This window comes from Gordonia hankookensis (assembly GCF_014673215.1).
Classification (GTDB): Bacteria; Actinomycetota; Actinomycetes; order Mycobacteriales; family Mycobacteriaceae; genus Gordonia; species Gordonia hankookensis.
The window spans coordinates 1,028,688-1,085,508 of sequence record NZ_JACWMS010000002.1; the positions used below are offsets into that span (position 1 = coordinate 1,028,688).

The window sequence follows — 56,821 nt, forward strand, 5'->3', positions numbered from 1 at the left end:
GCCCGGCACAGCGACCACGTGGAGGTCCTCACGGGCAACGTCGTCGTCGACTGGCCCGACGGCGAGTTCGACCTGATCGTGCTCAGCGAGATCCTCTACTACCTCACGCCGACTCAGCTCGACGACCTCGTCCGGCGGCTGCCCCGCTCGCTCTCGCCGGATGGCGAGGTCGTCGCCGTACACTGGCGTCACACGGTTTCCGAGTACCCGCAGTCCGGGGACGACGTCCACGACCGTCTGCTCGACTCGGACCTCGTCCATTCCGCTGGTTATCGCGATGCGGATCTTCGCCTCGACCTCTTCGGACGAGAGTCGAGAGGATCGGTCGCCCAGCGCGAGGATCTCGTAGGCTGACCGTGTCAATTCCACCACCCGGCCCAGACCGGGAATGGCGCCGAGGAGCCGGCATGAGAACCGATCACACCGTCCAGATGGCCGAGATCATCCGAGAACTCCGCAGTGAGAGCCTCGACACGGAGACGGTTCTGCGGGGCATCTCGAAAACGGCTGTCGACTCCGTACCAGGGACGGAATATGCGAGCGTGACCCTGGTGACCGGTGGTGTGATCGAGACACCGGTGATCGTCGGCGACATCGCCGGGAAGTCCGACGACCTTCAGCGCGAACTGAACGAAGGCCCTTGCGTACGATCGGCCATCGACGACACCACGATCTTCATCGACGACATGCGGCACGAGCAGCGGTGGCCGCAGTATGCCGCGGCAGCGCGCGAACTCGGCATCGGCTCGATGGCGTGTTTCTGCCTCTACATCGACGGCCGCGACTTCGGTGCCCTCAACCTGATCAGCCCGAAGACACATGCGTTCGATGCCGATGCCATCTCCGTCGGCGAGCTCTTTGCCGCCCACTGCGCGGTCGCGTTCTCCGCGGTCCGGGAGAAGGAGCAGCTCCGGGCGGCGCTCAGTTCGCGCGACATCATCGGCCAGGCCAAGGGGATGATCATGGAGCGCTACCGGATCGACGCCGACGAGGCCTTCCGGCTGTTGTCGCGCCTGTCGCAGGACGCCAACATCAAACTCGTCGAGGTGGCCACCCGGATCGTCGAGTCGGGGCCCGAGTAGTCGGTCGGGCCACCGAGTCAGCGCAGGACGTCGGACCGCGGGAATCCGACCACGGGCTGGCCGCCGCGGACCAGGTAGTCGGCGAGCCCCTTGCCGATCAGTGCGTGCGCACCGGTCTGCTCGCTGAACAACATCAGCCCTCGCTGGAACAGCTGGATGACACCTGCACCATCGGGGGTCAGGTTCGGAACGCCGATCGCCTGGCCGAGCGGGCCGGTGACGCCACCGAGGTCGTCGAACTTCCCGTTCAGCGCAGAGGTCCCGATGGAGAGCAGCTGCGACGAACCCGGAATCAGTTTGTCGGGTAGCGAGCTCAGGCTGCCGAGATCGAACGAACCGCCACCCGGACCGTCGGGGCCTGTCGGCGGTTTGACGATCTTCGGTTTGGCCACCTGCCCCTGCACGGCGAACCAGGAGGACTTGAGTTTGAGCATGGTGCGCGCTTCTTCGCCCGAGACCTCTCGGGTGCCCGACGAGCCGACGGCGCGGACCTTGACCGCGCGACCGTTCTCGGCACCGAGCCCGTTCGCCTCGACGACATCGAGGCTGCGCAGCGCACCCACGCCGAACGCGGCGCCGACACTGCCTGCGTTCACCGTCGCCGTCCAGTTCCGGTTCGGCGACGCGGAGTCGCCGTCGTCGCGCACCGCGGGGAATCGGCCGCCCGCCGTGTATCCGCCGGTGGACGAGGAGAACTCGGTGAAGGCCGGTTGCCCGCCCTGGCGCAGGATCTGACCGGCGGTGGCATCGGCGGCGCGGTTGGTGCGCGGGTCCTCGCTCGCGACAGCGCCGTAGACCTGGGAGTTCTGGGTGTCGTCGATCTTCTTGCCGCCGGCGATGGCGGCCAGCGCATAGGTGCGTGCAGCGACGGCCTGCGCCTTGAGCGCCTCGGCGCCACCGGCGTCGGCCCATCCCGGGGAACTCTCCTTCGGGATCACGCCCTTGACATAGTCGTCGATGTGGAGGCGGTTCACGACCCGCCCGCCGTCGAATCCGAGCGCACCGCGGTAGGCCTGGTTCGATCCGCACATCTTGAGGAATTCGTTGGCCGGCCGGCTCGGTCCCATGTTGATCGGCTCCACCGACGGCGCGGTCACCGTCCGTACCGGACCACCACCGCAGCCGGTGGTGATGGTGGCGGTGTTCCCGGACAAGCTGACCGCCTGCCCGGGAGCCACCATTTGGCCACCGACTCGCATACCGGCGTCCGCGTGCACATTCACCGAGTTCTTACCGGTCAGGATGACCGAGATCTCGGGCCTGTCCACCTTCCCCGCGGTGGTGCCGCCGTAATAGTGGCGCAAAATCTGTTGTGCCGACCAGCCTTTGCGGGCGTAGCCGAACGCACCCCACTGTCCCATCCCACGTCCGTGCCCGAGACCGTGCCCGATGAGGGTGATCTGCGATCCGGCCGTGAGTGCGATGTCGTCCGACGACCTCTTCGCCTCGTTGGCCACCATCACACCTCCGGCGATCAGCACAGGCGCCAGCCCGATCGCAGCAAAGGACAGCGATCGGGTCCGGGCGTACCGAGGGCGTGCTCTGACCAACGTCTTCCGAAGACCTTCCGTGCGGCTTGGACTGCTTCGTACATCGGAGTGCGTGTTACTGGTGTGACTGTTGTGACCCTAGTGAACTATCCGACGAATCATCAACCCCAGGAGATAACAACCGCATCACGAGTTTCGCAGACTCGGCGCGCGGCGTGGACGGTGCACCCGCCCGCCGACACGATGGCGAACCATGCGCCGCCCCCGCCTCAGCAGATCCCGCCCCAGACCCTCGATCGTGCTCGCCTCCGTGGCCGCGGCGATCGTCGCGAGTCCGTTCGCCGTCGTCATCGCCGGGTCGGACCCGCGCCCGACCGACCGCCACCGCGAGATCCCGACGACGACCATCGACGAGCTCGGCCTGGCCGACGTACCGTCGGCGGTTCTCGACATCGCCGAATCAGGGCTCGCCGCAGCGGGAATCCGACTTCCCGAACCCGATCCGCGAGTTCCACTCCCCGAGGCCGACGACCGACCTGTCGGTGCGGCCGTCAAACACATCGTCGGGGACAAACCCCTGAAGATGGTTGCACTCACCTGGGATCGCGCCATCGATGCGTCGATGCTGTTGCGCGCCAAGCACTCCGACGGCAGCTGGGGTGACTGGACAAAGCTCGAGCCTGTCGACAACCCACGCGCGCCGTCTCCCGAACACCCGACCGGCACCGAGCCCGTCTGGGTGGGCGACGCCCGCGAGGTCCAGGTGGCCGTGACCGACGACGGGCTGGCCATCCCGGCCGCCCAAGCTCCGGGCGGGGGACTCGTCGAGTGGGGCATCGGTACCGCGAGTGCCGTGGTCGAGAAGCTGCTGACCAGTGCCATGTCGGCCATGACGGCGACGCTGGTCAGCCCGGAGAGTCTGCTGTCGCTGGGCTCCTCGCTGTTGACCCCACTGCTGGGCGGCCCGTCGGTGGTCGCCCGCGCGCAATGGGGTGCCGACGAATCAATCCGCTGTTCGCAGCCGACCTATTCACCCGCGGCGCGAGCGGCCATCGTCCACCACACCGCGGGCAGCAACGACTACACGCCGGAGCAGTCCGCGGAGATCGTGCGCGGTATCTACGCCTATCACGCACGCACTCTCAACTGGTGCGACATCGGCTACAACGTGCTCGTCGACAAGTACGGACAGATCTTCGAAGGAGCGTTCGGCGGGCTCGACCGCAACGTCGAGGGCACCCACACCGGCGGCTTCAACAAGGCGACGGTCGGCGTCTCGATGATCGGCAACCTCGACCAGGTCGCACCCACCCCCGCGATGATCTCGTCGGTCGCGCGGTTCCTCCGCTGGCGGCTGGGCAAGGCCGGCGTGAACGGCCTGGGCAGCGCCCAGCTCACCGCAGAACCGTTCACCGACAGCAAGTTCCCCGCCGGAGCGGTCACCAGTCTGCCGGCGATCAGCGGGCACCGGGACTACAACAACACCAGTTGCCCAGGCGAACTCGGCTATGGCGCACTGACCGCCATCCGGTCCATGGCCAACTAGTCTCTCCCAACCCAACCCCACCCGCAGCCGCGACGGTTCTTGGCAACCGCGCCCCCTTACGGGCGTCGCGGATGACGGAAACCGTCGCGGCTGCGGGGTGGGGTTGGGGGTGGGAGGGGAGGGTTGGGGTGGGTTGGGTTTGGGAGTGGGGAGAGGGGTCAGAACCAGCGCTCGAGGACTCGGGCGACGCCGTCGTCGTTGTTGGTCATGGTGACCTCGTCGGCAGCGGCGAGCGCCGCCGGATGACCATGCGACATCGCGACGCCGTGATGAGCCCAGGTGAGCATCTCGACGTCGTTGGGCATGTCCCCGAACGCGATGGTCGATGTGTCGCGCAAGCAGGCGAGGCCGACGAGATCCTGGAGTCCCGCGGCCTTGTGGGTGTCCGGCATCGACAACTCGATCAGCCCGTTGTCGGTGGAGAACGTGATCTGGGCGAGCCCGCCGATCGCGTCGCGCAGACGGGCCGCCATCTCATCGCTGCGCAGGTCCGGTTGCCGGACAAGGAGTTTCACTGCCGGCTCGGCGTACACCTCGTCATCGCCGACCTCGATGTGGTCGGGGTTGAGCCACGCGTGCCGGTATCCGGCGGTCGCGACGAACGGAAGCGTCGCAGCATCATGGGCCGACCGGCCGGCGCGCTCGGCCGCGATGCCACAGCCCGGGATCTGCCGATGGGCACGCTCGACCAGCTTCTCCAACGTGTCGGAATCCAGTGTCGCCGCGGAGATCACCCGATCGTGCTCGACGTCGTAGAGGATCGCACCGTTCGCACACACCGCGTAGCGGACCTTCGCGGCGGTTCCCTCGAACTGATCGGTGATCTCGGCGATCCAGCGGGGTGGTCGGCCGGTGGCCAGAACGAACTCGACCCCCGCGTCGACCGCACGGCCCACGACCTCGATGGTGCGATCGGACACGCGGTTGCGGTCGTCGATCAACGTGCCGTCGACGTCGGTGGCGATCAGCGTGGGTGGACCGAATTCCTTGGTGCCCAGGTTATCTCGGGTCACCGCTCACCACGCGCTTTCTCTGCGCGCGCGGCCGCCTTCTCGACGGCCTCGGCATCTTCGATCACATGCGCCTCCTCAGGCGTCGGCGCGGAACCGCCCAGTCTCGACGGCACCCAGAAGGCGTCCGCCGGGTGCGGTCCGTACGTGTCCTGCACCTCGTGCAGGAGGGTGTTCATCGTCTCCTTGAGCCGCGCGGTCGCCTCGTCCGGGCCTTCATCGGGCCGGACCGTCAGCGGCTTGCCGAATCGCACCGACACCGGGAGATGACTGCGGCCCATCTGGCGGGAACCGGTCTTCGTCTTCGTCCACTGCCGATGCGCGCCCCACACGATCGACGGCACGATGGGGACCTGCGCCTCGACGGCCATCCGCACGGCGCCGGTCTTGAACTCCTTCAGCTCGAAACTACGGCTGATGGTCGCCTCGGGATACACGGCGACGATCTCACCCTCCCGCAGCCGCGACACCGCCGCCCGGTACGCCTCCGCCCCGACCGAACGGTCCACCGGCACCGTTTTCGTGTGGTTCACCAGAAATCGCATGATCGCGATGTCCATCACCTCGGACTTGATCATGTACCTGGTGCGGCGGCCGGCCCGGTACATCCCCAGGGCGGCGGGCAGGAAGTCGGTGTAGGCGGTGTGGTTGACGGTCAGGACCGCACCCCCGGTCCGCGGGATGTTCTCGAGTCCTGAGAACCGCAGGTCGAGACCCTGCGCACGGACCAGGCCGTGCGCGATGATCTCGAGCGTCCGGTAGACCGGTTCCATGACGGCAAGCCTATCTGGCGCGAACGATCAGGATTCCCCGTCCGGTGCGTCCCGTTGCGCCCGCTTGGCGGCCTTGGCGGCCTGCTCTTCGGCGTCCATCCGGTTGGCCTCCTCGAGCGTGGGGGCCGAGCCGCCGAGCCGCGCGGGCACCCAGTATTCGCCGTGGGGATGTTCGCCATAGGCATCCTGTAGCTCGAGCAGCTTCTCGCTCATCACCTTGTGGAGGCGGCCGGTGATCTCCTCGGCGCTGCCCACCGGTTCGACGGGCTCGGCCACGCCGATCATGATCTTGGCGCCGCTGCGGCCCAGGTTCTTCGGATGCCCCTTCGTCCACACCCGCTGCGCTCCCCAGATGACCGTCGGGATGATGGGGGCATCGGCCTCCAGCGCCATGCGGGCCGCTCCGGACTTGAAGTCCTTCAGCTCGAAACTGCGGCTGATGGTCGCCTCCGGGTAGACCCCGACGAGTTCACCGCGCTTCAGATAGTCCACCGCGTCCCGATAGCTCTGCGCGCCGCTCCCGCGGTCCACCGGGATGTGCTTGAGCGCACGCATGATCGGTCCGGAGATCTTGTTGTCGAAGACCTCCTTCTTCGCCATGAAACGGACCTTCCGGCGATGTTGCAGGAACGCCGGGATGCCCGCGTAAGTGAAGTCCATGTAGCCGGTGTGGTTGATGGCCACCACACCCGGTCCGTCCTTCGGCACGTTCTCGACGCCGGACACCGTGAACTTCAGCCCCTCGGCCAGCCACAACAGTCGTGCGGTCGTGATCACAGCGTCGTAGACGGGTTCCATGCGTCGAGCTTAGGTCATCGCCGAGGGGCTACCCTGAAGGCCGATTTGTTCTCGGACCATCCCCGCTCGGTCCGAGTACTCAGGAGGCGAGAAGTTGCAGATCACCAGCATCGGACATGCCGGTTTCCACATCCGGACCAGCGCCGGTTCCATCCTGTGCGATCCGTGGGTCAACCCTGCCTATTTCGCGTCGTGGGTGCCGTTCCCGGACAACTCCGAACTGGACTGGAAGTCGCTGGGCGACTGCGACTACCTCTACGTCTCACACCTGCACCGCGACCATTTCGACGAGCGCAATCTCCGCGAGAACGTGAACAAGGACGCCACCGTCCTGCTGCCCGACTATCCGGTGCCCGATCTGCGCCGCGAGCTCGAAGAGCTCGGCTTCCACACCTTCGTGGAGACCGAGGACTCCGTGAAGACGACGGTCACCAACGACAAGGGTTCGCTGGATGTGATGATCATCGCACTGCGAGCGCCTGCCGACGGCCCGATCGGCGACAGTGGGCTGATCGTCTCCGACGGTGAGACCACCTGCTTCAACATGAACGACGCTCGCCCCATCGACCTCGATGTGATCGACGAGGCGTTCGGCCACGTCGACGTCCATCTCCTGCAGTACTCGGGTGCGATCTGGTACCCGATGGTCTACGACATCCCGCGCAAGTCGAAGGCCAACTTCGCGGCGCAGAAGCGACAGCGCGGCATGGACCGGGCGCGGTCCTACATCGAACAGGTCGGGGCGAGCTGGGTGGTCCCGTCGGCCGGGCCACCGATGTTCCTCGATGACGACCTGTTCGGCCTGAACGACTTCGGCTCCGGCGTCGACGGTGCGGACGAGACGTCGATCTTCCCGGACCAGGAGACCTTCCTGGAACAGATGCGGATTCACGGCACCGACGACGGCGAACGCCACCGCGGCCTGATGATGGTGTCCGGGTCGGTCGCCGAGTTCACCGGCCCGGCGCTGAACGAGGTCTCACACCCATATGCACCGCATGAGGTGTTCGGCGAGAACAAGCGGGCGTACCTGGAGCGGATGAAGGAGAAGTTCGCGCCGGTCATCGCCGCCGACAAGGCGACCTGGGCGGTCGACGACGGCGAGCCGCTGCTGCCCCCGCTGCGGGATCTCTTCGAGCCGATCATGGCGCAGTCCGATCTCATCTGCGACGGCATCGGCTACCCGGTCGGCCTCGTGATGGACGACCAGACCGTGGTGCTCGACTTCCCGAATCGCATCGTCCGCGAGCCGAAAGAAGGAGAGGGCAAGTACCGCTACGGCTTTCGGATCGCACCGGAGCTGGTGCGAACCGTGCTCCGCGACGACGAGCCCGACTGGGTCAACACGATCTTCCTCTCCACGCGATTCACGACGTGGCGGATCGGCGGTTACAACGAGTATCTCTACACCTTCTTCAAGTGCCTCAGCGACGAGCGGATCGCCTACGCGGACGGCTGGTTTGCCGAAGCACACGACGATTCGGCGTCGATCACCAAGGACGGTTGGGAACTCCAGCGCCGCTGCCCGCACCTGAAGGCGGATCTCTCCAAGTTCGGCGTGATCGAGGGCGACAAGCTGACCTGCAATCTGCACGGTTGGCAGTGGGACCTGCCGAGCGGCCGGTGCCTCACATCCAAGGGGCACGAGTTGCGCGCCGAGCGGCTCGACGGCTGAGCCTCGCGATCCGAGACGACAGAATCCGGGAAACGCAGTGGCACAACGCTCTTACCGCGGCCGCACGGTCGAGGAACGGCAGTCCGAACGCCGGGACAGGTTCATGTCCGCTGCGCTCGACGTCTTTGGTACCAGCGGCTACGACCGCGGTACCGTGTCGGCCATCTGCGCAGCCGCCAAGTTGTCCCGCAGGCAGTTCTACGAGTTGTTCGACACCCGCGAGGACCTGCTGATCGCGGCCTACGACATGATCCATGGCGAGGCGCGCTACGCCGTCCTCGAGGCGTTCGCGGACGTTGACGCGGAGGCCGGCATCGAGGAGCGCACCCGCGCGGCCGTGGGGGCGTTCTTCGACTCGGTCGCGACGGATCCCCGCCGCATGCGGATCGCGTTCGTCGAGGTCGGCGGCGTGAGCAGTCGGGTCGAGGCGCATCGCGTGCAGGCCCGGGAGCAGTGGACCGAGTTCTTCTCCGCCGCGGCCGCCGAGTTCACCGGATTGTCGGAGTCGGAGTTCGGGTTCACCTACGAGGCCGCCGCGTTCATCGGCGCACTGACCGAGGCCGGGCGTCTCTGGGCGAGCAGCCAACACCGGCCCGATCGGGACACCGTGGTGGAGATGTTGGTCGGCATCATTCTGTCCTTTGCCGCGGGCCGATCCACTCCGGAAGACCGCTGACGCAGCAATTGCCCACGCTGACCTGCCGTGCTACGTTCTGCGCAATGTGGAACACAGCGTTCTCACATTGCCGGCTTCGCTGGTGACCACGGCGTGCCGACCCGCCTGAGCGCGGGAGGTCACGTCGGTCTGGGGGTCACCGGAGCGGTGTTCGGAGATCACTTCGGCGCCGCTCCGGTGACGGACTCGTCACCCGGTCCTGTCGCACCCCCGTCGTGCCTCACCCCTGGGGAACAGCGGGCGACGACGCCACGGTGACCGCACCCGCGACCGCCGCGACGAATGCGATGACGGCCACCGTCCCCCAGCCGGCACGCGTGGTGTCGCCGAGCAGCGCGATGCCCACCGCACCCGGCACCACCGTCTCCCCGACCACGAGTGCGGCGGCGGCACCGTTGACCGAACCGGTCTGCAACGCCACGGTGAACAGGTAGAAGCCGCCCACACCGCACACGACGATCGCGTACGCGGCCGGATCGGTGAGCAGGTCGCCGACGGAGAACGGCTCGATGCCGTGCACTATCCGGACGGCGACGGCCATCAGCCCGAAGACGACACCGCCGAGCAGGCCGGCGACCACCGCGATGCGGGCCCCCATCACCATGACGATCGCCTGGCCGCCCACGATGAGCACGATCCCGAGGATCAGTACCGTCCAGTGCAGCCAGGCCCCGTCGTGGCCGTGACCCTCGTCGACGGAGGCCAGCGCGAGCACGACCAGCGCGACGATCACGACCGCGATGGCGATCTGGTCGCGGGTGCGTAAGCGGACATGAAGGATCACGGTCGCCAGGATCGCCGTCACGACGAGGTTCGCGCTGACGATCGTCTGCGCGAGGAACAACGGGATCTCCCGCGCCGCGACGAGGTTCCCGATGAATCCGATGCCGTCGAAGACCAGACCGGCCAGGAACGAGACCGTGAGCATCGCAGCCACCGTCGACCGCAGGCTGGGAGCGTGCGACTGTCCGGATTCGTCCGTGCCCATCGTCGGGTCCGCCACGCTCTGGGCGCCCCGGGCCTGCAGGACGGATGCGGTTCCGTAGCCGAGCGCAGCGACGATGGCGGCGACGATGCCGATGATCATCGGATCAGTATGTCGCGTTCCGGCGCGCGTGCTGAAACATCACGCCGCCACCGAAGGTCACCGCTGCCGTTCGACGTCGCGCTGGGTACGGCCGTAGCCTCTGGGCATGTTCGTGACATCGGCGGATTCGACCGCCGTGACCGCCCCCGAGGAGGCGAGGACGACGCCGCCCCCGACTGCGGCGGTGAAGGCGACGATCGCGACCGGGCCCCAGCCCGCGCGCGTCACATCGCCCAGCAGCAGGATGCCGACCAGACCGGGAAGTACCGTCTGGCCCACCACCAGGGCGGCGGCCGCACCGTTGACCGAGCCCGTCTGCAACGCGACGGTGAACAGATAGAAGCCACAGATCCCGCTGAACAGCAACCCGTAGAGCGCCGGGTCGGTGAACAGGGCGCCGGGATGGAAGGGGTCGAGGCCGTCGAGGATGCGTGATGCCACCGCCATGACGCCGAAGACCGCACCGGCGATCAGCCCGGTGGCGGCGGCGATGTGCTTGTGCATCACCCGCATGACGACGATGCCCAGACCGAACAGGAGCGGGCCTGCCACCAGGACCGCCCAGTGCATCCAGCGTTCGTCGTCGACCCCCTCACGACCGGCGGACACCGCGAGCAGCACGAGTGACGCGATCACCACCGTCCCGGCGAGCCAGTCCCGCATGGTCAGCGACACGTGCAGGACGACCATCGCCAGCAACGCGGTCGCCACGAGTCGCGCGGAGATGATGGTCTGCGACAAGAACAACGGGATCAGCCGGGCCGACAGGATGGTGGAGATGAACCCGACGATGTCGAAGACGAATCCGATCAGGAACGGCACCGTGAGCATCGTCGCGACGGTGGACCGAAGCGACGGATGGGATTTCGACGATTTGCGGCGTTCTTCCCGGATCGCCGCACGCTGCGCGACCTGATCTGCCCCCAGCGCCTGCAACACTGCTGCCGCGGCGAACGCGAAGGAGCCGATCACCGCGATGACGATGCCCGTGGTCATCCGAGGGTGACTATCCCGTGTGCCGGATCATCGGGGCTCGAGCACGTCGGCGCCCACGAACCGTGCGAGCTCCGGCGGGAGCTTCACCGAGCCATCGGGCTGCTGGTGATTCTCCAGGATCGCGACAATCCAGCGGGTGGTCGCGAGGGTGCCGTTCAGCGTCGCCGCGATCTGCGGTTTGCCGTTCTCGTCCCGGTAGCGGATGGACAGTCGTCGCGCCTGGAAGGTCGTGCAGTTCGACGTCGAGGTCAGCTCGCGGTAGGTGTTCTGTGTCGGCACCCATGCCTCGCAGTCGTACTTGCGGGCGGCCGACGAGCCGAGATCCCCACCGGCGACGTCGATCACCCGGTAGGGGACGTCGATGGCGGCGAGCATGTCCCGCTCCCACCCGAGCAGCTTCTGATGCTCGGCCGGGGCCTCCTCGGGCCTGCAGTAGATGAAGCCCTCGACCTTGTCGAACTGATGGACCCGGATGATCCCTCGGGTGTCCTTGCCGTAGCTGCCGGCTTCCCGACGGAAGCAACTCGACCAGCCCGCATAGCGTTTCGGACCGTCGGCGAGGTCGATGATCTCGTCCGAGTGGTAACCGGCCATCGGCACCTCCGACGTGCCGACCAGATAGAGGTCGTCGTCTGCGAGGTGATAGACCTCGTCGGCGTGGGCCCCGAGAAAACCGGTGCCGCCCATGATCTCCGGCCGCACCAGGACCGGCGGGATCATCAGGGTGAAGCCGTTCGCCACCGCCTTCTGCGCGGCCATGTTGAGCAGTCCGAGCTGGAGCAGGGCGCCCTGACCGGTCAGGAAGTAGAAGCGCGACCCGGACACCTTGGCCCCGCGCTCCATGTCGATGAGCCCCAGCGACTCCCCGAGTTCCAGGTGGTCCTTCGGGTCGTCGATCGTGCGCGGTTCACCGACGTGCTCGAGCACCACGTAGTCGTCCTCGCCACCGGCAGGGGCGCCGTCCTCGACGAGGTTGGAGATCGCGCGGTGCGCGGTCGTCGCCGCCTCGTCGGCCGCATGCTGGCGGCCGACCGCGGCCTTCACCTGCTCGGCGAGGTCCTTGCCCTTGGCCAGCAGCGCGGCCTTCTCGTCACCCTGCGCCTTGCCGACCTGCTTGCCGAGTGCCTTCTGCTCGGACCGCAGCGTGTCGGCCTCGACGATGGCCGACCGTCGCGTTGCGTCGGCGTCGAGCAGGGCGTCGACCAGGCCGGGATCCTCGCCCCTCGTCCGCTGCGAGGCTCGCACGAGGTCGGGGTTCTCACGAAGAATCTTGAGGTCGATCACGTATGAAACCCTACTTGAGGTGTGGTTGCGGCCGTAACGGAGTCGCGCCGCCCACCGATCCTCATCACGACACCTCGCGCCCCGCACTCGCCCGGCGCTCCTCCAGTTCCGCCCGGTCCGGAAAGGACTCCCCTCATGCACGTGACCCGTGCGTTCGTCACGCGTGCCGCGACCGTCGCGGCTTCTCTGGTGACCGTCGCGATCGTCGCCGCGGGGATGGCGGTCGTCGAGTTCAGCAGTCCCGACGTGGAGGCATCTGCGGCGCGCGCCGAGCGCCCGACGTCTGCCGGGAATCCGGCGGCGAAGTATGTGGCCTTGGGGAGTTCGTACGCGGCCGGTCCCGGCGCCACCCGGCTGGTGGACCGACGGTGTCTGCGGACCGCGGACAATTACCCGCACCGGGTGGCCGCCGCCCGCGGTCTGTCGCTCACCGATGTCACCTGTTCCGGGGCGACGACGGCGAACATCCTCCGTACACCCCAATACCCGTACGCCGACGTCCCGCAGATCACCGCGGTCACCCCGGACACCGATCTGGTCACCGTCACCATCGGCGGCAACGACCTGGGCTACATCAGCCGAGTCGCCGCCCAGGGCTGCGCGAACACGGTCGCCAATCTGACGCGCGGCAGCGTGATCAGCGGTTGCCGCGCCCGTGCACGCGTCCGGCCGGAGCCTTCTGCCGATGCCTATACGGCGGTCGAGCACGCAATCGTCGAGATCGTCTCGCAGGTACGGTCCCGCGCACCGCGTGCCAAGGTCGTGCTCGTCGACTATCCGCCTCTGATCGATCCGCATGCACCGCAGTGCAGTCGGATTCCATTGACCGCCGGCCAATCCGCCGAGACCGTCCGCGTCCACGACGGGCTGGTCGCCGCGACCGCACGCGCCGCCCGCGTCTCCGGGTCCACGCTGGTGACCGCGTCGAAGACCGGCGCCGCGCACACGGCGTGCTCGTCGCAACCGTGGCTGTCCGGCTTCGAGCCGCCCGCGCCCTACCATCCGACGGAACTCGGCAAATCGGGTGTTGCACAACTGGTTCTACGGGCGCTGAACCGGGCCGGCTGACGGGCGGGGTCTCGATACGCCACTCGCAAGCTCGTGGCTACTCGACCAACAGGAACGGCCCGCACACTCGCGGCCACCCGACCAACAGGAACGGCCCGCACGCTCGTGGCTACTCGACCAACGGGAACGGCCCGCACACTCGCGGCCACCCGACCAACAGGAACGGCCCGCACACTCGCGGCCACCCGACCAACAGGAACGGCCCGCACACTCGCGGCCACCCGACCAACAGGAACGGCCCACACACTCGCGGCCACCCGACCAACAGGAACGGCCCACACACTCGCGACCACCCGACCAACAGGAACGGCCCACACACTCGTGGCCACCCGACCAGCGGTAGGGCCGGCCCCGGTCACCCGGCCGGGCGCTCCCAGAATCGGACATAGTCGGTGCGGCCGAACATCTGGGCGGCGTCGTGCGCCGACGGCGTGCCCGCATGGGGGTCGGCACCGGCCCGGACCAGTAGCTCCACCACGTCGTCGTGCCCCTTGAACACCGCACCGGCCAGCGGCGTCTGTCCCTTGTCATTGGCGACGTCCGCGTCCGCGCCGTGGTCGAGCAATGCGGTCACCGCGGGCGCCGAGCCGTGGTAGGCGGCGAGCATCAGCAACGAATCCCCCGCCTGGTTCCGCAGATCGACGGGCACACCGGCCTCCAGGTAGGCCCGCAATGTCTCGGCATCGCCTGCCCGGGCCATGTCGAAGAGTCGACCCGCCAGTTCGGCGACGTCGTCGGGGACCTCGGCGCGGGACTCGTTCGGGTGGTCGGGATCGTCGGGGGTCACGGGCGTGAGTCTAGTGGCGCATTTCCGGCGCCATACGATCCTCGCCGCTCGGCAGCGGTGCGGCGGGGGTACTGCACCCTCCCGACAACAGGCATGATGGATCCCGATGAACGACGACGACCCCACCCCCGACGACGCCGACGACTGGGTGCGCCTACCCGGCGACGACGACACCGACCGTGTGGACGTCGTCGACGATTCCCCAGGTGAGGGGCGCTCGACCGGTGCCGACGACCACCAGGACGAAGCGACGAAACCGAGCGGGTGGCTGACCACCATGCTGGCCCACCCCACGCGCGTGGTGTTGTCGGCGGTGGTGATCGGCGCGATCGTGGCCGGCGGGATCGCGCTCGCGCTGGGGGTCTTCAACGACAGCGGCAGCGTCGGCGGGACCGACATCGGTGAGAACGAACGGATCGCCCAGAACGCCTTCACGAAGTCGGTGACCGGGGACTGCCTCGATTGGCCCGCCGGTGACCCCGGTAACCCGAGCAAGGTCGGCTGCGATCAGAAACACCGGTTCGAAGTGGCCGGACCGCTGGACACCGCAGTGCTGCCCGGCTCCGAGTTCGGCGAATCCGCGGTGTGGCCGGGCACCGAACGATTCGCCGCGATCCGCGACGAACAGTGCCCGGTGATCGTCGACCAGTACCTGGACGGACGGCTCGATCCGCAGGGACGGTTCTCGGTCGGCATGATGTACCCGTCGCAGGTGCAGTGGGACAAGGGCGCCCGCGAACTGCGCTGCGGGGTCCAGCAGACCGGTAAGGACGGTGCACCGGAACAGTTCGTCGGCCGGGTCGCCGACCAGGATCAGTCCTTCCAGTGGCCCGCCGGCACCTGCATCGGGATCGACCGTGCCACCAAGAAGCCGACCGGGACCACGGTCAACTGCACCGAGGCACACGCGTTCCAGACGACCGGCACGGTCTCCCTCGCGCCGCGGTTCGGGGATCGGCTCTCGGGCAAACCGTGGCCGGCCGCCCAACAGCAGAACGACTACCTGCAGTCCATCTGCCCGGTCCAGGCGAACAGATTCCTCGGCGGCAAGAACAAGCTCGATGCGACCACCCTGAACGTGCAGTGGTCGGTGCTGTCGGAGCCGAGTTGGCTCGCCGGCAGCCGAACGGTCGTCTGCTACCTGGGACTTCCCGACGGCGGCGGGTTCGCCACCTTGGTCGGCGATGCCCGATCCACCCTACTCATCAACGGCAAACTGCCGGTCCCGCCACCGGCGGCTCCCCCTGGCCGGGCGTTGCCGACACCGGTTCCGCTGCCGCCCGGCGTGGAGCCCAATCCGATCGAGACGCCCGCTCCGGCGGGGTGACCCGATGCCGATCCGGATGTCCGACGACGAGTTCGACGGGCTGGTGTCCGATGCTCTCGACACCATCCCGTCGGAGTTGACCGACAACATGTCGAATGTGGTGATCCTCGTCGAGGCACACAACACCGAGGAACCCAGCATCCTCGGCCTCTACCACGGCGTCGCGCTCACCATGCGAGACCACGAATACGGCGGTTATCTGCCGGACACCATCACCATCTACCGCGAACCGATCCTCGCGATGTGCCGCGACCGGGACGAGGTGGTCCGTGAGGTCGCCGTGACCGTCATCCACGAGATCGCCCACCATTTCGGCATCGACGACGCCTGGCTGCACGCCAACGGCTGGGGCTGAGGGGCCAGGCCGAGCGATCAGCCCATCGGATCGGTCACGAGGGGTTCGTCGACCGTCGGACCGAACGGACCGGTGACCGCTCCCCAACGGTGCAGCCGCCACAGTCCGTCGACGTACTCGAGTTCGATGCTGCCGGTGTTCTGCAGATGCGTACTCGCGGCGAACGTCGGGTCGACACCGGCGAGCCGTGCCGCGATCAACCGGATCGCGGCGCCATGACTGACCACGTAGACATCGCGCTGATCGGGACCGACCAGGTGCCTGCTGGTGAGATCGTCGATCACCGGCAGATAGCGTTCGTAGACCATCGCGAGTGATTCGCCGCCCGGGAGCCGCGCCTCGATGTCCCCCTGGTGCCACCGTTCGACGATCTCCTTGAACACGCCGTGGGCGTCGTCGTCGGAGCGGTCCTCGAGATCACCGACCTGGACCTCGTGTATGCCGGCTGCGACGTCGGGGGCGGTTCCCCACACCGATCCGATCAACTCGGCGGTCTGCTGGGCACGCCGCGCCACCGAACTGACCAGGACCACCCGATCGCCGGGTGTGTGCTCCAGCGCGAATCGCACGCCCTGACGACCGCCGAAATCCGTGAGGCCTGCGCCGGGCAGCGCGGTGTCGAGTCGCCGCATCACGTTCGAGGTCGTCTCGCCGTGCCGAACCAGGTGCAGCCGCGTCACTACCGGACCTCCCCGCGTCGCAGGGCGGCGAACCAGGCCGCGCTGTCGGACGGATCCGGCGGCGGAGCCCCGGTTCCGCGATCGACCGGCCACGAGCCCAGGTAGACCACCCGCTCACACCGCCGGTACAGGGCGCGCAGCGCCTCGCCGACCGCGTCGTCGTCGAGATGGCCGACAGCATCGAGATAGAACCGGTAGGACCCCGGTACATCCCGCCGCGGACGGGACTCGATCCGTGTCAGATCGATTCCCCGCGAGGCGAATTCGTTCATCGCAGACATCAGGCTGCCCGGCACGTTCGGCAGATCGAGGATCACCGAGGTGCGGTCGGCGCCGGTCGCGGGCGGCGGCGGCGCCGGTCGCCCGATGAGGAGGAATCGGGTGTAGGCGTCCTCCGCGTCGGCCACCCCGTCGGCCAGGGTCACCAGCCCCGACAGCCCAGCGGCCAGCGAGGTCGTGACCGCGGCATCGGCTCGTTGCGCCGCGACGTCGGCGGCGGCCGCCGCATTCGATGACGCCGTGACGAATTGGGCGTTCGGATAGAGCTTCTCGACCGATTCACGCACCTGCGCGGCAGCCACCGGATAGGCGGCGAGACTCCGCACCTCGGTGGCGGGGATCGGTGTGCGGGCGGCGATGGTGAACGCGACGTCGAGGACCACCTCGGCGAACACCTGCACGCGGCCGGTGGTGCCCCGATCGGGCGGGACCAGGGCATCCGCGGTGGCCGGTACGGCGCCCTCGACCGAGCTCTCGATCGGTACGCACCCGAAATCGGCGACCGCCCCACGGACCATCTCGATGGTCGACGCCGGACTCTTCGCCGCGATCTTCTGCACGTCACCGGTCGCTCGCGGCAACGGCACGCCCGCGGCGAGCACCTTGTCGAGGGCGATCTCGGTGAAGGTCCCCGATGGCCCGAAATATGCGAACACTGACACGACAAGATCGTAGTCGAGCGGGCACTCTGTCCGTTTCTGCTTCGGCCCGGCCCGAACGAAACGTTGACGAGCAGCGGCTCCATCTCTTAGGTTAGGGTTACCTTCATTGACCGAGAGCGAGGGAGCGCATGACCCACGCAGTCACCGACCACCCGTCGGATGCCGAACTGATCCAGACCGCATGCCGGCGCGTGACCGGGGCGACCCTGGCCGTCGAGGGTGCCGAGACGGCGCCCGTCAACGTGATCCACCTGTTCGAGTCACAGGCCTTCGTGCTCGTCCCGACCGACGGCGAGGCGATGCTGCTCGCCGGCGACTGCCCCGACGGGCTCGCCGCGATGGTCGAGGTCACCGACTGCGCTCCCATCGATCTCCGCGAACGTGTGCGGTCACTCATCTGGCTGAACGGTCACCTGCACGCGGTCCCGTCGAACCTGGAACGCGACCTCGCGCTGGAGATCGCCGCCGAACATCCCGACGACGGGCTCCTCGACATCGGGCACGGGCACTCGATGCTGCGCCTGCAGATCGACAGCGCGGTCATCGCGACGGCCTCGGGGGCCGCATCGGTCCCGGCTGCCGAGCTCGCCTGCGCGCTCCCCGACCCGTTCTGGGAATACGAGGGCGACTGGATCGCCCACCTCGACGCCGACCATGCCGACGTGGTGGGACAGCTGGCCCGCAAGCTGCCACGACAGCTGCGCACCGGACGGGTCCGTCCCCTCGGGCTCGATCGCTTCGGCATCCGGTTCCGCATCGAGGGCCCGGCAGGCGATTCCGATGTCCGATTGCCCTTCGCGCGGCCGGTCTCCGACGTCTACGAACTCTCCCAGGCGCTGCGCAACCTCGCGGGCTGCCCGTTCATCAACAGCCTGCCCGACTGAACGCTCCGGCGCGCACCCGTAAGCTGTGCGCCATGCGCGCCACGCTCCGATCGGTACTGACACCGGGGCGCCCACGGACCGTCGACGTCGTCACCGACCCGACCGAACGGCGCGCCATCGTCGTCGAACTGGTGATCGTCGGTGTGCTCACCTTCCTCTTCTCCGCCATCGCCGCCGCACTCTCACTCGTCGAGGCACAGCTGTCGGGAGGGATCGGGAACTCCACCGTCGCACTGAATCCGTCGCGTTCAGATCTCGGCTGGATCGACTTCGTACGACAGCTGATGAGCGCGATCCGACTGTTCGCGATCGGCGCTCTCGGGATCTATCTCTTGTGGCGCAGCGGGATCGGTCTGAACCGGGTCGGACTCGGCCGATGGACCCCGCGCCGCGACATCCCGGCAGGCCTGGGTCTCGCCGCACTGATCGGACTGCCCGGCCTCGCTCTGGTCGCCATCGCGCGTGCGCTGGGGATGAACGCCCACCTGGTCCCGAGCGAGGTCGACGGCGTGTGGTGGCGCTGGCCGATCCTGATCCTGATCGCGATCGGCAACGCGGCCGCCGAGGAGATCATCGTGGTCGCCTACTTCATCACCCGGCTGCGGCAGCTCGGCACATCGGAGAACACCTCCCTGGCCGCCAGTTCGGTGCTCCGCGGCGGGTATCACCTGTACCAGGGCGTCGGTGCGGGCCTCGGGAACATGGTCATGGGGCTGGTCTTCGGGCGGTTCTTCCAGATCACCTCACGCGTCTGGCCGTTGGTGATCGCACATGCCGTGATGGACATCGTCGCATTCGTCGGATATGCGCTGCTCCACGACCATCTGAGCTGGGTGGGGTGATCCCGACCGTCAGATGGTCAGCGGTTCCAGCGGATACGGCGGCTGACCCACACCGACGACCCGCACGGCGCCCGACGGCGTGACCTCGGCCAGTCGTGCGTCCACCGGTCCGCCATCCCCGACCGACACGGTCACGTGCTTCACCCGATCGTCCTTCCATGTCCGCACATCCTCGCCGAACACCGTTCCGGCCCAGTGGTACAGGCCATCGAGCGGATCCAGATACCCGAAGACGCGAAGGTGTGCCTTGACCTCGTCACCGTCAGCCGAGAGCGTTGCATCGCCGTCGAAGACGTCGTCGTCGATCGACTCGGTGCCGATCCAGACGTAGTCGTCCGGCCGGAAGGCCCGCAGTCGCTTGCGGCGAGCGCGTTCCGAACCGACTGCGGCCCACTCGTTCTCGATCGGACGCCGCACCACCACCGACCTCGCACCGGAGACGACGAAATGCTCGACCAGATCGATGAGATAGCCGATCGACCGCTCATCGGTGAGAAAGAACTGTCCGGGGCGTCCCGCCGACGCGACCCCGAGATAGGCGCCATCCGGAGACGGCTCCTCGCGCACCGCGAGGTCGCCGGGCGCCGGATCGTCGACGACGTCGATCATCAGCGGCGACCGATCGATTCGCGTCGTGAATCGTCGTGCGAGCGGCCCACGCCCGATCACCGCGACCGACGTCGACTCGGCGACCGTCACCGGGAACATCACAGGAATCCGCCCCGGCGCCAGCCGTACCGTGAGAGTCTGCTCATCAGCCCGGCGCTCTCGAGAAATGCTGCGAGGGAGGCGAACCCGCGAACCTGGGCCTCGTGGAACCGCGGGTTGGCCCGGGCGGCGCGAGCCGCCGCCCGCCCATCGAGTCCGGCCCGGCGATACATCGCGGGATTGGTGAAGAGCCGACGGAAGAGCACACCGGCGACGGCGTGCCCGTTGGCCGCGACGAAGGTCTCCCATCGACCACGGATCGGCTTGCGCCGCATGATCCCGTCGCGGGCGAACCCGATGTGCCGGGCCTCCTCGGCGACGTGCACCTGCATGAGACGGGCCACCAGCGGCTGCAGCCGCGGATCGTCGAGCATCTCGCGCTGCAGCGCGTCGAAGATCTCCTCGCCCACCAGTGCGGCCACCCACAGGAGGCTCCCGCGCAACGCGTGCGGCAGCAGCGCCATCACGGCCCGCTCCCACAGGCGCATCTGGAACGGCCGGGCACCCGACCACTCGATGGCCCGTCCGAACATCACCATGTGTCGACATTCGTCGCCCATCTCGGTCAGGGCGTAATGCGTCGTCGGTGACGCGGGGTCGGCGACCATCAGCCTGGCGAGCAACGTGCGATTGAGCAGATTCTCGAACCAGATGCCGACCGAGAGGATGTTGGCCATCTCCTGTCGGGAGAGCTCGATGCGCTGCTGGGGTGAGAGCCCTTCCCAGATCTCGGTGCCGACGAGGCTGAGCACGCTGGGCGGCAGGAAGTATCGCTCGGGTTCGGGCGCCCGATCCCAGTCCAGATCCACCACCGGCGCATACGACCGTTTCACCGAGCCGTTGATCAATCGTCGCGAGACCGCCTCCCGGCCTGCGGTGTCACCACGCACCTCCTGGGTGGTCGCCTGTGTCGTCGCGGTCATCACACACCTCCGTGTCGCCGTGCCTGTGACCTCCGACACTAAGGACGTGGACATTATGTGTCAATACTCACTGTCACAGTTGTTGATGATGTTTTGTGTGATGGATCGCAGGCAGCCGTTCGACGGGCCGGGTCCCGATCGCCGATGCGTACATTGGTTGGGATGAATACGCCAGAGCCGCCGATGATGCGTCGGCGCGGCGCCCCTCCCGGGCCTGCGCCACGCTCCGGTGACCCTGCTCGACGAGCCGCCCCCGGCGGCCCCCCGCCCCGCCGCAACCCGGCGCCGCCGCCACCCCAGGGACCACCACCCCAGGCACCGCGACCCCAGCAGGCCCCGCCACCGCCGGGTGCGCCCGAGCCCACCACCCACCTGCGCGATCGCCGCCCCGACGGCTCGCGCTACCAGCCCCCGCTCGCGTGGTCGGACTCGCCGGGGTCTCCGAGACCCGGCTACGCACCGACACAGCAGCCCGAACCCATCCCGGCACGCCCGTCCGGATCGCCCAGGCGTTCGGTGGAGCCCGGTCGTTCGAGCTCACGGGGGTCGGGAGGTGCGCCACCCCGCCGGCCACGGTCGAGTTCGACGGTCGCACCGCCTGCGCCCAAACCGAAGCGCAAACGCCGCCGGGTACGGGTCGGCCGACTCATCCTGGCAGTGCTGCTGCTCTTCGTCGTCGCGTCGGTGGGCCTGCTGTTCTACTACGACGGCAAACTCCACCGCACCGAGGCGCTCGTGCCCTACGCCGGCCGGCCTGCCGACACCCCGGGCACCAACTGGTTGATCGTCGGCAGCGACTCACGCGCCGACCTGAGTGACGACCAGCGTCAGCAACTCTCCACCGGCGACAGCGACGGGTCCCGCACGGACACCATCATGATGGTGCACAAGCCGCCGAGCGGTTCGGCGATGATCATCAGCATCCCGCGCGACCTCTATGTCCCGATCCCAGGTCAGGGATCGCACAAGATCAACGCCGCATTCAATTTCGGTGGACCCCAACTGCTCACCCAGACGGTCGAGCAGCTCTCGGGCGTCCGGATCGATCACTACGCCGAGATCGGCTTCGGCGGGTTCGACAGCGTGGTCGACGCCGTCGGGGGCGTCACCATCTGTCTCGATCAGCCGCTCAACGATCCCAAGGCCGGTCTGCGGCTACCGAAGGGATGCCAGGAGCTCGACGGCAGGCAGGCCCTCGGACTCGTCCGTACCCGCGCCTTCCCGAATGCCGATCTCGAACGCGTGGTGAACCAGCGCAAGTTCCTGAATGCCTTGATGGCCAAGGCGACGAGTCCGTCGGTGCTCGCCAATCCATTCCGGCTGATCCCGTTCGTCAACGGAGCAGTCGATGCGCTCACCGTGGACAAGGGTGACCACATCTGGAACCTCATGGGACTCGCATGGGCGTTGCGCGGCAACCCGATCACCACCACGACACCGACCGGCGGCGACGAGTACACCGACGACGGGGACTCACTTGCGGTGGGGGACAACACCGAACAGTTCTTCACCTACATCCGCAAGGGCCTACCCGTGCCCGAAGATCTGCTGTCCGGCACAGGTGGCGTGCTCGGCGGGTGAGGCGAGGCGAGCCGAATGTTGGTGAGCCTGAACTCAGTTAGGCTCAACTGGGCCGAACTGGGCTTTTCCGCCCTTCTACGATGGACCCCATGACAGCCACAACTGACGAGACCGTGTTCCACAAGCTGCTGCACGACCAGATCGGCAACGAGTTCGCCGCCGCGCAGCAATACATCGCGGTCGCCATCTACTACGACAGCCACGACATGCCTCAGCTGGCCAAGCACTTCTATGCCCAGTCGGTCGAGGAGCGCAACCACGCGATGATGATCGTGCAGTATTTCCTCGACCGCGACATCGAGGTGGAGATCCCCGCTGTCACGGCCCCGCGCAACGATTTCGTCGATTACCGGGCACCGATCGAACTGGCCTTGGCGCAGGAGAAGACCGTCACCGAGCAGATCGTCGATCTCGCCCGTGCCGCCCGCGACAGCGGTGATTACCTCGGCGAGCAGTTCATGCAGTGGTTCCTCGCCGAGCAGGTCGAGGAGGTCGCCACGATGACCACCCTGCAGACGATCGCCGAACGCGCACAGGGCAACCTGTTCGACCTGGAGAACTTCGTCGAGCGTGAGGTCAACGGCGCGCCCGCATCCGCGACCCCGGCTCCTGCTGCCGCAGGCGGGAATCTGTGACAGCCCGCGTGGCCCGTCTCACATCGCTCAGCGCAGCGTGACCTGACGGCCGCGGATGCCGTCGCGCGACCGCAGTTCGGCGGTGGTGAGATCGCCGGTCTGGGCCATCGCCTCGGTGAGCCATTCGTCGAACTGGTCCAGGCCGGCGTACCACTCCTCGTGGTGGAGTTCGTTGTCCAGATCGAACACCGGCACCAACAACCCGTGGGTGCGGAACGACCCGGCGAAACGCGAACCCTCGCCGAGGGTCAGGCGATCGGCGGCATGCAGCCGGGCCAGGGCGGTCATCAGGTCGTCCTCGTCCTCTGGCCGCACCCACCTCACATGCGCGCGCTCGCCGGCGTCGACCCACCAGGGTGCGCCGACGCCACTCTTCGGGGTGAGACGCGCGGTCGGCATGATCGAGTCGTTCGCCCGCGCCAGCATGTCCGCGATCTCCGGCGGCACATCCGTTCCCGGCGGGAACCACCACGAGAAGTCGTCGTAGACCACCAGATCCAACTGCGCGTCCACATCGAGCAACTCGGTGAGCGATCGCGACGTGCCGTCCGGCGTGTACTCCGCATCCGGCTCCGCGTGAGCGGCCCACTCGATGGCATCCGCCATCGATCCGGGCACATCCACAGGTTCGGGGTCGGTCTGCATCGCGACGAGACCCTCTGGCCCGTTCGTCGCCTCACGGACCAGCGCCGGCACCGCGCCGGGAAGAATCGTCGCGAGCCGAACCGCGTTGCGAATCCCGTTCTGCCGTTGGGATTTCACCGGAGCGGCGGCATCGCCGGGTACCGCCGACGTCAGTTCGGGTTCGGCCGGTCCCGGTTCGACGAGCGCGACGTCGGCGATCGCCGATGCCACGAACGCACGCAACGCAACGAGGTCGCATTCGGCCGCGAGTCCCGCAAAGGGCCTGGGGGGCGGTGCCATCGCGGCGAGCTGCCGCTCCTTGCGCGCGGCCACCCTCTCGGCCCGATTGCTGCCCGGACGCGGTCCGCTGCCCCGTTTGCTCTTCTTCGCCATGGCTCCACCCTCTCACGAGGCGACCCCGCCGGGTCCATGGCCGCGGCCGATCGCAGAGGGCCGACGGCGGGTGTGGGCCGTCCAGGACAGCCCGGGGAGAGCACACGGACAGCGGCTATCACCTGCACCGTCGTTGACCGAACCAGGCGCCCGACCCGTTTAGACTGGTCGGGTATGGGCGTGAAGGATCGGACCTATGGCGGCATCTCGGTGACCGAACGCCGAGATCACCGTCGCGTCCGATTTCTCGACGCAGGCCTGGCGGTGTTCGGCGAGGACGGCTACCAGAACGCCTCCGTCTCGTCGATCTGCGCCCGCGCCGATCTCGCCCGAGGCCACTTCTACGAGCAGTTCTCCGATCGTGAGGAGTTGCTGCTGGCGGTCTATGACCGAATCCAGGACGATGGCCGCGCCGCGGTCACCGAGGCACTGGCGACCCTGGATGACGGCGACATCGAGACGCGGGCGCGATGCGCCGTCGACGCGTATGCCCGGAGTATCGGGTCGGACCACCGCCGAGCTGCGGTCGCGTTCGTCGAGATCGTCGGCGTGAGTTCTCGCGTGGAGAAACACCGCCTCGACCAGCGCGCCGTGTGGGGCGAGTTCATCGCGGCCGAACTGACACGGGCTCTCGGCGAGGATTACGTTCCGCCGGGGGGCTGGTCGACGGCCACCACCGCGATCGTCGGTGCACTGACAGCAATGGTCGAACAATGGGCATCGAGTCCGGACGAACCCGCCCGACGCCTTCATGACGTCAGTGACGTCCTCGTCCGGTTCCTGCTCGCGCTGACCTGAGAGTCGCTCGTCCTCAATTGCTGCGAGCACCATGCTGGGGCGGTAGTTTATGATAGTGAACGGAGTTCACCTGTGTGGTCGCGCGAATCAGAGGAGGACACATGCTGCATCACGACATGGCCGGTACCGCCCGCGGTCCGGAGGAGGTCGGACAGACATGGCTCTTCTGAAGAAGAAGCGGGAGCCCGAGGTCGAGCCGGTCGCCGAGACCCCATCGGCCGAGCCGGAGATCGTCATCGGCAGCGCGGTATCGGCGACGCTCGATGACGGCACCGTCGTGGAGGCGGTCGTGGTCGACGATTTCGGCGAACAGACCGAGGCGTCGCTGACCCATATCGGATCACGCCCGATCCGTGCCAAGCGCTGGGCCATCAAATTGGCCACCGGCGAGTTGGCCTTCACCGACACCATCGAACCGCACCACTAGCCGATACGAGAGCGCACTTCCCACGTGCGACACGGCGAATTGTCAGGGGAGGGCAATCCGTTGCTCAGTAGTTCTGCCGAGATATTCACGTCCGAGGACCATGCGCGGATCACCGCGGCGGCGCGAGTACGCAGCCATGTCGCGTTCGATGAGGTTGCGGCGCTACGTACTCCGGGCCCCGTGTGGTCGTCGTATCTGAATGCGCTCGGGCTGCCCGATCTGGCCGACCGCGCTCGGACCAGGCTGCCCGCCGACATCGCCGACTTCGGTGCGCGCTCACGCGACGTCGGCTCACGGTGAGATCCGCCGTACCTGTCCAGGAGCCGCTCAGTCGACGGTGACCAGCCAGTCACGGACTTTCGCCGGGCGATTCGTCGCGAGCCATCGAACGCCGAGATCCGCGCAGAGTTGGACGTCGACCTGCTCGTCGACCGTCCAGCAGTAGGTGACCCGACCGGCAGCGGCGGCCCTGTCCACCAGATCCGGGTTCAGCCGCAGGGTTTCCACCGACGGCCCGATGCCGGTGGCGCCCACCGCCGTCGCGGCACTGCCGCCGAGCAGGCGGGCGGTGTCGCCGAGCAGGATCGTCGGCAGCATCGGAGCGTGCCGGCGAATCCGCCACACTCCTGCCGACGAGAACGAGATGACCACCGCGCGACTGTGATCCGCCGACGGGGGCGTCCCGACACCGAACTCGTGGAGCAGTGCCAGCAGCTTCTGTTCCACCAGGCTGCCGTAGCGCACCGGATGCTTGGTCTCGATGAACAGCCGCACGGGCCTGCGCCAATCCAGCGTCAGGGAGAGCAGCTCCCGCAGGGTCAGCACCGACGCCTTGTCGCCTGCCGGATGCCAACTGCCGAAGTCCAGATCGCGCAGCTCCGCCAACGACATCTCACTGACCACACCGGTTCCGTCGGAGGTCCGGTCGACAGTGCGGTCGTGGACGCAGACGAGTTCCTGGTCGCTGGTCAGCCGGACGTCGCATTCGAGGCCGTCGGCGCCCTGACTCAGGGCCAGCTCGTAGGCAGCGAGGGTGTGCTCGGGGAGAGCCTCCGACGCGCCACGGTGCGCCACCACGGCCGGCTTGCCGGATCGGGAGATGTGCTCCATACCCGTCATGCGACCGCCACCCAGCGTCGTGACGGTACGGGTTCGTCCTGCGGGGCACCGAAAATCGCCATCAGGCGAGTGCCGAGCCACCACGCGAACACCCCCGACACCGCCGAGCTGATGACCACCGCCGCAAGCCCGTTGGCGGACGTCTGGATCGAGCCCGAAGCCGTCGCGACGATGCGGGTGACCACCGCGATCGCGGCGAGCACGTTGACGAGCGCCCAGGCCACCCACAACTTGGTGAGCCGGCTCCGAGTGCGTTCGGCCTCGAGATCGTCGCGGATCCGTGCGACCTCGTGCAGGAGGACCGCAGCTCCCGCCACGTTGACGAGCGGTACGGCCGCGAGCAGCGCGATCTGCCACCGGGGTCGCGGGTCGCGCAGAGCGTGTCGTCGATAGGCGTCGTCGCGCAGGGTGATGATCCACCGGGTGAAGACCACGGTCGCGTAGACGAACACCCCGAACGCCACCAGCCCGGCGAAGATCACCAGGAAAGCCGATGCCCGGTCCGTCCATCCGGCGACCGGCACGGACCTGTTGACCACCAGCAGGACGTAGCGGAGCAGATGGACGATCGCGGCCAGTCCGAGGGCTCCGGCCAGGAGCCGTAGCGCGTGGAGGAGGGCGGCCGTCAGCGCCTCGAGCGGGTTGCGGTGGTCAGCGCCTGGCTCGACCGGGACGTCACGCAGGCCCCAACGCGGGACGTAGACGTATCGCGGGATCGGCCGCGGCCCCGGCGGGACCGCCAGGCGCCGGGCCGGGATGGCCTCCGGTGGTCGGCGGGCGACCCACCGGACATGCCTGGCCCGGTAGAGCCGACTGCTACGCGGTCCGCTCGAGGGCTGACCCGTGGCCGACGATGCCGTCGGCCGTACCGGGGTCTCGCGGGGGGACGCCGACGGGCCACGCCGCGTCTCCACCGCGCCACCCGGGTCACCGATCAGATCGCTGTCGACCACGCGCAGCGGTCCGCCACAGCGCGGGCAGCGTTCCCGCCCCGGACGATGCGGTGCCTGGATACGGCACCGCGGACACAGGTCGATCATTTCGACCCGGCACTCCCCGCCTCGACCGGCTTCTCGTTCTCGACCCACGCGAGCATGCCACCGCGGACACAGCTGCCCTCGTAGCCGAGTTGCGCGAGATACTGCAGGACGCGCATCGACCGTCCACTCGAATGGCACACCACCAGGAGGTCGGCGTCGAGGTCGATCTCGTCGATGCGGGCCGGCACATCTCCCAGTGGGATGTGCACCGCACCCCGGACGTGACCGGCAGCCCACTCATCGTCCTCGCGGACATCGAGCAGGACGCGGTCCACCTCATCGGTGAAATCGTCCGGCAGCTCCGTGACCGGCACCTGCCGGATGTCGCCCATGCTCACGAAACCATGGTGGCACAGCCGCACCGGGCGCGGCGCGCCCTGTGCACAACCGCCGCGGATGCGCTCGTCGAGTTGACACGGCTGCTGCGATCGAAACAGCACTATGCAGACCTACATATAACTATCCACATGCCGGTTTGCGCGACCGGCCCGGGATGTGCATCGACCACCATAAAGCTGTGGATGAGACTGTGGAAACTGTGGACAACCAGGCCACACGCTGCGGCTCCCTGTGACGGCTACCACATCTGTTGTGACAGGGATCACGGATCTGGTTGCGCAACGGTTGAGACTATTCGACAACGTGCAGACCCACGTCACAGTCAAAGGTTCTTCGCGATGACCCGATTTCCTGTGGATAACTTGGGGAAAGTTGGGGAGAACCGACGTGTCCCCGCTGCGCACGAACCGTTGTGCACCAGTGTGCGGTGGTCGTCGCGGCCGGGTCATCCCAGCCGCAGGCCGATCGCCCGATCGACGGCGACGACGGTTCCCGCGACGGCGCTCTCCATCAACCGGTCAACGCTGACCTGCCCACCCACCAGCCGGGCCAGAAGGGGTTTCGGTGCCTCGATCATGGTGATCTCGGCGTCCGGGTAGCGCTCGGCGATGACCGACCGCATCACGCCGATGCCGTCGACGAGCCCGACCTGCACGGCACGGCTGCCGACCCAGATGTCCCCACTGAACAATTCGTCGTCGGGAGCGCTGAGCCGCTTGCCGCGGCGCTGCCGGACCCACGCGATGAAGGCCTCGTGCAGTTGCGCCTGCAACGCCCTGAGCCACTCGACATCCTCGGGCCGCTCCGGAGAGAAGGTGTCCAGGCGGGCCTTGTTGTCACCGGTCGTGTACAGCCTGCGCTCGACACCGAAGCGCGTGAGCACATCGGAGAGTCCGAACCCCGACGACACCACCCCGATCGACCCGATCATCGAGGTGTGCGCAGCGAAGATCTCGTCGGCAGCGCACGCGATCCAGTAGCCGCCCGATGCCGCGACGTCCTCGCAGAAGGCGATGACCGGGACGCCCTTCTCCGCGGACAGCTGACGGATTCGTTCCGCGATGTACTCCGACTGGGCAGGTGAGCCACCCGGCGAATTGATGACGACCACGACGGCCTTCACGTGTTCGGTACCGAAGGCGCGCTTGAGGACCGACTCGACGTTGTCGGCGGTCAGCCCGGAACGACCGAGACCACCGATGCCGATCGGACCGTCGAGGCGGACCACGGCCACCCGGTCCGCGCGTGACCGCGCCACCCGTTTGGCCACCTTGTCCCACGGTCCACGACTCATGTGCCGAGTGTAGTGCCACGTCCGGCCGCCATCGGGCCCGCCGACGCCCGCCGCGACATTAGACTCGCGGCGTGGAGATCCGATGGCTCACCGCATTCCTGGACTTTCCTGCCGAGCAGTTCGGCGCCGAGGTCACGTTCTGGCGCGCGATCGCCGGCAGCACCGTGTCGCCGCCGCGCGGCGAACACCGCGAGTTCGCCTCGTTGGAACCGTTCAACGGGGATCCCCATCTCCGTGTCCAACGGGTCGACGCCGGACCCGGCGGGATCCATCTCGATCTCCACGTCGACGACCCGCGGTCGGCGACGGCGGAGGCGATCGCCCTGGGTGCCACCGTGGTTCGCGACCACGCCGAGCCTGCCCACATATCGGTGGCCTCGCCCGCAGGTTTTGTGTTCTGCCTGGTCGAATGGCAGGGCGAGTCCGTGCGCTCGCGGCCGATCCGATGGCCGGGCGACACGATCAGCATCATCGACCAGGTCTGCATCGACATCCCGGCCGAACTCCACGAGCGCGAGGTCGCGTTCTGGACACGATTCACCGGCATGCCGACCGAGCCGACCAGCCGTCCCGAATTGCTCCGCCTACGCCGCGATCACGCCCTGGCCGTCGGCATCCTGTTACAGCGCAACGGCCCAGACGACGAGGCCACGGTGGCCACCGGGCATCTCGACCTGGCCGCCACCGCGGTCGAAGACGAGGTGGCACGGCACGAGGACTGGGGCGCTCGCGTGGTCGAAGAGTTCCCGACCTGGACCGTGATGTCGGACCCCATGGGCAGGCGTTACTGCATCACGAGCCGCAATCCGCGCACCGGCGAGTGACTCAGCCGCGCGTGTCGCAGAACTGTTGCAGTCGTTGACGTTCGGCCTCGAGTTCGGCGCGGCCGCCCCGCGGCAGGTCGATCATCATGTCGGCGACCACGCGGCCGTCCTCCACCCGCCATGAACCGGCGAGACGTCCGTCGACCAGCACGAAACCCGGGTACCGGCCGTTCGCGGTGAGCAGGCTGCGATAACGGTCGTCGTCGGCGATCCGACGCCGATCTGCCTGTGCCACAATCACGTTGTCGTACGGGGCGAGGAACCGGACCGGTGCGGGGACGTCCGCGTCCACGATGTCGAGACCGTCGAGGTCGAACAGTTGCTCCCCGTCCGGGCCGGTGCGGATCACGAGTTCCCAATCCGCTTCCATCGCGTCGAGCAGCGGCCGCAACCGGGTACGGCCGCACCAGGTCTGGATGCCCTTCACCGTCGCGGGACCGAAACCCCGGAGATAGAGCCGGATGAGGTCCTTACGGGCCTCGTCGTCGACGACGGCCGGCTCACCGGGCCCGACCCAGTCGTCGAAGAGCTGGTAGGTGGGTGCCGCCGAGCCCCGCCAGAGTCCGCGGGGCGGCACCTGGACGAGCGGCAGACCACACCTCGCGACCGCGACCAACGTCGACGGGTCGTCGTCGGGGTGCCGTTGCGCCAGTTCACGACCCAGCGCGGCGCCGGACATCTCCCGACCCGCCAAGAGTGCGGCCGCCTCGGCGAGCACATCGGAGGCGGTGGTGCCGGAGAGGCGTCGCTCGTGGATCGCGACCTCGGTGTCGAGCAACGGTTGCGCGATCGGCCGTATCCATCGTGCGTCCTCGGCGTCGATCAGGAAGACGGTCGACCGGAGCAACGCCATCCGGACCACCTCCCGATCGGTCAGCAGACCGTCGAGTTCCGCCGGATCGAAATCGTCGATACGCGACCACAAACCGAAGAACGGCGCCGTGGGGTCCTGTGCCTGGAGGCCGACGCAACGGTCGAGCACCTCGATGGCATCCTCGTCGACACGTTCGAGCAGATGCTGACGCTGCAACAGCGTCCGGTTCCACTGCCCCGGACTGATCTCGTCGGTCACCGATCAGGCGGCCGGGTAGTGCAGCCCCGTGGCCGCATGGCACCGATAACCGTGCGGATTCTTCGCGAGGTACTGCTGGTGGTAGTCCTCGGCGTAATAGAACCGGCCGGCGCCGGCCTCGGCGAGTGGCTTGATCTCCGTGGCGATCGGGCTCAGTCCCGCATCGGCCAGCACGGCGCCGAACTTCTCGGCAGTGGCCCGGGCGAGCCCGGCATCGGACTCCGACACCGTGTAGATCGCCGACCGGTACTGCGTCCCCACGTCGTTGCCCTGCCGCATCTCCTGTGTGGGATCGTGGCTCTCCCAGAAGATCCTCAGCACTCCCTCGAGATCGATGACCGACGGATCAAAAACCACCAGAACCGATTCGGTGTGTCCGGTGCGCGCGGTGCAGACCTCCTCGTAGGAGGGATTCGCCGTGTGGCCGCCCGCGTAGCCCACGGCTGTCGTGTAGACACCCGGCACCTGCCAGAAGATCTCCTCGATGCCCCAGAAGCACCCGCCCGCGAGGACCACGGCCGAGAGACCGTCGCCGAACTCACCGATCCCGTTACCGTCCGGGTCGGTCGCACCCTTCATCGGATGGTGCAGGAGGAGATGCTCGGGGGCGACCGGCACCGTGGCCTCGCGGCCCGGCAGCGCCTGATCGGCGGATACGAGCCGACGCTTGTGCGATTGCCCGGAAAGTAGCTGGTCAAGCCATGACATGCCCCGATCGTACGCCCGCACCGGACATCGTCGGGGTTGATGTATGCCCGACGGTCTGCCTATCATGACCGACTATTGGGCATGTGACCGCAGTCACTCCGGGTCACCCGTGCCGGTCCAGCCCCGCGGCAGTGCTGCCGCGACCAGCGACGACGAAGGGTTTCGATGGCAACGCACGCGAGCACGGACCTCCGTCGAGCGATGAACCCTCGCGCCGTGGCGCCGCGAGCGACCTACGACGTCCGGTCCGCGTGTTTCGGTACGGCCGTGAGCATCGCCGGACTGATCGCTCTGCTCGTCCTGCTGATCGTCATCTGACCAGCCGATTCGCCCCCGATCCCGACGACGAGAACTTCAACCGCACTTGAAGTGGATTCCGTCGCAATGTTTGCAATCCCCCATGCTGTGGGTAAGGGTGGAAGTACCCGCGTGACCGACGTCAGACGTCGCAGCTTTTCACGCGCGCAGTGAGAAACGCACAGCACCTCAGAGAGGAAAATCGTGGCTGAATACACCTTGCCGGATCTCCCGTACGACTACGCGGCACTCGAGCCGCACATCTCCGGCAGGATCATGGAGCTCCATCACGACAAGCACCATGCCACCTATGTGAAGGGCGCAAACGACACCCTCGAGAAGCTGGCCGCGGCCCGCGACGACGAGACCATCGCCGGCAAGGTCTACGGACTCTCGGCAACCCTGTCGTTCCACCTCGGTGGCCACACCAACCACTCGATCTTCTGGAAGAACCTGTCCCCCAACGGTGGCGACAAGCCCGAAGGTGATCTCGCCGCAGCCATCGACGATCAGTTCGGCAGCTTCGACAAGTTCAAGGCGCATTTCACCGCGGCCGCCACCACCCTGCAGGGCAGCGGCTGGGCCATCCTCGGCTACGACACCATCGGCAAGAACCTGGTGATCCTGCAGCTGACTGATCAGAGCGGCAACATCCCCGCGGCGATCATCCCGGTCGTCATGCTCGACATGTGGGAGCACGCCTTCTACCTCGACTACCAGAACGTCAAGCCGGATTACGTGAAGGCGTGGTGGAACGTGGTCAACTGGGCCGACGCGGCCGAGCGCTTCGCGACGGCGAGCAAGCAGGGCGCGGGGCTCATCGTTCCCGCCTGATCGCCACAGATCGATCGACCTCGACGGCGGTCACCCACGACGGGTGACCGCCGTCGTCGTCCGCCGATCGAGCACGGCGCGGCGAGTCGGTTCAGAGCAGGATCGTCGCGACTATCACACCGGCACAGGCGATTCCGACGACGACGAGCACCACGGCATCACGGCGTCCCGGACGCGACGGGTACGCGGTCAGACGGCCGGTGCCGCCGCGGGCGGTGATCGCCTCCGCCATCTCCGCACTGCGCCGCAGGGCACTCGACATCGCCGCCGTGATCATGTCCACCACACCCATCTCCGCGGCCGGATGACCACTGCGCGCCGGAGCGGACGGGCGGAGCCGGTGAGCGGCACGCAGCATCCGCAACTCGTCGATCAGCAGCGGCAGGCCGCGCAGGCACAGTGCGATCGCGACGGCCCACTCGTCGACGGGGAGGCGCAGAATCCGCAGGGGGCGCATCAATGTCGCGATCGCAGGTGCCACCTCGGCCATCGGCGTCGTCCAGATCACCAGGATGGAACTCGCGACCAGCACCAGCCCCAACGTCACGGCCCGCAGATAGACCACCAGTGCGGACGGCCCGAACGTCAGGTTGAGCGCGCCGCCCGCGATGATCAGCCCCCAGAACCACCAGGGCGGACGGGGAATCGCGCCGAGCGGGATACCCGCGGTGATCGCCGTCAGGAGCACCACCACGGCAACCAACCCGAGCGCAGGCCACGACGGCAGCACCCAGGTCATCACGCCGAGGGCCATCACGACGATCAGCTTGGTACCCGCCCAGAGACGGTGGATCAGCGAATCGCCCGGCACCTGCCGGAGCGGGACTGTCTGTACGCTCATTCGGCCACCTCCGGTGATGCGGACTGAAAGTTCGGCGCCCCGAGCGTCTTCGACGGTTCGGTCACGTCGGCAAGCGTGCCGTCGGTGAGCTGCACCCGGCGGTTCACCACCGCGTCGAGGTCGGTCAGATCGTGCGAGATGATCACGATGGTCAGCCCGTCGGCCCGCAGCCGCGCGAGCATCGCGACGATCTCGGTACGTGCATAGGGATCCACCCCGGCGAGCGGTTCGTCGAGGATGAGGACCTTCGGTCGCCGCGCGACGAGTCCGGCGAGCACCACGCGGCGCATCTGGCCACCGCTGAGCGAATCGATCCGCCGGGCCGCCATCTCGCGGGGCAGTCCGACCGACTCGAGGACGCGGGCCACCTCTGCGGTCCCGACCTCGATACCGCCCGCGGCCATGATCTCGTCGCCGACGGTCTGCTTCTGCAGCTGCAGGCGGGCATGCTGGAAGGCCAGCGCGACGTCGCCGACCTGACCCGTCACCGGCTTCCCGCGCAGATCGGCGGTGCCGGCCGTCGGACCGATGAGCCCGGCCATCACCCAGGCCAATGTCGTCTTGCCCGAACCGTTTCCACCGACCACCAACACGCCGTCGCCGCGGCACACGGTGAGCGACACGTCGTGTAGCGCCTTCACCTGCCACGGAGAGCCCCGCAGATAGGTGTGGCCGACGCGATCGAGCACCAGCAGCGGCTCGCCGGACGGACCGGGCGCGGCGTCGAGCCCGGTCAGGACCACCGGTTCCTCGACCGAACCGGGCCGTGGAACCCACTGCGGCGGATGATCGATGACCCGTCCGAGATGCAGGTGCACCACGCGGTCGGCGGCCGCGGCCTCGGCGCCGCGATGGGTGATGAGCACGACCGTCATCCCACGTCGCGACGGCAGGCCGGCGAGCAGTGCGAGGAGTTCGTCGCGGCCGGCGGGATCGACCATCGAGGTCACCTCATCGGCGATGAGCAGGGCCGGTTCTCGCGCGAGCGCCGCGGCGACGGCCAGACGCTGCTGCTGACCACCGGACAGATCCGACGTCTCGCGCGCACCCAGCCCGGCCAGTCCGACCTCGGCCAGCAGCGCCTCCACGTCCACGTCCACACCGGGTGGCAGCCCCCACACCACGTCGTCGGCGACGCGCGAACCGAGCATCTGGGTCTCCGGGCGCTGCAGCACCATCGCGGTACCCCCGTGCCGTCCGAGCCCGGCAGTACCCGGGCGGGAGACCGAACCGGACGTCGGTGCCCGGCCGGCCAGGATCTTCGCCAGCGTCGACTTCCCGGAACCGTTGGCGCCGACCACCGCGACGAACTCGCCCTGCGCCAGCGTCAGGTGCACGTCGTCGAGGACCTGTGGCATCTCCGGTCCGTATCGGAAGCCCACGCCCGACAACGAGAGCGGCAGTGGACCGACCGGTGCCTCGCCATTCGCGACATCGCCTGCGTCGAGGGTGTCCTCGCTCGGGACGTCGGCGAGTCGACCGACCACCCCACCGAGCAGCCACCACGCGACCGCGAGGGAGAGCGCAGTGCCCAGGGCACCCGACACCCACATCCAGATCCACCACTGGTCGACCATGCTGTTGCCGAGCGACTCGACGGTGTCGGCGAGCCCGGACAGCGCAGGGAACTTGTCGAGCACCTTCACCAGTCCACCGATGGTGTTGCCGAGCGCCTCGAGAGCCAGTTTCCGCAATGGCACCAGGATCAGCAGCACGAGCACCGAGAGACCGCCGATGATCGGCGATGCGATCAGGCTCGCCACCGTGATCGTCCCGAGGCCGCGGCCGCGGCGTTTCGTGTCGCCGACGATGCCGCCGACCAGGGCCGAGCCCAGGACGGTCGCGGCGGCGCCGGTCCCCGCCATCGCGAAGCTCACCCCGGTGGCCGCCACGGAGGCGGCGATCAGCGCCCGGGGACGGGTACGGGCGGCCACCAAAGCCAACGGAACCGGCGCCAGCAATCCGACCGCGGTCGCCAGGGGCACCACGGATGCGACCACGATCGCCGCGACGGTCAGTCCGCCGAAGATGGCGATCGAGGCCATCTCCATCGGACGCAGCGGGGCGGAATTTCTCACCCACCCAGTGTGCCTGCTCCCGCCGACGCTCCGGTGTCACGGCGGACACATCGGCCGTGGGCAGCGGTCCGAACCCGCCTCCCGGTCCGTCGGTGGGTTACCGCGTGTAAAAGAACCGTCACAACAGTCGTGTTCGAGTTGTCTGCGACGCACGGCTGGTGGATATTTCTTCCACAGGATCTCCGCTCTCGGGTCCGAGTCCGGAGTTCCGACCTGTGGACGAGGGAGACCAGCGATGACGACATCCATCCCGATCGGCCTCACGCCGTTTCACTTCGACGGAGCGCTCAACGGCATCCTGATCTCCGGCCGGTGGCCCGAATCCACACTCGAGTGGACGCAGACACTCGTCGCCTCCGTGCGCATCGCCTGTCGGCCGGGTTTTCTGCCGACGACCACCATCTTCGGGGTCGTCGAGGAACGGCCCGACGATGCGGAGGCCGATGCCGTCGGCATGATGGTCGCGGTCGGCAACGTGATCGACGACAGTTTCGTGGAGGCGGGCCGATTCCTCAGCAATCCGCCCGCCCTGGTCATGCTGCATCCCCCGTCGCAGACCCGGCCGTCGCTGCCCGAGTGCTCGGAGGTCGCGTCGGGATGCGTGTTGCTACCGGGGCTGCCCGAACTCGGACTCGAACACCGCGCCGGCTGGGCCGAGGCCGAGGCCGACGGGACGGTTGTCACACTGCGTAACCAGGTCGGCATAGATCCCAACTCAGACCCCGACACCGCGGTGCTCGCGATGCTGCTGGCGGCCTGACCTGCACCGGACGATTTAGGTTACCCAAACTTTTAGTTTTGTACTTCCTACCTGCGGAAATACGGCTCGGCAATCTGTTGCAATGCCAACTGAGGCCACACTAACGTTGCCGTCATGATTGCTGCCCTGTTGCTGAGCTTCGGCGTGATCTTCGTCGCCGAACTCGGCGACAAGTCGCAGCTGATGGCCATGACCTACGCCCTTCGCTACCGGTGGTGGGTCGTTCTGCTGGCGATCACGGTCGCCACCACTGCGGTGCACGCCGTGTCGGTGTTCTTCGGCCACTTCCTCGGGGTGTCGATCCCGTCGGACGTGATGTCGATCCTCGCCGGTGTCGCGATGCTGGTCTTCGGTCTCTGGACCCTGCGCGGCGACCACCTCGACGACGACGAGTCCACCAAGGCCGACCGGGTCGGGAAGTCGGTGTTCTTCGCTGTCATGTCGTCGTTCTTCCTCGCCGAGCTCGGCGACAAGACGATGCTCGCGACCATCACCCTGTCCACCAACCACGACTGGCTCGGTGTGTGGATCGGTTCGACGATCGGCATGGTCGCGGCCGATGCGCTCGCCATCGCGATCGGGGCCCTGCTCGGCAAGCACCTGCCAGAACGCACCATCGCCCGCGCCGCCGCCGTCCTGTTCTTCGGCTTCGCCGTATGGCTGCTGTGGGAGGGACTCGCCGACGCCGGCACGGTCACCGTGATCGCCACTCTCAGCGCCGTCGTGGTGCTGCTCGGCATCGGAGCGGTCTACCTCGTCCATCTGCGCCGATCCGCGCCCGGCGGCCCGTCCGGCCAGGATGATGTCGCGTCCGCGAACGATATCGAGGAGCCCCGAACCACCGTTCGGTGATTCTCGGGGGCTGTGGCCCCTCCCCACCACGGCCGTTCTAGTGTGATCGGTGACACCCGACCGGCCCTCGGGCGGCCGGTGCATTCCGAAAGGATCACTCATGGACGTAACCGGATCGTCTGTACTGGTCACCGGAGCGGCATCAGGGCTCGGCGCGGCGACGGCCGCACGCTTCGCCGGCGCGGGTGCGCAGGTCTTCGGACTCGATCTCCAACCCGCCATCGACAAGGCCGAGGCAGTGGGTGGAGTGACCCTGCTGGCGGCCGACGTCACCAGCGAGATCGACGTACGGGCTGCGATCGACACCATCGCCGATACGGCTCCTCCGCTACGCGTGGCGGTCAACTGTGCAGGAGTCGGCTGGGCCGCGCGCATCCTCGGCAAGGACGGACCGCACGATCTGAGCCTCTTCCAGAAGATCATCAACATCAATCTGGTCGGCACGTTCAACGTCATGCGTCTGGCCGCCGAACAGATGGCCACCGGGGCGACCGTCGACCACGACGGTCAGCGCGGCGTCATCATCAACACCGCATCCGTGGCAGCGTTCGAGGGGCAGATCGGCCAGATCGCCTACGCCGCGTCCAAGGGTGGCGTGCACGCGATGACCATCTCGGCGGCTCGCGACCTCGCCCGGGCCGGGATTCGCGTGTGCACCATCGCACCCGGCACCATCAAGACCCCGATGCTGGCGGGTGTCACACCCGAGTTCCAGCAGACTTTGGCCGGGGCCATCCCGTTCCCGCAGCGACTCGGTGAACCCGATGAATATGCACAGCTCGCCCAGGTGATCGTCGAGCACAACTACCTCAACGGCGAGACGATCCGGATGGATGGCGCCATCCGGATGGCACCGCGCTGATCGTCACCGCGCTGATCGTCGCGGCCCGGCCCTGATCGTCGCGGGCCGGCCCTGATCGTCGCGGCCCGGCCCGATCGTTACGCCGACTGCGCGGCGACCGCCCTCGACAACCGCAGGAGTGGTTCGGCATCGGCATCGATGTCGGGCCCGCCGGGCACGATCTCGCGCACGGCGCCCCGGGGCTGTCCGACGATCGTGTACTCCTCCACCGCCGCCCAGAGCATGTCCACCCGGGCGTCGTCGTCGACGACATCGAAATCCTCGGTGAGAAATGGGCTCAGCTGGGTGAGCGCATCGCGCGTCTCCACCACGCGACGATGGAACACCATCGACGGCGACGGCGAGCCGGACGTCGGCAGGACCACTTCGGGTACCGGCCCGGTCACCATCTCCCACAGCGGGATCAGGTCATCGGCGGCGCGGCGATGGCGACGACCCACGGTGATCGAACGCCAGCGCGACCGGAGCATCGGAAAGCTGATGCCGATCAGGAAGGCGACGACGCCGACGATCGAGCACACGCGACTGACACCCAACAGCCACGGCAGCGCGACCACATCGCCGGCCGAGCCGATGACGAAGGCGATCTGGAGCACGGTACTGGCGGTCAGGAAGACGAGGCCGACGAGCAAGAGGCCCAACGAGATCCGCAGATACCCCTCCGCCAGCACGATGACCCGGCCGACGCTGCGCACGCAGGCGACGAACCCGTACGTGAGGTAACCGCTGGCGATCAGCATGAACAGGGCGAACGCGACGTTGCGGACCGTCCACTCGGAGATCTGCTCGGTGCGGAGGTCGGTGGGGATGACGAGCATCGTCACCTGCAGACCGACGAGCGCCACCACCAACGGGATGGCCTCGATGCCTGCCCGACGCTCCCGGGTGGTCGACCGACCAGGGTAGAAGAAGACGACGATCAGTGCGGCCACGCCGATGGCGAGCAACGCGTAGAACAGGACACGGTCGGCGCCGGTGAACGTCAGCGTGTCGATCGCATCCGTGACGTCGTCACCGGAGATCACGAAGGCCAGGGTCAAGGTCGCGATGGCCACGGTCATGGCGACGGCCTGCAGGCCACCACCCTCACGTCGGATCTGTTCGAGCCGCCAGCACAGTGCGGCCGCGAACACCACTACGGCCATCGCGTTGACCACGCCGACGACGATCACCCTACAGCCAGCCCTTGTGCCCGCCGAGGACCCGCTGGATGCCGCGCAGATGGGTGTCGTCCGGTGTCGATCCGACGGTCAGACGCGCCTCGCCTGCCCAATTGAGGATCATCGACGCCAGCATCTCGGCTTCCCATTCACGCTCGTCCGAGTAGCACGTGCGGCTCAGTGCCGCGTCCGACTGCTCGTCGGAGGGGGCGGTCAAGGCTGACGCCGCGACTGCGCCCAGCATCTGATGTCCGGCGATCAGATGGCCGAACTCATGTACGACGATCTGATCCTGGTGCAGCTCGGACGTATTCGCCTGGTAGAAAAAGTAGTCCGCGTCATCGGCGGCCAGCCAGATCCCATTCGGCACCCCGGCAGGGAGGGGGTGGGCGATCAGCCGGATGGCACGTCCCCGCTGCGCGCCGTAGCGATCGCAGAGCTGGGTGACGTCGAGCGGGAGGTCGAGATCGAGACCCTTGAGCGTGTCACGGCACAACGCACGTAGCGCACGCTGACTTCGCATGGATCAGTGGACCTCGTGGAACAAGGGTGTTCAGTCCACCGCTCGCGCGCCCACGACGCGCAGACGCGCTTCCTCCGTCGTGGCATCGGAGATCCCCGCAGCGAGGATGTCCGGTGGGTCCTTGGGCAGACCCTGCTGCTCACGCAAGACCTTGATGAGCTCGTTGACGACCGTGACCGAGTCGCTCGACAGGCCGGCCAGACGGAATGCCGCCAGCTGGACGTTGGTGTCGGCCTGCAGACGCATGAGGTCGATCTCGTCGCGCGTGCGCTGGGCGGCCCGATCCTCCAGGAAGTAGTGGACATCCACGCCGAACGCGGCGGCAATGCCCTCGACAGTCCGGAACGACGGCGACTTGGCCTTACCGGAGCGCAATTGGCTCAAGTAGGACTCGCCGAGGCGGAATCCTCTCTCCGACGACCGCGCCGCGATCGCTTTCGCACTGTATGCACGCCCGTTCGGCCCCGGAACCGTACGGAACAGTTCTTCGAGACGGCGTGCGAACAATCCTGGGTCCAGCGCTTCTCGTGGTGCGGAGCCGATCCCCTCGACGTTCATTCGACGGTCGCCCCCTATTGACACATCCGCAGTTCGTGAAGTCATTCTTCTCCCCGGCAAATCCAAAGCTTGAACTTGCAAACATTTAAGACCGGTGTGCATCGTGGATGCAACGCCCGTTACGATTTGAACGTACCTGAACGCATCCACCCACGCGTATCACCTGTGCCGATGCTGTAACGATTGCCTTGTGTGGCATTGTTCACACTCGATCGCGAATTACCTGTGGTGGCGCAAATCAGAGCTTACCGGAAGATGAACTCTGGGCGACCGTACGGCGATCATCGTCGCACGACAGACCGTCGCACGACAGACACCGAACCGGGGGGTCCGATGGATCATCGAGCCGCGCAGCCGGTCGGGGCGCGCCGACGCATCGGTGCGCTCACCGCCGCCATCGCTCTGATCTCCGCTGCAGTACTGGGCATCGGTGCGGGCGTCGCCGCCTCTGCACCCGACTCGTCGTCGGGATCGGGCACCGGTTCCGGGTCACACAGCGGATCTGGATCACACAGCGGTTCCGGCTCACACAGCGGATCGGATTCACACAGCGGTTCCGGGTCACATAGCGGATCGGATTCACACAGTGAGTCGGGATCCGACCGCGACGCCGGGTCCCGCTGGGGCGGCCACGATCACAGCGGTGACGACCAGTCGGGCGCCGATCAGTCCGGTGCCGATCAATCCGGTGACGATCAGTCCGGTGACACCGAGACCGGTGCAGGCGATGCGACGAGCGATCCCGAACCGACACCGGGAACGGACCCGACCGAACCCACGGAACCCGCCGAACCCACGGGTACGACCGAGCCGACCACTTCGACAGGCGACGACGACTCTCCGGCGGCCGTCTTTCCGTCCCGCCCGCCGCTGTTCACCTCGACCCCGCAGACCGGCGGACGTATGCCCGGCAGGTCGGGCGACGGGGATTCGATCACGCCGCATCAGGACAGCCCACGCCAGGGCAGCCCGAGTCAGGGCAGCCCGAGTCGGGGCGGTACAGACCAGGGCGGCACAGAACCGGGCGCCGAGGTCCCCAGCCTCCCGACCAGCGGCGCCGCGAGCCCGACGGCCACCGGACCATCAAGTTCCGGATCAACGGGTTCCGGATCAGTCGCTTCCGCACCGGCCGGTCCGCGAGCGACGCCCGCCCCGAGGACATCGCCTCCGGACACGAACACGAGTAGAGCCGCACTCACCGCCGCCACGCCGACCGCGGCACCACCCGCCGCTGACGACAGCGCGCTCACCACGACGCGGCGGATCGTCCTGGGCCTCGCCCCCGGGGCCCTTCTGCTGCTCGGTGCGATCGCCCTGCTCGGGAGCGGATCGTTCCTCGAAGCGCTGCGCGCCACACGTTCCTGATCGTCGCTGCAGTGACGGACGAACTCAGCGGTCGCGGAACTCGAGCACCGTGTCCGCGTGGGGTACTTGTTCTTTCGCCGGCCCGTCGATCCATTCGCGCAGCACCTTGGTGGCACGGACGTCGTCCTCGTTGTACTCCAGCAGTCGGTGCCGCTGCGCGGGATCGGGAGTGGCGCCACCCAGACCGACGGCATCGCGATACCAGTCCATCGACGCCTCGCCGCTCGCCTCTGCATCGCGCCAGGTGAAACCCGCGACGGGGGCGACCCGTTTGAGCCCCTTGCCGTTGGGACAGATGAAGTTGCGACCGACCGCCTCGTAGATGTCCACCCACTCGTCGGAGGCGATGAACTCCTCGACCTCGGCGCGTGGCGGCACCCCGTCGTCTCCGGCGAAACGCCGCGCGCTTCCCAGCAGCCACCGATTCTCGGCCTGCTGCGAGTAGCAGTATGCCGCAAAGGTTTTCCCGGCCGCATGGGCGGCCGCGCGCTCACCGGTCAGCCAGCCCCAGAATTCGGCGAACGACCTGCCCTCGTCCCGGGTGGGGAGCGGCTCCCACGTGGCGAACGCCCGGTAACGGACCTCGCGCGACGGATCGGTGTTGTCGGTCAGCAGGGTGCCCCACAGATAGGCGCCATGTTCTCCGTAGCTCTCCATGTCCACATCGACCTCGACGTCGGCCCGGTGTACCTGCGGCTCTTCCAGGCGCCGGATCAGCGGGATGCCGGTGAGCCAGGCGATCGCATTCAGCACCGCGTCGTCGAACCGGATGTTTGCCGGCCAATCCGTCGGCTGGTCGCCGCGGAAATGGGCCAGCTGGTCGATGGTCGTGATCCCGATCTCGCCCAGCGCGATGCTCTGGTTGCCGCCCACGACGAGACTCACGTCCCGGCGCTCTTCGAGTTCGGGCCCGCAGCGCGGCCACCACGGACAGCTCCGGCACTCGCCGATGCGGCGCGGCGCGGTGGGGATGGTCTGCCGGGCGATCGCCATCCGGCGTTCGAACGACTCGGCGTAATCGTCGAGCAGAGCGGCCATCTCGAAAACGACGATGCAGTCGGCGTCGATCCCGATGACACCGCCCTTGAGGTCAGCCGGGTCGGCCGACGGCGTCAACCCGAGGTCGAGCAACATCGCGGTCAGCTGGGCCAGCCGCAGCTGATCACGACGCTGATTGCGCGCGTTGCGGGACACGTCCGGTCGCGGCGCCCACGTCCAGACCGGGCTCGTCAGCGTCGAACCGCCGTTTCCGCCGTTCCCGGGTTTCGCGTCATAGCTGACCCGATGGTTCACCACGATCACCGGGACGTAGCCGGACCCGTCGCGGATGAGTAATTCGGCATGCCCTCGCCTGCCATGGTCGAGGTCGGTCGGCAAGGTGGCGTTCCAGATCCAGGCGGCCTCGGCAGCGCAGGCAGCCATGGTGGCCGCGACCCGTGTTGCATGATCGGACGTCGGGTCGACCAGCACGACCGTGCCGGGCGGTTGATCGCTGTGCAGGCCGCGCACCATGTCGCGCACCCCGGCGCGGTGGTCGGCGGCCGCATCCTTACGTCGTTGCGCCTCGGGCGTATCGGGGCGCGCACGGACGAGGTCGGGGTGCGACTGGTCGAGCGCAAGACGGTGTTCGCATCCGGCGAGATCGCGCGGGTGCAAGACCACTGCCGCTGCCGCCACTCGCCCATCCTTTCCGACATCGGTCCGTGCCTGGCGTCGTGTGCCGACGCTTTGCGCGAGACCGCCCTCGTCGAGCCTATGTAATGCTTGTACCGATGCACGCACTCCCGCTCGGTTTCCGGGCCGGGTGGTATCTCAAACTCCGGGACACCGCACAGGAGGTAGGTTCCTCAGATGGGATTGTTCTCGTCGGATGGCAAGACTCGCGCCCAGCGTAAGGCCGAGGCGAAGGCACTGAAGACCAAGGCCAAGCTCGAGGCCAAGCTCGAGGCGAAGAGCGCGCGGAAGTCGGAGAAGGCCCGACGCCGCGCCGATCGTAAGCACCGCGGCAAGGAACTGAAGCAGGAGCGCAAGACCACCAAGGCGGCCGGCAAGGTCCAGCAGAAGGTGGCGAAGGCCGACGCCAAGGCGACCGCGGCCAAGGCGAAGGCCGACGCCGACGCCCAGGCGTTCAGCCCGGCGAGTGTCCGCCGTTATCTGACCGTCGTGCGGCTGCTGTCGCCCATCGTGGTGCCGATCGCCTACCGCGCAGCGGTGGCGGCGCGCGGTCAGGTCACCGCGCTCCAGGCGAGCCGTGCCGGCGTATCACCGGATGTCCTGCGACAGTTCTCCGGCCACGGCGCGACGCTGTCGGCGCGGATCGCCACCACCAAGGCATCGCTGGAGAAGGTCGCCACCAAGGACACCACCGACGAGGGTTCGGCGTTCGTGTCCGCGATGACGACCCGTCTCGACAACCTCGCCATCGCCGTCGACGCCGCGGAGGCCATGCCTGCGGCTCAGCGTCGGACCGCGCATCAATCGATCGAGTCGGAACTCGAAGCCATCGAGGCAGACATCCTGGCCCGGCTCGGCGTGCGCGCCTGATCCTCCATCGCGAGGTGGGCCACCCGACGTCTTAAAATGAGCCCCTACCCGCCGCACCGATTCACCACGCAAGGGAGCGTGAGCAGCAGATGACCGACCCCGGCCCGAACAACACACCTCAGGGTTCCTCGTCCGACGACTCGGCGTCCGAGGTCACCGGGCCGGCGGAGTCCACCGGTGCCGAGACCGGCGGCCAGGCCGAGAGCGCGTCGTCCACGCAGAAGCCTGACCAGAAGACGCCTGACCAGACGCCACCGAAGAAGGCGGCAAAGAAGCCGGCGGCGAAGAAGGCACCGGCCAAGAAAGCCGCGGCCAAGAAGGCGCCGGCGAAGAAGGCGCCCGCCAAGAAGCAGCCGACCGGCAAGCAGGCCGCAGAGAAACACACCCCGGACAAGCAGGCCACAGCGGAGACAGAGCCGACCACCGAGCCACCGGCCGAGACTGCACCACCTGCCGACACCCCCGCACCGAAGCCCGACGTCGCCGCACCGAGGCCTGTCGCGCCCAAGTCCACACCGTCCAAGCCCCCGGTCAAGAAGAAGGCACCGACCGGACCATCGGGCCCCGCGTCGACAGCACCGTCGGCCCCGCCGTCACGTCCGTCACCGGCCGTCGTCGACGCCGTCGCCGAATCCGATGCGCAGCGAGCCACATTCGCCCAGCTCCGAGCCGGCGCACCCACCGAGCTCCCGTCGGCGAACCGGACGGTGCCGATCGCTGCTGCCGTCGCCGCGCTGGCTGCAGTGGCGGCGGTCCTGATCGCGATCCTTCGGCGCCGCCGCGGCTAGGTCGACCGGGCCGCCACCCGGTCGAGGATGGCCGTCGCGACCTCCTCCGGGCGGTTCTCGGGCAACCAGTGGTCGGCACCGTTGATCACACGGAACTCGTACGGTGCGTCCACCCAGTTCCCGGTCATCTCCGCACCCCGGCGACCGAGCGCGAAGTCGCCGTCACTCCACAGGTAGGTGGTCGGGACGATGATCTTCGGGAACCGCCGGTCCTCGCGTGTCCCGAGCGGGAGCCCGCGGTACCAGTTCAGCGCCCCGGTCAGCGCACCCGATGCGACGATGTCGTCGTAGAGCCGGCTCGCGAACGGCTCCGGCAACCCGATCCGCTTCCCGCCGCCCGCCGACGGCCGAAAGACCCTGGACAAGAACAGTTCCGGGATCTTCGGCAGGTTGAAGAACGCCATGTACCAGGACCGCAGCAGCTGTCCACGGGGCATCGCGCGCAGAAATGCGCCCGGATGTGGCACCGACAGCGCGGTCAGTGTGCGGATCCGATCGGGATGCGCGCCCGCCACCGACCACGCGACGGCAGCACCCCAGTCATGGCCGACGAGGTCCACCGATTCGACGCCCAGTGCATCGATCAGCGCGATCACATCCCCGACGAGCTCACCCATGCGGTAATCGCGACGAGCGGCCGGCCGCGCGCCGGGGGAGTAGCCACGCTGATCCGGCGCAATCGTTCGAAATCCCTTGTCGTGCAACAGTGGTACCACCAGATCCCAGGCCGTCGCGCGTTGCGGGAATCCATGGAGCAAGACGATCGGCACGCCGTCGATCGGTCCGCTGTCGATCACGTCGAAGACGTAGGGGCCATTGGCGAACTCGGTGAGTCGGTCGGTCATCGTCATCCTTCCCCGGTGAAAGACCCGACAGTACCCGCCGCAGAAACACCGACGACGCGACGAGCCGCCCACCGGTGAGGGTGAGCGGCTCGTCGTGTCGCCGATCGGTAAGGGCGCCCGGGATCAGTTGAGCTTGTAGACCGTCGTCCCGCCGACCGTGGTCGCCGTGTAGTTCTGCGCGACCCAGGTGGAGATCTCCGAGTTGCCGCCGGGACCACCCTGTCCGCCACCGATGTAGTAGCCGATCTTGCCTGCCTTCACGTAGTCGATGAACTGCTGCAGGGTCGGGGCGGGGTCGCCACTCCATCCACCGATGGCCATCACCGCGGTACCCGTGGCGATCTCGATGCCGGAGGCGGATTGCGACCCGTTGGTGGCCGCCGCCCACGTGGCGTCCGAGGACTTCAGCAGGGCGACGAGTTCGGTGTTCGACGAGATGTCGCCGCCCATACCGCCACCCATGCCCCCGCCGCCGGACGGACGCTGACCCTTACCGCTGTCGGCCGCGGTGCCGCTCGGCGTTTGACCACCTTGGGTCTGACCGTTCTGGGTCTGACCGTTCTGGGCCTGACCGTTCATCGACGGAGGAGTGCCACCGTTGCCGCCGGGAGCGTTGCCACCCAGAGTGTTGCCACCACCGCGGTGTCCCCCACCCCCGCCGAATCCGCCCATGCCGCCACTGTCCATGGAGGTGTTGACCGCGGTCGGGATCGATCCGCTGTGTGCGGTCGCCGCTGTCGCGATCGCGAATCCGACGCTGCCACCCGCACCGGCGAGTGCACCGATGATCACGGCGCCTGCGACGGCCTTACGCCAGGCCATCACACTTCCCACGAGCAGCACGACCAGACTGATCACCGCCAGCGCACCGATCAGCCAACGGCACCAGACGGGACCGAAGTCGTTGCGGTTCAGCAGGACGATGGACCACCACCCGGCCAGACCGATCATCGCGGCCAGTGCGACCCGGCCGTCCCAGCGATCCCGGCGCCGCCAGGCGAAGACGCCGCCCATGCCGACCATCGCGCCGATCGCCGGCGCCAAGGCCACTGTGTAGTAGGGATGGATCGTGCCGCTCATGAAGCTGAAGATCAGTCCGGTGATCACCAGCCAGCCGCCCCAGGCGACCACTGCGCCACCCTCGACACGGCTGACGCCGTTGGTGAAGCGGAAGATCGGGAAGCTGCGCACCCCGAGATAGATCGCGAAGGCGAGGGCGAACAGAGCCACCGGGAGCAACCACGAGATCTCGTTGCCCATCTCCGAACTGAAGAGTCGGTTGAGGCCGGTGGAACCGCCGAACGAACCGCCGGCCTGTCCACCACCGGGGCCACCTCCGCCGCCTGGGCCGCTTCCGCCGCTGATGCGACCCACGCCGTTGTAACCCCACACCAGATCCATGAAGGTGTTGTTCGTCGAGCCGCCGATGTACGGGCGTGCCGAGGCCGGCACCAGGATGGTGGCCAGCACGAACCAGCCCGCCGACACGATGAGCGCGACGGTCGCACCGATCAGGTGACCGATCCGCTTCCACCAGCCGTTGTCGGCGAACATCAGGTAGGCCAGCCCGAAAGCGGGCAGGACGAGCAATCCCTGCAACATCTTGGTGAGAAAGGCGAAGCCAAGGGCCACACCGACGAGCGCGAGCCAGCGGCCCGAGTTGGTCCCGATCGCCCGGGTCACCGCGTAGCCCGCGGCCACCATCAGCAGGACGAGCAGCGCATCCGGGTTGTTGAACCGGAACATCAGCGCCGCGGCCGGGGTGAAGGCGAGCACTGCGCCCGCGATCAGGCCTGCGGCGGTGCCGTGGCGTGGATCGCTGAAGGTACGCCGCATCGCGCAGTACAGCAGCGCAACCGCAGCGACTCCCATCAAGGCCTGCGGTACCAGCACCGCCCAGCTGTTCATCCCGAACACCCGCACCGACAGCCCGGTCACCCAGAGCGATGCAGGCGGCTTGTCGACGGTGATGAAGTTCGCCGAGTCGAGCGATCCGAAGAACCAGGCCGTCCAGTTCTGCGAGCCCGCCTGGGCGGCCGCCGCGTAGAAGGTGTTGGCGTAACCGCTGGCCGCCAGGTTCCACAGGTAGAGCACCGCGGTGGTCACCAGCAGCCCGGTGAGGGCGAACGGACTCCACGCGACGGCGCGCTTCGGCCTCGGTTTGTCGCCGGCGTGGCGGCGGCGCGCTCTGGTCGGGGGCGGCGGTTCGCCGGGTGACGGCGCACCCTGGCGTGCCAGCACTGTGGTCATGGGTCCTCCTGTGTCGGATGTGTTGATCCCACAGTGGGGCCTGCGACTCATGCCTGGCTGGACGATGACTGGGAGAAGCCTGTGAGCGCCGACGCCGGGGCGCAGCGTGTCATGTCCATCACAGAAATGACCGTGTGAACGGTCGTCGCTCGCCATTCCGCCGTTTTCGGCAGATGCTGGGTAGAGGTTCCGGACCAGATCGACCCGGGATCAGATCGACCCTGGATATCAGATCTGCACCGTGGGGAGGACGAACGGTTTGCGGTACGCGCTCGGCACGCTCGGCGGACGGATGCCATGGTCGTCCAATCCGCTCCTGCGGCGCGGCGACCGGATGGTTTCCGCCGTCGGTCTGGTGGCCGCGGTTCTCGCAGTGCTCGCCGTCCCCGCGGCGGTCCTGGCGGGGTGCTCGACGTACGGCCAGGTGTCGGCTCGCGCCGCATCGACCACACCGGTGACCGCACGCGTGGTCGACGTACTTCCCGCCGATCCGACCGCACTGGACACCGGCGCGACGGTCAGGTGGATGCACCATGGCGTGACCCGGACCGACACCACATCGGTGCCGTCGACGACCCGTGCAGGCACGATGACCCGGATCTGGACGGATCCGACCGGCACCGTGGTGCCACAGCCGCCGGATCGGTTCGGACGAGTGGCCGGTGCCGCGGCGGTCGGGTGTTCGGATGGCTCACGATCGCTGCCCTGCTGCTGGCCGGTGTACGTCTGTTGGGCCACGGAGTGGCGCGCCGGCACGAGGATCGCTGGGATGTCGAGTGGCGGCAGGCAAGCGCCGCCGACGGCTGGGCGTCACACTGATCCGAACATCTACGGAGCTCTGGTCATGGTTGGGGCCTGGCAACTGCCAATTGGCGCTTCTCGAGCGCTGACACGTTCCCTTACCCCGTCCCGCAGAGTTCTCGTACAGATCAAACTTGTTAAAAGTTATGGTTCCGCGAGTCGGCCACATTGATCAAGCCATAATTATGCATACTCGAGGCCATGGAGACGCACGCTCTAATCGCTGGCGGAGAGACCTTTACGACCGAGTTCAAGCGCGCCGACATCAACGACAAGGACCTCGCCAAAACGGCCGCTTGCTTGGCCAACGGGGAGGGTGGCGTCCTACTGGTCGGAGTTGACGACGATGGCACAGTTGTAGGCGCAAAGCCCCGCCATGGTCGGGTGACCGAACCTGCGCGGGTCGCAGCTTACATCCAAGCGAACACCGAGCCTGCGCTTTCGGTCAGTGTGGGCCTGGAGGTGGTCGATGGGCACGAGATCATCCGCATAGACGTGCCCCGCGCTGATCCCGGCCCCGTTGGGACGAAGTTGGGCGTGTTCACCAAACGCGTGATCAAGTCGACCGGCGAGCCAGAGTGTGCACCAATGACAGCTCACGAGATCGTCAGTATGGGAATGGTCACCCGCGGGCAGGATTTTGCGGCGTCAACAGCGAGAGACGCGACACTTGCCGACCTCGATCCGACCGAGTTCAACCGATTTCGACGACTGTGTCTTGGCGCCGGCGACGAGCTTGCCGGCCTTTCCGACCAGGATGTCCTCCGTGCACTTGGCCTCGTGCCGATCTCCGCGCCACTCAGCGTCGGTGCGGTTCTGTTGTTCGGCACCGAGGCAGCAGTGCAACGGTGGATCCCGAACACTGAAGTGCTCTTCCAGGATCTTCGCGCCGGGCACCAACCAACGAATCTCCAGATTGTCGAGCCACTCCTGCGGACGGCCGAACATCTCCACGAACTCATTGACGCCCGCAATACGATCACTGAACTGATGGCTGGGCTCCATCGTGTCGAGATTCCACTCATCCCGTCGATCACGCGTCGCGAAGCGGTGGCGAATGCGTTGGTGCATCGGGACTACGCGGCCATGGGACCTATACGCCTACAGCTGACCGACAGTTCATTTGTGGTAGCCAGCCCTGGCGGGTTTCCACCTGGTGTCACTACCCAAAACATCCTTGATCAGTCCCGGCCGCGCAGTCCGATTCTTGCCGCCGCGTTCAAGCGGGCCGGCTTGGTTGAGCGAAGAGGAAAGGGCGTCAACGATATGTTTGAACAGCAGCTTCGCGCCGGGCGGGACGCACCTGACTATTCGCACAGCACAAGCGATTCAGTAGTTGTGACCGTGCCCCTCGGAAATGCTGACCTCGATCTGGTCCGGTTCCTGCTCACCTGGGAGAACGAGCACCAGCGGCCGCTGAGCCTCGACGAACTGCGGATCGTTCACGATGTCAAGACGTCGGGCTCAGCCACGAGCAGCGAAGTGGCGGAGGAACTCCATCTCATTTCAGCCACTGCGAAATCCAGTCTCGGACGTCTGGTCGAAAGTGGGATCCTCGAATCTCGCGGCGTCGGCCGAAGTCGCAAGTACCACCTCACCGCACGCTTCTACGACTTAGCCCAGGATCGCAACGCCTACGTGCGCGTCAAAGGCGTGGATCCCCTTCAGCAAGAGCGAATGATCCTCGACTACGCCAGCGCGTACGGTTCGATCACCCGAAGCCAGGCTGCCGAGCTTTGTCAAACAACTCCCACCCAAGCACGATCGGTGCTCAAACGCTTGGTCGACGATGGCCGGCTTCGGCTGACGGGCGAACGTCGCGGAGCCAGATACGTGCCACCGGGATGATCAAACATGGCGATGGGACTTGGTCAATCGAGGTGCCCAGCCCTGAGAGCGTGACTTGGAACTACAAATCGGTGCTGCGCTACCGCCCGGGCAGGTACTTCAGCGCGCGGATCGCGTACGGCGTGACCGCCCGGTACACGCCCTTCGGGATGCCGGGTGCGCGGTCGATGCCGATGAAGCGCTGCTCGGCGACGGTCTGCGGCTCGGTGTACTTGAGCAGCCCCTCTTCGCCGTGTCGGCGGCCGACACCGGAGATCCCCATGCCTCCCATCGGGGCAGCGGTCGACGCCCAGGCCGCGGCATAGCCCTCGTTGATGTTCACCGTGCCGGCGCGCAACCGGTCGGCGATCCCGTTGGCCTCGGCACTGTTCCCCGCGAAGACGCTCGCGTTGAGTCCGTAGGCGGTGGCGTTCGCCAGCTTGATCGCCTCGTCGGTGGAGTCGACGGGGTAGATCGACACGACGGGCCCGAACGTCTCGTCGGCGTAACAGGTCATCTCGTCGGTGACGTCGGCGAGCACAGTCGGCTCGAAGAAGAACGGCCCGAGGTCGGCCCTACGACGACCTCCGGCGAGTACCTTCGCCCCCTTCGACACCGCGTCCTGCACATGGGCTTCGGCCGTGTCGATCTGCGCTGCCGAGGCGAGTGACCCCATGTCGGCGGCGAAATCGTAGCTGGCGTCGAGCTTCATCGCGGCGACGTACGCCGCGAACTTCGCGGTGAACTCGTCGGCGATCGTCTTGTCCACGTAGAGCCGCTCGATGGAGATGCAGAGCTGGCCCGAGTTGGAGTAGCACGCGCGCGCAGCGCCTTCGACGGCCCGATCGATGTCGGCCTTGGCGGTGACGATCATCGGGTTCTTGCCGCCGAGTTCGGCGGAGAAGCCGATCAGCCGGCGCCCCGCCTGTTCGGCCAGCGTCGCGCCGGTCGCCGACGACCCGGTGAACATCACGTAGTCGGTGGTGGCGACGATCGCCTGGCCGACAACGCTTCCCGGGCCGGGAACCACCGCGAACAGCTCCGGCGGCAGGCCGGCCTCGTAGAGCAGTTCGGCCAATGCCAGTGCGCAATACGGGGTCTGACTGTCGGGCTTGATCACCACACCGTTGCCGGCGAGCAACGCGGCCACCGCATCCGACACCGCGAGTGTGAGCGGATAGTTCCATGGGCTGATCACGCCGACGACGCCCTTGGGCTGATACCGAACCCGCACGCTCGTCGCACCGGGCAGCATGCCCTTGACCTTGTGGTCGGCCAGGGACTTCGGTCCTGTCGTCGCGTAATACCGCGCGGTGAGCGCGACGTCGATGACCTCTTCCTGCGCGTAGATGCGGGCCTTGCCCGTCTCGGCCTGCGCGATGTCCATCAGCTCGGCGGCGTGGGAATGGACGAGTTCGGAGAACGCGGCGAGCACCTCCGCCCGCTGAGCGGCAGTCCGCTGCGCCCAGCCCTCCTGGGCCGTGCGTGCACGAGCGACCGCGGTCTCCAGGTCCTCGGCGGTGCCGACCGGGATGGTCGCCATCTCCACACCGCTGAACGCCTCGAGGACGGGGCGGGTGGGACGCGCGGCCGCGTCGTCGATGGCCACCAGCGCGGCCAGCCGGCGGAAGTACTCCGCTGTGGGCTTCGGCATGATCGGTTCCTCAGCTCTCGGTGGAGGCGGTGTCGGACGATTCGGTGTCGGGCTGCGCGGCCGCGTCGACGTCAGCGGCATCGGCGTCGGACTCCTCGCCTGCGACGATCACGATGCCGTCGTCGTCGGAGTACACGATGTCGCCGGGGTTGAAGGTCTCGCCACCGATGGTCAGCGGGATGTCACGGTCACCGACGCCGGTCTTGGTGGACTTGCGCGGGTTGGTGCCAAGCGCCTTGACGCCGATCTCCATCTCGCCGATCGCCTTTGCATCACGGATCGCGCCGTTGACGATGATCCCGGCCCAGCCGTTGGAGCGCCCGAGCTCGGCGATGATGTCGCCGACCAATGCCGTGTGCACCGATTCCGCGCCGTCGACGACCAGAACGCCATCGGGGTTGGACTCGGAGAGAATCGATTTCAGCAGGGCGTTGTCCTGGAAGCACTTGACCGTGGTCACCCGGCCGACGAATTCACGACGGCCTCCGTACTGGGTGAACTGGGTGTCGCAGCTCCGGACGAGGTCGCCGATCTCGTCGACGAGGTCAGCGGTCGGCGTGAAGGTCAGCTCGGTCATGGGACTCAGTTTAGGCCGACCAATCGGTAGATGTTACCGGCGGGTACATCTACCAGCACGGCGCGCAGTGCGCACCCGAGGTCACGGCGGCCTCCGTCGGGTCGCGGCTCCGGAGCCCGGTGACAACTCCCGGAGTCGATGTCGGCGGTAACCGTGGTCGGGTAGCGTCGATCACGGTCGCCCGTCCACAACATGCCAGCATGCCGCCCGAGGAGCGTCGACATGTCGAGCACAGATCTCCCGCCGCCGTCGCCGAGAATGTGCGACATGATCGCCGCGGCCGCGCATTTCACCAGGGGCATGGTGCGGCCGCGGCGCCCTGATCAACGCCTGCTCGCATCGATTGACGACGCCGGTTTACCGGACGGTGAGCAAACAGTCCGCGTGCGTGCGCTGCCACAGGTCTCGCGCCAGGTGCCCGCGATGGGTGTCGTGGAGGGGGCCGCACCGTACCGGCGGCTGCCCTCCGCCATGACCAGCTTCGTCGTCGAGCATCCCGAGGCAACCTTTCTGGTCGACCCCGGCTACTGCCGAGACGCCCGCCAACGCACGATCGCCGAGTTGCCGCCGTTGACCCGCCTTCTGGTCACACCGCCGGCGGCGACGATGAGCACGCTGGATGCCCTGGCCGGCCGACCACCATCCCGCACACCCGACTTCGCCCTTCCCACGCACGCGCATTGGGATCATGTCTGCGGACTGCTCGATTTCCCGGGCATGCCGGTCCACCTCAGGAAATCCGAGCGGGACTGGCTCCTGGGACCCGATCGTCCGCCGGTGGGTGGAGTTCGTCCCACCGTCTCCGACGGACGTCCATCGGAGATCTACGAGCTCGACGGCCCGCCCGTCGCCACGTTCGTGGCCAGCCACGATCTGTTCGGCGATCGCTCGGTACTCGTCGTCGACCTGGCCGGCCACACCCCGGGAAGTGTGGGCATCCTCGCCCGGACCACGAACGGCTGGGTGCTGCTCGCCGGGGATGCGGCGTGGCACTACGAACAGATCGAACGTCTCCGGCAGAAGCCGGCGTTTCCGGGCGAGTTCGTCGACGAGGATCGTGAGGAGGCGTTCGCCACCCTGCACCGCCTACACCTCGCTCGTCACCTCATGCGAGTGATTCCGACCCACGACTCCGCCGCATCCGGCCACATCTGCATCTGATCGGCCGCGGCCGCGCTCAGTTCTCGCACACCAGATCCGTCGACGACTTCAGGTACGGCGGCGACGAGTACGGCTGCACGATGGCCGCCACCCACTTCTTGGCCATCGGCGACCACACCGGGTCCTTCCGGACACCCATGGCGAAGCAGCCACCCCGACGCACCAGCAGGTCCAGTCCGGTATCCGATCGGAGCCACTCGCCGACCCCGGCGAACGGGAGGTTCGAGTCGGCGAACGGCGGCACCAATCCGGAGGCATCGATCGCCCTGGTCTGAGCGGCGTTGAACAGGGTGTTGTACTCCATCCAGACGCCGGCCTGCGGCCAGTAACGATGCCGATAGACCGCGGGGAACGAGTTCCAGCTACCGCCTGCGGGAATCCGCATTCCAGGCATGACCACTCCCGCTGCACCCGATCCGACCCCGACCGGCGAAGCAGCCGCGGTCGAAGCCGGCACGGCCACCAATGCGGCCGCCGCGACAGCCACCAACAGCACTCGAACAACTGATCGCATGATCCGTGTCCTCTCGCGCAATCCGGCGACCTGCGGCCGTGGCCGAGATCTGCCCGCATGGCCGTCCGACAGTTCAGCTCAGCAAACAGTATTTGCCATCGCGGACACAAGGGCGATTGTGCCAGGCGCCGACAGATCGCGCAGCGCCATCGGACAACCGCGAGCGGCCTCAGCCTTCCTGGGGCTTGGCCAGCGGGAACGCCAACGACTCGCGGATCGACTGGCCGGTGATCAGCATGACCACGCGATCCACGCCGACACCGAGACCGCCGGTGGGTGGCATCGCGTATTCGAGCGCCTGGAGAAAGTCCTCGTCGAGTTCCATCGCCTCGGGATCGCCACCGGCCGCCAGGATCGATTGGTCGGTCAGCCGCTTGCGTTGTTCGACGGGGTCGGTCAGCTCGGTGTACGCGGTACCGAGTTCCACACCCCACGCGACGAGATCCCAGCGCTCGGCCACCCCGGCGATCTCGCGGTGCGCCCGGGTGAGCGGCGACGTCGACGTCGGGAAGTCGATGTAGAAGGTCGGGAACGTGGTCCGGTCCTCGCCGAGATGCTCGTAGAGTTCGAGTACCACCTGGCCGGCGTCCCAGTCGGGGCGGTGGGCGATGTCGAGCCGGTCGCAGATTGCGCGCAAGACCTCCACCGGGGTCCCCGGGGTCACCTCCTCCCCTGCCCCCTCGGATACCGCCTGATGCACGGTCTTGACCGGCCAGGGACCCGAGATGTCCACGCGCTCTTCATGTCCGTCCGCGTCCGTGCGCACGATCACGGGTTCGCCGTACGCAGCAATCGCGGCGTGCTGGATCATCTCGCGGGTGAGGTCGAGCATCTTCAGGTAATCACTGTGTGCCGCATAGGCTTCCAGGCTGGTGAACTCGGGGTTGTGACTGAAGTCGACACCCTCGTTGCGGAAGTTGCGCCCGATCTCGAACACCTTCTCCACGCCGCCGACGCAGAGCCTCTTCAGATAGAGCTCGGGCGCGATACGTAGGTAGAGATCGAGATCGTAGGCGTTGATGTGAGTCTGGAACGGGGTGGCGTTGGCACCGCCGTGGATCTGTTGCAGGATCGGGGTCTCCACCTCCAGGAACCCGCGTTCGGCGAGGAAGTCTCGCAACGACTTGACCACCACACTGCGTGTTGCGAGCAGTTCCCGGCTGCGTGGGTTGATGGCCAGGTCCACATAGCGTTGGCGTACCCGGGCCTCCGGATCGGTCAGGCCGCTCCATTTGTCCGGCAACGGCCGCAGACACTTGCCGTTGAATCGCCAGGCATCGATGAGGATCGACAGCTCGCCCGACCGGCTGGCACCGACCACTCCGCGAGCCTCGATCAGGTCGCCCAGGTCGACGTCACCTCCGAAATCCGGTGTGCCCGGGATCAACCGCGACTCCTCGACCAGGACCTGCACCTGACCCGACCAGTCGTGTACGTCGGCGAAGACCACCTTGCCGAAATCGCGGAGCCGGGTCACGCGGCCCGCGATGGTCACCACCGAGCCCTCCGGCTCGGCGACCGCCTGCGCGATCGTGTGGGTGGGCGCATCCGCGGGCGGATACGGATCGAATCCCGCCTCGACGAGGCGTTCCATCTTGGCCAGGCGGACCCGCACCTGCTCGGGCCGATGCACGTCAACCCCGGTGGTGTCGGCCTCCGCCTCCAACTCGGCGATCAGGGCGTCGACGTCCACGCCGGCCGGGATCGCCGCGGCACCCTCGGTGTAGTGCCTCGCGCGGCCGAATCGGGGCAACCGGACGAAGCCCTCGGTCACGATGGCCGCGAGTCCGACCCGGGGCATCACGCGGGTGTCCTCGAAGCAGAGATACCGCGGCTGCCAGTCCGGCCGGTACTTGGCGTTCGACTTGTAGAGCGACTCCATCTGGAAGAACTTCGATCCGAACATCAGCACGGAATAGGTCGCGCGCATCACCGGCCCGGCCC

56 protein-coding genes and 1 pseudogene (2 of these 57 only partly in view) are annotated in these 56,821 nt (G+C 67.5%); 26 read left to right on the forward strand and 31 right to left on the reverse strand.

What is annotated here, in order from left to right:
- Together IDF66_RS12000 and IDF66_RS12005 are read left to right on the forward strand one after the other, a co-directional pair.
- Positions 1-354, forward strand: partial view of a class I SAM-dependent methyltransferase gene (locus tag IDF66_RS12000; protein ID WP_190267001.1) — the 3' portion only. 294 nt of this gene lie to the left of the window's left edge; only the last 354 of its 648 coding nucleotides appear in the window; its start codon lies beyond the left edge, outside the window; it ends in the stop codon at positions 352-354.
- Between the two features lie 53 nt (positions 355-407).
- Positions 408-1,082, forward strand: coding sequence for a GAF and ANTAR domain-containing protein (locus IDF66_RS12005; RefSeq protein ID WP_190267002.1), 675 nt, complete (start codon positions 408-410; stop codon positions 1,080-1,082).
- A 17-nt stretch (positions 1,083-1,099) separates the two neighbouring features.
- On the opposite strand, the gene IDF66_RS12010 is transcribed toward IDF66_RS12005, so the two are convergent.
- Positions 1,100-2,542: a SpoIID/LytB domain-containing protein gene (locus tag IDF66_RS12010; RefSeq protein WP_190267464.1), complete on the reverse strand. Its 1,443-nt coding sequence runs from the start codon at positions 2,540-2,542 to the stop codon at positions 1,100-1,102.
- Positions 2,543-2,870: 328 nt separating this feature from the next.
- On the opposite strand from IDF66_RS12010, the gene IDF66_RS12015 reads away from it, so the two are divergent.
- A complete protein-coding gene (locus IDF66_RS12015) occupies positions 2,871-4,118 on the forward strand; it encodes a peptidoglycan recognition protein family protein (protein WP_387998614.1) in 1,248 nt (415 codons plus the stop codon).
- Between the two features lie 158 nt (positions 4,119-4,276).
- Here the strand turns inward: IDF66_RS12015 and IDF66_RS12020 are convergent, their stop codons facing one another.
- Genes IDF66_RS12020 through IDF66_RS12030 form a run of 3 tightly spaced genes read right to left on the reverse strand, consistent with a single transcriptional unit; the run spans position 4,277 to position 6,699 of the window.
- Positions 4,277-5,131, reverse strand: coding sequence for an HAD family hydrolase (locus tag IDF66_RS12020; protein WP_317628666.1), 855 nt, complete (start codon positions 5,129-5,131; stop codon positions 4,277-4,279).
- Complete coding sequence (locus IDF66_RS12025) at positions 5,128-5,901, reverse strand: lysophospholipid acyltransferase family protein (protein ID WP_190267004.1); 774 nt, start codon at positions 5,899-5,901, stop codon at positions 5,128-5,130. Before IDF66_RS12025 ends, IDF66_RS12020 begins: the two co-directional genes overlap by 4 nt.
- A gap of 27 nt (positions 5,902-5,928) precedes the next feature.
- Positions 5,929-6,699, reverse strand: a complete 771-nt coding sequence (locus tag IDF66_RS12030) for a lysophospholipid acyltransferase family protein (protein WP_164309966.1) — start codon at positions 6,697-6,699, stop codon at positions 5,929-5,931.
- Between the two features lie 94 nt (positions 6,700-6,793).
- On the opposite strand from IDF66_RS12030, the gene IDF66_RS12035 reads away from it, so the two are divergent.
- Both IDF66_RS12035 and IDF66_RS12040 read left to right on the forward strand, forming a co-directional pair.
- Entirely contained in the window at positions 6,794-8,374 is a 1,581-nt protein-coding gene (locus IDF66_RS12035) for a Rieske 2Fe-2S domain-containing protein (RefSeq protein WP_190267005.1), read from the forward strand.
- Positions 8,375-8,411: 37 nt separating this feature from the next.
- On the forward strand, positions 8,412-9,050 hold the full coding sequence (locus tag IDF66_RS12040; RefSeq protein ID WP_190267006.1) for a TetR/AcrR family transcriptional regulator: 639 nt from the start codon (positions 8,412-8,414) through the stop codon (positions 9,048-9,050).
- 220 nt (positions 9,051-9,270) lie between these two features.
- Here IDF66_RS12040 and IDF66_RS12045 read toward each other — a convergent pair whose 3' ends face one another.
- The 3 genes from IDF66_RS12045 to serS are packed head-to-tail and all read right to left on the reverse strand — an operon-like array spanning position 9,271 to position 12,417.
- Positions 9,271-10,137: a hypothetical protein gene (locus tag IDF66_RS12045; RefSeq protein ID WP_190267007.1), complete on the reverse strand. Its 867-nt coding sequence runs from the start codon at positions 10,135-10,137 to the stop codon at positions 9,271-9,273.
- Positions 10,138-10,194: 57 nt separating this feature from the next.
- Complete coding sequence (locus tag IDF66_RS12050) at positions 10,195-11,133, reverse strand: EamA/RhaT family transporter (protein WP_190267008.1); 939 nt, start codon at positions 11,131-11,133, stop codon at positions 10,195-10,197.
- Positions 11,134-11,160: 27 nt separating this feature from the next.
- Positions 11,161-12,417 carry a serine--tRNA ligase gene (serS, locus tag IDF66_RS12055; protein WP_190267009.1) on the reverse strand — a complete coding sequence of 419 codons (1,257 nt, stop codon included), beginning with the start codon at positions 12,415-12,417 and terminating at the stop codon, positions 11,161-11,163.
- Positions 12,418-12,552: 135 nt separating this feature from the next.
- Between serS and IDF66_RS12060 the strand changes: the two genes are divergently transcribed.
- The gene (locus tag IDF66_RS12060; protein WP_190267010.1) at positions 12,553-13,485 is read left to right on the forward strand and encodes an SGNH/GDSL hydrolase family protein; all 933 of its coding nucleotides are present in this window, start codon (positions 12,553-12,555) and stop codon (positions 13,483-13,485) included.
- Positions 13,486-13,840: 355 nt separating this feature from the next.
- Here IDF66_RS12060 and IDF66_RS12065 read toward each other — a convergent pair whose 3' ends face one another.
- The gene (locus IDF66_RS12065; RefSeq protein ID WP_317628667.1) at positions 13,841-14,272 is read right to left on the reverse strand and encodes an ankyrin repeat domain-containing protein; all 432 of its coding nucleotides are present in this window, start codon (positions 14,270-14,272) and stop codon (positions 13,841-13,843) included.
- Between the two features lie 106 nt (positions 14,273-14,378).
- On the opposite strand from IDF66_RS12065, the gene IDF66_RS12070 reads away from it, so the two are divergent.
- Complete coding sequence (locus IDF66_RS12070) at positions 14,379-15,599, forward strand: septum formation family protein (protein WP_223309429.1); 1,221 nt, start codon at positions 14,379-14,381, stop codon at positions 15,597-15,599.
- 4 nt (positions 15,600-15,603) lie between these two features.
- Positions 15,604-15,954 carry a metallopeptidase family protein gene (locus IDF66_RS12075; protein ID WP_190267011.1) on the forward strand — a complete coding sequence of 117 codons (351 nt, stop codon included), beginning with the start codon at positions 15,604-15,606 and terminating at the stop codon, positions 15,952-15,954.
- Positions 15,955-15,971: 17 nt separating this feature from the next.
- Here the strand turns inward: IDF66_RS12075 and IDF66_RS12080 are convergent, their stop codons facing one another.
- The gene (locus IDF66_RS12080) at positions 15,972-16,634 is read right to left on the reverse strand and encodes a histidine phosphatase family protein (RefSeq protein WP_190267012.1); all 663 of its coding nucleotides are present in this window, start codon (positions 16,632-16,634) and stop codon (positions 15,972-15,974) included.
- Positions 16,634-17,575: a prephenate dehydratase gene (gene pheA / locus IDF66_RS12085; protein WP_164309976.1), complete on the reverse strand. Its 942-nt coding sequence runs from the start codon at positions 17,573-17,575 to the stop codon at positions 16,634-16,636. Before pheA ends, IDF66_RS12080 begins: the two co-directional genes overlap by 1 nt.
- A 128-nt stretch (positions 17,576-17,703) precedes the next feature.
- Between pheA and IDF66_RS12090 the strand changes: the two genes are divergently transcribed.
- Complete coding sequence (locus IDF66_RS12090; protein WP_190267013.1) at positions 17,704-18,459, forward strand: DUF2470 domain-containing protein; 756 nt, start codon at positions 17,704-17,706, stop codon at positions 18,457-18,459.
- Positions 18,460-18,491: 32 nt separating this feature from the next.
- Positions 18,492-19,301, forward strand: coding sequence for a CPBP family intramembrane glutamic endopeptidase (locus tag IDF66_RS12095; RefSeq protein ID WP_190267014.1), 810 nt, complete (start codon positions 18,492-18,494; stop codon positions 19,299-19,301).
- Positions 19,302-19,310: 9 nt separating this feature from the next.
- Here IDF66_RS12095 and IDF66_RS12100 read toward each other — a convergent pair whose 3' ends face one another.
- Together IDF66_RS12100 and IDF66_RS12105 are read right to left on the reverse strand one after the other, a co-directional pair.
- Positions 19,311-20,009, reverse strand: a complete 699-nt coding sequence (locus IDF66_RS12100) for a DUF4873 domain-containing protein (RefSeq protein ID WP_190267015.1) — start codon at positions 20,007-20,009, stop codon at positions 19,311-19,313.
- Complete coding sequence (locus tag IDF66_RS12105) at positions 20,009-20,932, reverse strand: AurF N-oxygenase family protein (RefSeq protein WP_164309980.1); 924 nt, start codon at positions 20,930-20,932, stop codon at positions 20,009-20,011. The genes IDF66_RS12100 and IDF66_RS12105 overlap by 1 nt, the downstream gene beginning before the upstream one ends.
- 162 nt (positions 20,933-21,094) lie before the next feature.
- Between IDF66_RS12105 and IDF66_RS12110 the strand changes: the two genes are divergently transcribed.
- Both IDF66_RS12110 and IDF66_RS12115 read left to right on the forward strand, forming a co-directional pair.
- A complete protein-coding gene (locus tag IDF66_RS12110; protein ID WP_223309430.1) occupies positions 21,095-22,513 on the forward strand; it encodes an LCP family protein in 1,419 nt (472 codons plus the stop codon).
- Positions 22,514-22,602: 89 nt separating this feature from the next.
- Positions 22,603-23,148, forward strand: coding sequence for a ferritin (locus IDF66_RS12115; protein ID WP_190267016.1), 546 nt, complete (start codon positions 22,603-22,605; stop codon positions 23,146-23,148).
- Between the two features lie 27 nt (positions 23,149-23,175).
- Here IDF66_RS12115 and IDF66_RS12120 read toward each other — a convergent pair whose 3' ends face one another.
- Positions 23,176-24,165, reverse strand: coding sequence for a DUF5926 family protein (locus IDF66_RS12120; protein WP_190267017.1), 990 nt, complete (start codon positions 24,163-24,165; stop codon positions 23,176-23,178).
- 174 nt (positions 24,166-24,339) lie between these two features.
- On the opposite strand from IDF66_RS12120, the gene IDF66_RS12125 reads away from it, so the two are divergent.
- From IDF66_RS12125 to IDF66_RS12135, 3 genes are all read left to right on the forward strand, one after another.
- Positions 24,340-24,963: a TetR/AcrR family transcriptional regulator gene (locus tag IDF66_RS12125; protein WP_190267018.1), complete on the forward strand. Its 624-nt coding sequence runs from the start codon at positions 24,340-24,342 to the stop codon at positions 24,961-24,963.
- Between the two features lie 157 nt (positions 24,964-25,120).
- Positions 25,121-25,390, forward strand: coding sequence for a hypothetical protein (locus IDF66_RS12130; RefSeq protein ID WP_164309984.1), 270 nt, complete (start codon positions 25,121-25,123; stop codon positions 25,388-25,390).
- 24 nt (positions 25,391-25,414) lie between these two features.
- The gene (locus tag IDF66_RS12135; RefSeq protein ID WP_164591958.1) at positions 25,415-25,690 is read left to right on the forward strand and encodes a hypothetical protein; all 276 of its coding nucleotides are present in this window, start codon (positions 25,415-25,417) and stop codon (positions 25,688-25,690) included.
- Between the two features lie 27 nt (positions 25,691-25,717).
- Here the strand turns inward: IDF66_RS12135 and IDF66_RS12140 are convergent, their stop codons facing one another.
- From IDF66_RS12140 to IDF66_RS12155, 4 genes are all read right to left on the reverse strand, one after another.
- The gene (locus tag IDF66_RS12140) at positions 25,718-26,509 is read right to left on the reverse strand and encodes a glycerophosphodiester phosphodiesterase (protein ID WP_164309986.1); all 792 of its coding nucleotides are present in this window, start codon (positions 26,507-26,509) and stop codon (positions 25,718-25,720) included.
- Positions 26,506-27,462, reverse strand: a complete 957-nt coding sequence (locus IDF66_RS12145) for a DUF4328 domain-containing protein (protein ID WP_317628668.1) — start codon at positions 27,460-27,462, stop codon at positions 26,506-26,508. The genes IDF66_RS12140 and IDF66_RS12145 overlap by 4 nt, the downstream gene beginning before the upstream one ends.
- Before the next feature lie 83 nt (positions 27,463-27,545).
- Positions 27,546-27,881, reverse strand: coding sequence for a rhodanese-like domain-containing protein (locus IDF66_RS12150; RefSeq protein ID WP_190267469.1), 336 nt, complete (start codon positions 27,879-27,881; stop codon positions 27,546-27,548).
- 452 nt (positions 27,882-28,333) lie between these two features.
- Entirely contained in the window at positions 28,334-29,182 is an 849-nt protein-coding gene (locus IDF66_RS12155) for a S49 family peptidase (protein WP_190267020.1), read from the reverse strand.
- 71 nt (positions 29,183-29,253) lie between these two features.
- Between IDF66_RS12155 and IDF66_RS12160 the strand changes: the two genes are divergently transcribed.
- Entirely contained in the window at positions 29,254-30,006 is a 753-nt protein-coding gene (locus tag IDF66_RS12160) for a VOC family protein (protein ID WP_164309989.1), read from the forward strand.
- Between the two features lies 1 nt (position 30,007).
- On the opposite strand, the gene IDF66_RS12165 is transcribed toward IDF66_RS12160, so the two are convergent.
- Both IDF66_RS12165 and msrA read right to left on the reverse strand, forming a co-directional pair.
- A complete protein-coding gene (locus IDF66_RS12165) occupies positions 30,008-31,078 on the reverse strand; it encodes a winged helix DNA-binding domain-containing protein (RefSeq protein WP_190267021.1) in 1,071 nt (356 codons plus the stop codon).
- 3 nt (positions 31,079-31,081) lie between these two features.
- A complete protein-coding gene (gene msrA, locus IDF66_RS12170; RefSeq protein WP_190267022.1) occupies positions 31,082-31,786 on the reverse strand; it encodes a peptide-methionine (S)-S-oxide reductase MsrA in 705 nt (234 codons plus the stop codon).
- A gap of 501 nt (positions 31,787-32,287) precedes the next feature.
- Here msrA and IDF66_RS12175 point away from each other — a divergent pair.
- Entirely contained in the window at positions 32,288-32,917 is a 630-nt protein-coding gene (locus IDF66_RS12175; RefSeq protein ID WP_164309992.1) for a superoxide dismutase, read from the forward strand.
- Positions 32,918-33,008: 91 nt separating this feature from the next.
- Here IDF66_RS12175 and IDF66_RS12180 read toward each other — a convergent pair whose 3' ends face one another.
- Both IDF66_RS12180 and IDF66_RS12185 read right to left on the reverse strand, forming a co-directional pair.
- Positions 33,009-33,758, reverse strand: coding sequence for an energy-coupling factor transporter transmembrane component T family protein (locus IDF66_RS12180; RefSeq protein ID WP_164309993.1), 750 nt, complete (start codon positions 33,756-33,758; stop codon positions 33,009-33,011).
- Positions 33,755-35,809 (reverse strand): ABC transporter ATP-binding protein, encoded by a 2,055-nt coding sequence (locus tag IDF66_RS12185; RefSeq protein ID WP_190267470.1) that lies wholly within the window; start codon positions 35,807-35,809, stop codon positions 33,755-33,757. The genes IDF66_RS12180 and IDF66_RS12185 overlap by 4 nt, the downstream gene beginning before the upstream one ends.
- 262 nt (positions 35,810-36,071) lie before the next feature.
- On the opposite strand from IDF66_RS12185, the gene IDF66_RS12190 reads away from it, so the two are divergent.
- The 3 genes from IDF66_RS12190 (at position 36,072) to IDF66_RS12200 (ending at position 38,310) form a co-directional block, all read left to right on the forward strand.
- On the forward strand, positions 36,072-36,596 hold the full coding sequence (locus tag IDF66_RS12190) for a peptidase (protein WP_164309994.1): 525 nt from the start codon (positions 36,072-36,074) through the stop codon (positions 36,594-36,596).
- A gap of 114 nt (positions 36,597-36,710) precedes the next feature.
- Positions 36,711-37,448, forward strand: coding sequence for a TMEM165/GDT1 family protein (locus IDF66_RS12195; RefSeq protein WP_190267023.1), 738 nt, complete (start codon positions 36,711-36,713; stop codon positions 37,446-37,448).
- Positions 37,449-37,548: 100 nt separating this feature from the next.
- Positions 37,549-38,310, forward strand: coding sequence for an SDR family NAD(P)-dependent oxidoreductase (locus IDF66_RS12200; protein WP_190267024.1), 762 nt, complete (start codon positions 37,549-37,551; stop codon positions 38,308-38,310).
- Between the two features lie 77 nt (positions 38,311-38,387).
- Here the strand turns inward: IDF66_RS12200 and IDF66_RS12205 are convergent, their stop codons facing one another.
- The 3 genes from IDF66_RS12205 to IDF66_RS12215 are packed head-to-tail and all read right to left on the reverse strand — an operon-like array spanning position 38,388 to position 40,551.
- Entirely contained in the window at positions 38,388-39,482 is a 1,095-nt protein-coding gene (locus tag IDF66_RS12205) for an MAB_1171c family putative transporter (RefSeq protein WP_190267025.1), read from the reverse strand.
- A 1-nt stretch (position 39,483) separates the two neighbouring features.
- Entirely contained in the window at positions 39,484-39,993 is a 510-nt protein-coding gene (locus tag IDF66_RS12210) for a hypothetical protein (protein WP_164309998.1), read from the reverse strand.
- 30 nt (positions 39,994-40,023) lie between these two features.
- Positions 40,024-40,551, reverse strand: a complete 528-nt coding sequence (locus IDF66_RS12215) for a helix-turn-helix transcriptional regulator (protein WP_164309999.1) — start codon at positions 40,549-40,551, stop codon at positions 40,024-40,026.
- Positions 40,552-40,884: 333 nt separating this feature from the next.
- Between IDF66_RS12215 and IDF66_RS12220 the strand changes: the two genes are divergently transcribed.
- Complete coding sequence (locus tag IDF66_RS12220; RefSeq protein WP_190267026.1) at positions 40,885-41,916, forward strand: hypothetical protein; 1,032 nt, start codon at positions 40,885-40,887, stop codon at positions 41,914-41,916.
- 24 nt (positions 41,917-41,940) lie between these two features.
- Here the strand turns inward: IDF66_RS12220 and IDF66_RS12225 are convergent, their stop codons facing one another.
- Positions 41,941-43,593: a TM0106 family RecB-like putative nuclease gene (locus IDF66_RS12225; protein WP_190267027.1), complete on the reverse strand. Its 1,653-nt coding sequence runs from the start codon at positions 43,591-43,593 to the stop codon at positions 41,941-41,943.
- A 174-nt stretch (positions 43,594-43,767) separates the two neighbouring features.
- Between IDF66_RS12225 and IDF66_RS12230 the strand changes: the two genes are divergently transcribed.
- Together IDF66_RS12230 and IDF66_RS12235 are read left to right on the forward strand one after the other, a co-directional pair.
- The gene (locus IDF66_RS12230) at positions 43,768-44,460 is read left to right on the forward strand and encodes a DUF6474 family protein (protein WP_164310000.1); all 693 of its coding nucleotides are present in this window, start codon (positions 43,768-43,770) and stop codon (positions 44,458-44,460) included.
- An 89-nt stretch (positions 44,461-44,549) separates the two neighbouring features.
- A complete protein-coding gene (locus IDF66_RS12235) occupies positions 44,550-45,248 on the forward strand; it encodes a hypothetical protein (protein ID WP_190267028.1) in 699 nt (232 codons plus the stop codon).
- On the opposite strand, the gene IDF66_RS12240 is transcribed toward IDF66_RS12235, so the two are convergent.
- On the reverse strand, positions 45,245-46,093 hold the full coding sequence (locus IDF66_RS12240; RefSeq protein WP_190267029.1) for an alpha/beta fold hydrolase: 849 nt from the start codon (positions 46,091-46,093) through the stop codon (positions 45,245-45,247). The genes IDF66_RS12235 and IDF66_RS12240 overlap by 4 nt on opposite strands.
- A gap of 123 nt (positions 46,094-46,216) precedes the next feature.
- Positions 46,217-48,343 carry an ArnT family glycosyltransferase gene (locus IDF66_RS12245; RefSeq protein WP_190267030.1) on the reverse strand — a complete coding sequence of 709 codons (2,127 nt, stop codon included), beginning with the start codon at positions 48,341-48,343 and terminating at the stop codon, positions 46,217-46,219.
- A 334-nt stretch (positions 48,344-48,677) separates the two neighbouring features.
- Between IDF66_RS12245 and IDF66_RS24195 the strand changes: the two genes are divergently transcribed.
- Together IDF66_RS24195 and IDF66_RS12255 are read left to right on the forward strand one after the other, a co-directional pair.
- A complete protein-coding gene (locus tag IDF66_RS24195) occupies positions 48,678-49,316 on the forward strand; it encodes a hypothetical protein (RefSeq protein ID WP_455428730.1) in 639 nt (212 codons plus the stop codon).
- A gap of 29 nt (positions 49,317-49,345) precedes the next feature.
- Positions 49,346-50,992: an RNA-binding domain-containing protein gene (locus IDF66_RS12255; protein ID WP_190267032.1), complete on the forward strand. Its 1,647-nt coding sequence runs from the start codon at positions 49,346-49,348 to the stop codon at positions 50,990-50,992.
- Between the two features lie 79 nt (positions 50,993-51,071).
- Here IDF66_RS12255 and IDF66_RS12260 read toward each other — a convergent pair whose 3' ends face one another.
- On the reverse strand, positions 51,072-52,625 hold the full coding sequence (locus IDF66_RS12260) for a succinic semialdehyde dehydrogenase (RefSeq protein WP_164310007.1): 1,554 nt from the start codon (positions 52,623-52,625) through the stop codon (positions 51,072-51,074).
- A 94-nt stretch (positions 52,626-52,719) separates the two neighbouring features.
- A pseudogene (gene rraA / locus IDF66_RS12265) lies at positions 52,720-53,202 on the reverse strand (ribonuclease E activity regulator RraA); the annotation flags it as partial.
- A 222-nt stretch (positions 53,203-53,424) separates the two neighbouring features.
- Here rraA and IDF66_RS12270 point away from each other — a divergent pair.
- On the forward strand, positions 53,425-54,363 hold the full coding sequence (locus tag IDF66_RS12270) for an MBL fold metallo-hydrolase (RefSeq protein ID WP_190267033.1): 939 nt from the start codon (positions 53,425-53,427) through the stop codon (positions 54,361-54,363).
- A 16-nt stretch (positions 54,364-54,379) separates the two neighbouring features.
- Here the strand turns inward: IDF66_RS12270 and IDF66_RS12275 are convergent, their stop codons facing one another.
- Positions 54,380-54,877, reverse strand: a complete 498-nt coding sequence (locus IDF66_RS12275) for a hypothetical protein (protein WP_190267034.1) — start codon at positions 54,875-54,877, stop codon at positions 54,380-54,382.
- 169 nt (positions 54,878-55,046) lie between these two features.
- Positions 55,047-56,821: the end of a bifunctional lysylphosphatidylglycerol synthetase/lysine--tRNA ligase LysX gene (lysX, locus tag IDF66_RS23785; RefSeq protein WP_223309608.1), read on the reverse strand. It continues 1,795 nt past the right edge of the window; the window shows 1,775 of its 3,570 coding nt (coding positions 1,796-3,570); its start codon lies beyond the right edge, outside the window; the stop codon is at positions 55,047-55,049.

Coding starts and splice junctions, on each gene's coding strand:
- IDF66_RS12005 (WP_190267002.1), top strand. CDS start 408: ATGAGAACCGATCACACCGTCCAGATGGCCGAGATCATCCGAGAACTC.
- IDF66_RS12010 (WP_190267464.1), bottom strand. CDS start 2,542: ATGGTGGCCAACGAGGCGAAGAGGTCGTCGGACGACATCGCACTCACG.
- IDF66_RS12025 (WP_190267004.1), bottom strand. CDS start 5,901: ATGGAACCGGTCTACCGGACGCTCGAGATCATCGCGCACGGCCTGGTC.
- IDF66_RS12030 (WP_164309966.1), bottom strand. CDS start 6,699: ATGGAACCCGTCTACGACGCTGTGATCACGACCGCACGACTGTTGTGG.
- IDF66_RS12045 (WP_190267007.1), bottom strand. CDS start 10,137: ATGATCATCGGCATCGTCGCCGCCATCGTCGCTGCGCTCGGCTACGGA.
- IDF66_RS12050 (WP_190267008.1), bottom strand. CDS start 11,133: ATGACCACGGGCATCGTCATCGCGGTGATCGGCTCCTTCGCGTTCGCC.
- IDF66_RS12060 (WP_190267010.1), top strand. CDS start 12,553: ATGCACGTGACCCGTGCGTTCGTCACGCGTGCCGCGACCGTCGCGGCT.
- IDF66_RS12070 (WP_223309429.1), top strand. CDS start 14,379: ATGAACGACGACGACCCCACCCCCGACGACGCCGACGACTGGGTGCGC.
- IDF66_RS12075 (WP_190267011.1), top strand. CDS start 15,604: ATGCCGATCCGGATGTCCGACGACGAGTTCGACGGGCTGGTGTCCGAT.
- IDF66_RS12090 (WP_190267013.1), top strand. CDS start 17,704: ATGACCCACGCAGTCACCGACCACCCGTCGGATGCCGAACTGATCCAG.
- IDF66_RS12095 (WP_190267014.1), top strand. CDS start 18,492: ATGCGCGCCACGCTCCGATCGGTACTGACACCGGGGCGCCCACGGACC.
- IDF66_RS12100 (WP_190267015.1), bottom strand. CDS start 20,009: ATGTTCCCGGTGACGGTCGCCGAGTCGACGTCGGTCGCGGTGATCGGG.
- IDF66_RS12105 (WP_164309980.1), bottom strand. CDS start 20,932: ATGACCGCGACGACACAGGCGACCACCCAGGAGGTGCGTGGTGACACC.
- IDF66_RS12110 (WP_223309430.1), top strand. CDS start 21,095: ATGAATACGCCAGAGCCGCCGATGATGCGTCGGCGCGGCGCCCCTCCC.
- IDF66_RS12115 (WP_190267016.1), top strand. CDS start 22,603: ATGACAGCCACAACTGACGAGACCGTGTTCCACAAGCTGCTGCACGAC.
- IDF66_RS12120 (WP_190267017.1), bottom strand. CDS start 24,165: ATGGCGAAGAAGAGCAAACGGGGCAGCGGACCGCGTCCGGGCAGCAAT.
- IDF66_RS12125 (WP_190267018.1), top strand. CDS start 24,340: ATGGGCGTGAAGGATCGGACCTATGGCGGCATCTCGGTGACCGAACGC.
- IDF66_RS12130 (WP_164309984.1), top strand. CDS start 25,121: ATGGCTCTTCTGAAGAAGAAGCGGGAGCCCGAGGTCGAGCCGGTCGCC.
- IDF66_RS12140 (WP_164309986.1), bottom strand. CDS start 26,509: ATGACGGGTATGGAGCACATCTCCCGATCCGGCAAGCCGGCCGTGGTG.
- IDF66_RS12150 (WP_190267469.1), bottom strand. CDS start 27,881: ATGGGCGACATCCGGCAGGTGCCGGTCACGGAGCTGCCGGACGATTTC.
- IDF66_RS12155 (WP_190267020.1), bottom strand. CDS start 29,182: ATGAGTCGTGGACCGTGGGACAAGGTGGCCAAACGGGTGGCGCGGTCA.
- msrA (WP_190267022.1), bottom strand. CDS start 31,786: ATGTCATGGCTTGACCAGCTACTTTCCGGGCAATCGCACAAGCGTCGG.
- IDF66_RS12180 (WP_164309993.1), bottom strand. CDS start 33,758: ATGAGCGTACAGACAGTCCCGCTCCGGCAGGTGCCGGGCGATTCGCTG.
- IDF66_RS12185 (WP_190267470.1), bottom strand. CDS start 35,809: ATGGAGATGGCCTCGATCGCCATCTTCGGCGGACTGACCGTCGCGGCG.
- IDF66_RS12190 (WP_164309994.1), top strand. CDS start 36,072: ATGACGACATCCATCCCGATCGGCCTCACGCCGTTTCACTTCGACGGA.
- IDF66_RS12195 (WP_190267023.1), top strand. CDS start 36,711: ATGATTGCTGCCCTGTTGCTGAGCTTCGGCGTGATCTTCGTCGCCGAA.
- IDF66_RS12200 (WP_190267024.1), top strand. CDS start 37,549: ATGGACGTAACCGGATCGTCTGTACTGGTCACCGGAGCGGCATCAGGG.
- IDF66_RS12210 (WP_164309998.1), bottom strand. CDS start 39,993: ATGCGAAGTCAGCGTGCGCTACGTGCGTTGTGCCGTGACACGCTCAAG.
- IDF66_RS12215 (WP_164309999.1), bottom strand. CDS start 40,551: ATGAACGTCGAGGGGATCGGCTCCGCACCACGAGAAGCGCTGGACCCA.
- IDF66_RS12220 (WP_190267026.1), top strand. CDS start 40,885: ATGGATCATCGAGCCGCGCAGCCGGTCGGGGCGCGCCGACGCATCGGT.
- IDF66_RS12230 (WP_164310000.1), top strand. CDS start 43,768: ATGGGATTGTTCTCGTCGGATGGCAAGACTCGCGCCCAGCGTAAGGCC.
- IDF66_RS12235 (WP_190267028.1), top strand. CDS start 44,550: ATGACCGACCCCGGCCCGAACAACACACCTCAGGGTTCCTCGTCCGAC.
- IDF66_RS12240 (WP_190267029.1), bottom strand. CDS start 46,093: ATGACCGACCGACTCACCGAGTTCGCCAATGGCCCCTACGTCTTCGAC.
- IDF66_RS12245 (WP_190267030.1), bottom strand. CDS start 48,343: ATGACCACAGTGCTGGCACGCCAGGGTGCGCCGTCACCCGGCGAACCG.
- IDF66_RS24195 (WP_455428730.1), top strand. CDS start 48,678: ATGGTTTCCGCCGTCGGTCTGGTGGCCGCGGTTCTCGCAGTGCTCGCC.
- IDF66_RS12255 (WP_190267032.1), top strand. CDS start 49,346: ATGGAGACGCACGCTCTAATCGCTGGCGGAGAGACCTTTACGACCGAG.
- IDF66_RS12260 (WP_164310007.1), bottom strand. CDS start 52,625: ATGCCGAAGCCCACAGCGGAGTACTTCCGCCGGCTGGCCGCGCTGGTG.
- IDF66_RS12270 (WP_190267033.1), top strand. CDS start 53,425: ATGTCGAGCACAGATCTCCCGCCGCCGTCGCCGAGAATGTGCGACATG.
- IDF66_RS12275 (WP_190267034.1), bottom strand. CDS start 54,877: ATGCGATCAGTTGTTCGAGTGCTGTTGGTGGCTGTCGCGGCGGCCGCA.